Source organism: Pseudarthrobacter equi, from assembly GCF_900105535.1.
In the GTDB taxonomy this organism is placed as follows: domain Bacteria; phylum Actinomycetota; class Actinomycetes; order Actinomycetales; family Micrococcaceae; genus Arthrobacter; species Arthrobacter equi.
In genome coordinates, this window is the sequence record NZ_LT629779.1 from 172,431 (window position 1) to 229,214 (window position 56,784).

Below are 56,784 nucleotides of genomic sequence, written 5' to 3' on the forward strand. Positions count from 1 at the left end.
GTGGGTTTGGGGCTACGGGAAGAGGGTGCGGCCACCTCCCGAAATGTCGGCCATCGTCCAGGCATCGAAGGCGTTCAGGCGCACGGTTCCTGCCGTGGAGAGGGTGACGTGGCCGCCGCCGCGGGTGGGGTAGACGCGGGCGGTGAGCGGCTTGCCGCTGGCGAAGACCTCGACGGCGGACCGGTCCACCAGGACGCGCAGGTGCACGCGGCCTTTGGGCATGGGGATGGGCCCTGACCTGTCCTCCACGTCCACTGACGAGTCCAGGGAACTGCGGGTGCGGTCGAGGCGGAGGGTTCCTTCGGTGTCACCGGCAGTGCCTTCGGGACGGGACACTTCGATGACGGTGTCCTCCGCGCCGTCGCCCGATCCCAGCACGCCCAGCCGCAGCATGGCACCCGGTGCCAGGTGGATGTCCAGTTCCAGGTCCAGCTGGTTGCCCCGGACTCCGGTATCCAGCGGCGCCGCCAGGTCCCGTCCCGTCAGGCGGGTGTGGGTGCCGCGAAGCTCTTCAAGTTCGGGGACCGGCGCGAACCGCAGCGTTCCGTCTTCCGCCAGTGTGGTGATCCGCGGCAGGCTCATCACGCCGGACCAGCCGGCTTCCACCATTGCGGCATCCGTGCGGCCTTCCTGGAGCCAGCCGAACATGATGCGCCGGCCGGCGTCGTCGAGGAAGGACTGCGGCGCGTAAAAGTACCTGCCGCCGTAGTCCAGGCGGTGTAGCGCGGCCGGCTCGAAGGAGTCCCCGGAGTACCGGCCCGTCCAGTACAGCGGGTGGTGGGTGTCGCCGTCGTTCCAGGCGGAGAAGACCAGCACGTCGGGTGAACCGTCTGCGGGTTCGGTCCCCAGGGTCCCGGTGCCGGCGCGGAACAGGTCCACGCATTCCCACATGGTGCCGGTCCAGTCCGTGCCTGCGGGGTTACCTTGTGAGGCGTCGCCGATGAAGAGCGGCCCTACGTAGTCCCAGGAGCGCAGGTCTGCCGACTCGTACAGGAACGCCGTCCCGCCGCGGCCGCGGACTCCCGAGCCCACCAGCTGCCGCCACTTGTTGCCTTCGCGCCACACGCAGTGGTCACGGTAGGCGGTGATGTCCACGCCGGCCGGCGGGGCTGCGATGACAGGGTTCTCGGGGGCTTTGGTCCAGCTGGACAGGTCCGGGGAGCCCACGGCGACGCACGGAAGTTCCCGCTCCCCGAGGCGGCCCGAGTAGACCAGGGTGGGCGTGCCGGCGTCGTTCACCAGCACGCCGGACCAGCAGCCGTCGGCGTCCGGGCCCGGCGAGGGTTCCAGGGCCACCGGCCGGTCCGTCCAGGTGACGAGGTCCGTGCTGGTGGCGTGGCCCCACTGGATGCGGTGGTGGAAGGCGCCCTCGGGGTTGTACTGGTAGAAGAGGTGGTAGATGCCGTCCCACTGGGCCACGCCGTTGGGATCGTTGAGCCACCCGGCGGGCGAGACGAAATGGAAGCGGGGCCGCAGCGGGTCTGATTCGGCGCGGGCAACCAGCTCGTCCCGGGGAACGGTGGCCAGCGGGTGGGTCAGTTCAGTCATGCCGAAGCCTTCCGGGGGTTGTTCGACGCCGGCGGACCGGCGTGCGCGGAGGTCCCCGCGTCTGCGGATGGGCCGGCTGCCGGGTCTGCAGCGAGGGCGTGGCCGCCGGCGCCGGCACGCGGGCGGTAAAGGTGGCAGCGGACCCAGTGCCGGTTGCCGGGCTCGCCCACCTGGTGCCGGACTGGTTGTTCGGCTGAGCAAGGCTGGTCCGGGTCGCCGTCGAACGCGCAGCTGGTGGAGGCCATGACGGCCTGCCGCAGTCCGGCCCGCCGGACGGGATCGTAGGAACCGGCACGGGCCGGATCCGGAACGGCTGAGACCAGGAGCTGTGTGTAGGGGTGGGCCGGATTGGCCAGCAGGTCCAGGGATTCGCCCTCCTCCACGAGTTCGCCGGCGAACATGACGGCCGTGCGGTCCGCGAGGTAGCGGGCCGAGGCGAGGTCGTGGGTGATGTAGAGCATCGAGATGCCCTGCTCGTCCCGGAGCCTGCGCATCAGGTTGAGCACGCCGATCCGGACGGAGACGTCCAGCATGGAGGTTGGTTCGTCGGCGAGGATCACCTGCGGTTCCACGGCGAGCGCCCGGGCGATGGCGACGCGCTGCCGCTGGCCGCCGGAGAGCTCATGCGGGTAGGAATCCAGCATGTCCGCCTGCAGCCCCACGGTGTCCATGAGCTGTTCGAGGCGGGCCTGGGTTTCCGTTTCCGAACGTCCGCCCTTCCCGTGGATCGCCAGGGAACGCCGCAGGAAATGGCCGATCCTGTGTGCCGGGTTCAACGACCCGAAGGGGTCCTGGAACACCATCTGCAGCTGGGAGCGGAACGCCCGCGAGGCCTGGAAGCGGTCCCGTTTGAGGACGTCGGTACCGTCAAGCAGGATGGACCCTTCGCTGGGCCGTTCCAGCCGGGCAACACAGCGGGCCAGGGTGCTCTTGCCGGAACCGGATTCGCCCACCAGCGCAACGATTTCGCCGCGGCCGATGGCCAGGTCCACACCGTGGAGGGCCCGCACCGAGTCTCTCGAGAACAGCCCGCCGATGGGGAACGACTTGCCCAGGCCGCGGACCTCCAGTGCGGGGGTATCCGCTCGGCCGGGGCCTGGGCTGGTGGGGCCCGAACCGGTGGTGGTGGAAAGTGTTGAATGGCTCATCGGATGGCTCCTTCCAGGGCTGCCGCTTCATCCCCGGTGGCGTGGGCTCCGTGCGCGATGGACAGGTCGTCGGCACCGAACGGCGCCACGAGGTGGCCGGGCGCCACTTCGGCGAGGTCCGGAATGTTCCGGAACTTCACGCCGTCGGGCAATCCCGAAAGTGGAACCCGCGGACCGGTGAGCGGCGGGAACGCGCCCATCAGCGCCTGCGTGTAGGGGTGGCGGGGGTCGGTGTAGACGTCGTGGGCCCTGGCGGTTTCCACGATGCGCCCGCCGTACATCACCGCCATCCGGTGCGACAGTTCCACCATGAGGGACATGTCGTGGGTGATGAACAGGACGGAGAAGCCGAGCTCGCGCTGGAGTTCCTTGATCTGGGCCATGATCTCCTGCTGCACCACCACGTCCAGGGCAGTGGTGGGCTCATCCAGGATCAGGAGGGAAGGCTTGAGCGCCACGGCCATGGCAATGACGGCGCGTTGCCGCATCCCGCCGGAGAGCTGGTGCGGGTAGGACTTCAGCCGTGCGGAGTCGATCCGGACCAGCTCCAGCAACTCGCCCGCCCGCCGCAGCGATTCCCTGCGGGACAGCCCCGCGTGGGTGGTGAAGATGTCCACGATCTGCTCGCCGATGGTCAACACCGGGTTGAGCGAATTCATGGCCGACTGGAACACCATGGCCACGTCCTGCCAGCGGAAGCGCCGCAGTTCCTCCGGGCTCATGGCCAGGACATCCCTGCCGCCGAAGGAGATGCTGCCGCCGGCGATCTTCGCGGGGTCCTTGAGCAGGCGCATGATCGAGTTGGCGATGGTGGACTTGCCGCAGCCGGACTCCCCTGCGAGGCCGAAGACCTCGCCGGTGCCGATGCTGAAGGAAACACGGTCCACGGCGGTGGTGGAGCGGGTATCGCCGATGTACTTCACGGTGAGGTCCTGCACGTCCAGGACAGGTTCGTGGGACCCGAAGGAGGTCTGGGAGACGGTCACTTCGCGGCGCTCCTTTCGGTAGTGGCAGGGGTTTCAACCGTGGCCGGCTTGGGGGCTTTGATTTTCCGCAGGCGGGGGTTGGTGACCTCGTCCACGGCGTAATTGATGAGGGCCAGGGCGAAGGCCACCAGGGCGATGCACACGCCCGACGGCACGAAGACCCACCAGCTTCCGGTGAGCAGCGCGCCCTCGTTGCCGGCCCAGAAGAGGTTGTTGCCCCACGAGACGGTACTGACATCGCCCAGGCCCAGGAACTCAAGGCCCGCCTGGGCGCCGATTCCGTAGATCACGCAGGCCAGCAGGGTGCCCATCACGATCGAGGCCATGTTGGGCAGGATTTCCCGGAACATGATCCGGCCCGCCCGTTCGCCGGACACCACCGCCGCGGCCACAAAGTCCTTGGACCGGATGGACAGGGCCTGGCTGCGCAGGACGCGCGCCGATCCTGCCCAACCGGTGACGATGAGCACCAGGATCACCGTTCCCAGGCCCGGCGGGAGGAACGCGGCGAGGATGACGAGCAGCGGCAGCCCGGGAAGGAGGAGGAAGACGTTGGTTACCAGGGACAGCGCCTCATCGATGAACCGGCCGAAGTAGGCCGAGGCCAGGCCCACCAGGATGCCGATGAACGTGGAGGCGAAGCCCACCGTGAGGCCTACCAGCAGCGAACTCCGGGCGCCGTGCACGGTCAGTGCCAGCACGTCCTGTCCCTTCGCAGTGGTGCCCAGCCAGTGGTCGGCATCCGGTTCCAGGGAGGCCATCGCGGTGATCCGGGAGGGATCGCCGGGGAACAGTACGGGGGCCAGCAGGGCCAGCCCGATGAAGACGGCCATGACGGCCATGCCCACCAGGGCCTTCTTGTTGGTGGCCAGCCCGTGGATGAAGCTGCGGTTGGGTTTGGTTTTGGGTTTCGCGGCAGGGGTCTTACCGGCCGTGGTGCCGGGTTGCTGGAGGATTGCGGTTGCCATGATGGGTCCTTTGTCTGCGGCCGGTCAGTTGCTGCGCACGCGGGGGTCGAGGCGGACGTACAGGATGTCCACCAGGAAGTTCGCCAGCAGCACGGCGGCGGTGATGGTCAGGAACAGGCCCTGCATGAGCGGGTAGTCCAGGCCCTGGACGGCGTTGAGGAGCTGGTAGCCCACGCCGGGGTAGGCGAACACCACTTCGGTGAGCAGCGCCCCTCCCACCACGAAGCCCAGTCCCATGCCGAAGCTGGTCACGGACGGCAGCATGGCGTTGCGGGCCGCGTACCGGAGCATGATGCGGCCCGGGCGCAGGCCCTTGGCCTCGGCCATGGTGATGTAGTCCTCCGAGTTGGTGGCGATCATGGTGTTCCGCATGCCCAGCATCCAGCCGCCGATGGACACCAGCACGATGGTCAGCGCCGGGAGCACGAGGTGCGCGCCGACGTCGCCGATGAACTCCCAGGTGAACGCGGGCTCCAGGCCGGCCGTGAACGCGTGCCGGATGGGGAACCAGCCCAGCACCACGCCGAACAGGTAGAGGGCGCCCATGGCCAGCCAGAAGTAGGGGAACGATCCGATGAACACCAGCACCGGAGGCAGCGCCGAATCGATGGCGCCGCCGCGCCGCCACGCAGCCACGATGCCCAGCAGGTTACCCACGACGGCGGCAATCACCAGGGCGGTTCCGCCCAGCAGGAGGGTCCAGCCGATCTGGGACGAAATGACCTCCGTGACCGGCGCCGGGAAGCGCGAAATGGAGACGCCCATCTGGCCGGTGAAGATGTTCTGCAGGTAGCCCGCGTACTGCTCCCACAGGGGCCTGTCGTCAACACCCAGCAGCCTGCGCAGCGCCTCGATCTGTTCGGGCTGCATTCTGTCCTGGGAGCGGGCGAACATGCGGGAAACGGGGTCCCCCGGCATGAAGCGCGGGAGCAGGAAATTCAGGGTGATGGATGCCCAGAAGGCGACCAGGTAGAAACCCAGCCGGCGCAGGATGAAGCGCACGGGTTCCCTCCAATTCGGGAGTGGTGAAAGGTGTGGGGGCTGGCCGCCGGAGATTCCGGCGGCCAGCAATAAAACTCTTGGCGGTGGGGACTACTTGCGCGGTTCCAGGGAGGTCAGCACCAGCACCGTGGTGGGTGCGCGGACCGAGAGGGTGGCGTAGGGGTTGTCCTGGGTGGGCCAGCCGGTGAACCGGGTGTCATTGAAGGCGCCCCATTCCGGGCCGGAGAAGAGCGGCACCAGCGGCGCGGCGTCGCTGTACTCCTGCTGGAGCTTGTTGGCGATGTCCTTCTGCTTGGACTGGTCCGATTCCGCTGCGAACTGGGCCAGCAGGGCGTCGGCCTTCGTGTCGCCGAAGCGGTGGTAGTTGTCGAACGTCTTGGTGCCCACCGGCTTCACGGTTGCCGAGCCCATGGCGGTGTTGAAGTACTTGTACGGGCTGGGGTCGTTGGCGCTCCAGACGATGCCTGAATCAAAGGTGCCCGTTTCGTAGCCGGCCACTACGGCGGCCCAATCCGGCGAATCCACCTTGGCGGTCACGCCTACCTCGGCCAGGTTCTGGGCGATCACGTTGGCGACGGACAGCCAGTCGGAGGAAGAGGCCCCCACGGAAATCTTGAACTCGAACGGGGAGCCGTCCTTGAGGGTACGCTTGCCGTCCGCGCCCTTGGCGTAGCCGGCCTTGTCCAGAAGCTCGTTGGCCTTCTGCACATCGTGGTTGGTCCAGGTGCAGTTGTCCTTGACGGCGCTGTTCTTCCAGGTCTCGTAGTTGCCGGACAGGCCTGTGCAGTCACCCGGCTGGGCGTAGCCGCTCATGCCGATCTTGGTGACCTGGTCCCGGTCAACGGCCATGCTCAGTGCCTTGCGGACGTCAACGTCGTTGAACGGCGCCTTGGTGGTGTTGAGCTGCCAGTTGATCATGGCCCCCGTGGGCGGGAACCAGTACTGGCGGTGGTCCTTGTCCTTGGAGACGAACGTCTTTTCGATGTTCGGGATGTACTGCGGTGCCCAGTCCACGTCGCCGTTGGCCGCCGCAAGGTTGGCACCGTCGTTGCCGGCGAAGGCGAGCATCTTGATGCCGGCGATCTTCTGCTTCTCCGGCTGCCAGTAGTTGGGGTTCTTCTTCAGCACGAAGGACTGCGCCTGGAAGCTGTCCACCTCGGTGTAGGGCCCAGTTCCGACCGGCTTGGCGTTCGCTTCCTTTTCGGGGTCTGCGAGCGTGGACCAGATGTGCTTGGGCAGGATGGTGAGCTGGCCGACGTCGTACAGCGCCGGGGACCATGGCTTGTTGAAATTGAACGTGACCTTGTTGCCTTCGGCGGTGACGCCGTCGAGGTACTCGAAGCCGCCCTTGATCTTCTTCTGCAGCTCGAAGGTGTAGGCGACGTCGTCGGCAACCAGCGGCTGCCCGTCGGACCACTTCACGCCGTCACGCAGCGTGAACGTGACGGACTTGCCGTCGTCGGCGGCCTTCCACTCGGTGGCGAGCCACGGCACCGTGTCTCCGTTGGCCGGGTTGAAGATCAGCAGCGATTCGTAGATGGCCTGCTGGACCATGGGGTTCACAGTGGGGGCGAACGGGTTGAAGTTCTGCACGAACGTGCCCATGTCCTCACGCGGAATGGTGAGCAGCGCACTCGCGTTGGAGCCGGCGTCGTTGCTGTTTGCCTTGTTGACGTTGGCCGCGCAGCCGGTCAGCAGCATCGCTCCCACGGCCAGGCCAGCGGCCGTAATCCGGGCAGCCCTGAAGAATCGGGGTTGTGTCATGATGGTTATCTCTTTCCTGTCTTCATCAGCGAGGTGAAGGGTGGGTTAGGGGTTTTGCTCTTCGGAACTTGATTTCGCGGTCAGACCGAAGAGCGTTCTAGCAGCGGACAGTCGACCAGTTGCTGGTCGGCAATGATCGGCTGTCCTGCTGTAAGAGCGGCGAGCGTCTGGACTCCCAGGGCGCCCATTTTTTCGAACGGCAACGCAACGGTGGTCAGTTTGGGCCGCAGGTAGGCCGCAATCAGTTCCTGGTTGTCGAAGCCGATCACGGCGATGTCTCCGGGGATGGTCAGGCCCCGTTCCTTGATGGCGTCATAGGCACCCATCGCCATGCGGTCATTGAGGCAGAACAGTGCCGTTGGCCTGCGCTCCCCCTCGTACCTGTCCAGGATCCGGCCGGCGGCCTCGTAGCCGCCGTCGGCCGTCGCGTAGCCGGACACCACCAGTTCCGGGTCCAGGTCCAGTCCGGCGGCGGCCAGTGCTTCGCGTGCACCTTCCAACCGCCCCACTGCAGCAGGGATCACCGGGTCAAGGTTGATGACCCCTAGCCGGGTGTGGCCGGCCTGGAGCAATCGTTCGACGGCGACCCGGCCGCCCGCGCGCTCGTCAGGGACGATCGAGGGCAACTTTCCGTCAGCGTCGAAGCAGTTGATCAGGACAGTGGGTACTTCATTGGCGCTGGCCGGTACGTGGACGCCCCGGTGGAAGGTGGCTGCGTACAGAAGTCCTTCCACGCGTTGTTCCAACAGCTTCTCCGTTGCAGCATCTTCCAGGCCCTGGTTGGGTCCTACTGCATCGGCCTGGTCGGAGGGCGCGATGAGCAGGAACCGGCGGTCAAGCCAGGCCTGGTCCTGGGCACCTTTGATGATGTCGACGGCGAACGGGGCCGTGACGATCTCGGTGACAATGCCGTACCAGCCACTGCGCTGGGATGCCAGTGCACGGGCACCGGCGTTGGGCCGGTAGCCCAGCTCCTGGACGGCCTCGTTGATCCGGGTGCGGGTTTCCTCGGAGATGCTGGCGTTTTCGCGGTTGCTCAGGACGAACGAAACTGCGGTCCGGGAGACGCCGGCGTGCTTGGCGACGTCATTCATGGTGACGCCCCGCTGCCGCACGGAGGCGGCCTGGTGGGGTGTGGTGCTTTTCGCCATTGAATGCTCCGGGTCTTCGTCGACTGGGCCGTGCCAGCTTCTCTGTGGTGAGGTGTTTCCTGATCCGCGGCCGCCTTGTGGGTAACGCGCGTTACTTGGATCGTGTGATTGAGGTTACGCGCGTTACTAACTCCGTGTCAACGGCTTCTTTTGGCCGTGCCCGCACTTCCCGTTACGACGGTTCCGCGCACCGGCGACCTGCGCGGATATCTGGCCCGCAGGGAACCGGCGGAACGGGGCGTTAGGCTTCCTGTATGGCACTGATAGCCCCCCGCGTGACCGCCGGACTGCCCGCCGATGATGCCGGCACCCTCGCCCGCGCCCTCCGGGACAGCAACGACATCACCGTCTTCGTGGACGGCACTGTCCACCGGCTGCCCGCCCAGGCGAGGGACGCCGTCGTGGACCTCCTGGCGCGGCTCAGCCGCGGCGAGGCGGTGACCGTGAGCAGTGTCGAGGAAATGCTGACCACCTCCCGCGCCGCTGAACTGGCAGGCATTTCCCACACCTACCTGCGCAACATGACGGACCGCGGCGAAATCCCGGTGGAATACCGGGGCACCCACCGGCGGATCCGGCAGAGCGCCATCCTGGCCTGGCTGGAGACCCAGCGGCGGAAGGAACGCGAGGCCGCGGCGGACGGCGGCACACATGCAGCCGGAACGAACGATGCGGGTTCAGACGGCGTGGTTGCGGGCAGCGCGGTGACGGAGAGCGCCGGCGGTTCCGGTGCTGCCGACGGCGGCGCGGGGCTCCGATGACGGTCCGCCTGCGGTCCTCGGCGGTGGAAGCCCGCGGCCTGTCCGGCCGGATCCTCTGGGCGGACGGCACCCCGCCGCCTTCGCCGGGCGCAGTGCCGGGCGATGCGGGGCCGGCGTATGTCCTGGTCCACGGAATCGGCGTCTCGCACCGGTACCTTCGGCGGCTGCACCAGGTGCTGGCCGCCACTACCCCCACCTATTCACTGGACCTGCCCGGATTCGGCGGAACGCCCCGGCCCGGCCAGCAGGTGTCCGCCGAGGAGTACGGCGCCTTCATCGGCGAGGCCCTGGCATCCAGCGGCATCGAATCCTATATTTTGGTGGGCCATTCGATGGGCGCCCAGTTCACCATCGAGGCCACCCATCACGCCCCGGACCGCGTGCAGCAGCTGGTGCTGATGGGCCCCGTGGTTGATGAACGGCACCGGACGGTCCCCCGCCAGAGCGTCGCCCTGTTCCTGGATGCCCTCCTGCGGGAGAGTGCGTCGTCCAACTGGGCCGTCCTCAGTGAATATTTCCGCTGCGGCCCGCGCTGGTACTTCACCGAACTGCCCGTCATGATGAACTACCGCACCGAGGAACGGCTGGCCGGTATCGACCTGCCTGTCCTGGTGCTGCGCGGCGGCCAGGACCAGGTTGCCGGCCCCGAGTGGTCACGGCGCCTGGCTGCCACGGCGAGGCACGGGCACTTCGCGGAAATCCCGGGAGCGGGACATGTGGCCCAGCACCTCCGGCCGCAGCAGGTGGCCGAGGCGATCAGGTCCTTCGTGACGGCAACATCGGGCCGGGCCCGCCGCTAGATCCTCGGCCGGCCAGCCCACCGGCGCATCTTCAGGGCGGCGTGAAGCTCCAGACGGGGCAGCCCCTTTAGCGGATCCACGCCCAGCAGTTGGCGGATCCTGCCCAGCCGGTTGTAGATGCTGCTCCGGTGCAGATGGAGCTTCGTGGCCACGTCCTGGACCGAACCGTCGTTGTCGTAGAGGAGCTCCAGCACCGGAATGAGTTCGCCGTTCCGGTCATGGTCTTCGAGCATCCGGAAGTACACGGACCCCGAGTCGGCCCAGGCCCCCACGCCGCCTCCGGCGGATGCCAGCAGCTGGTACACGCCGGTGGACCTGCAGTCCACCAGCTCACCCAGTTGGGAGTCGACGGCGGCCGCTTGGGCTGCGAGTTTCGACTGCCGGTACGCCTCGCCCAGTTGGCGGGTGCGGGTGAACCCTTCGCTGATGCCGAGGATGATGCGGTGCACCGGCCGGCCGGACCGCTTGGCCAGCTCCAGCTGGTAATGCACCAGGACCTGCGCATGGTTGGCCCGGCCGGACAGCTCGCGGAACAGCACCACCGAGTGGGTCTCCGTACCGGCACTGAACAGCGCCGCGTCCACGCCCACGGTGGCCTGCAGCGCGGTGGACCGGTGGATCAGGGTGGATGCGATGGGGTCCGGACCGCTGGCCCAGCCGTCGGCATCCAGCACGGTGACCATCTGCCACGGGCCGCGGCCCTGGACTTCCTTCCAGCCGGCAACTGCGGCCACGGCGTTCGGTTCGCCGGCGCAGGCGGACAGGAACTCGCGTTCGCGGCCGCGCCGGAACTCCGACTCGGCCGTATTGGAATCCAGCAGGAGCCCGGACAGCAGCTCCAGCTCATGGTTGACCGCCGGCAACTGGGTGAGGATCGCCGTCGGGCTCTCCTCCGCCGAGTCCTGCTGCACCCAGAGATAACCCACGCGGAAGCCGCGCACCATCAGCGGCACACAGACGCGGCCCAGCATGCCCAGGTCCGGATTGGCCGGCACCACCACGGGCCGCACGGCAGTGGCGATGCCCTGCGAGAGCTGCCACGCGCTCACGTCCGCCGGCACCTTCTTGCTGAGCAGGAAGTTCACGCGCACACGGTCCGCATGGGACTGGTTGGAGCTGTAGGCAAGGAGCAGGCCGTCCAGGTCTTCCAGCGAAAGGCCGCGGCCCAGCTTCTGCGCCACTTGCTCCACGAGCTGTTCCACACCCTGCTGCTGCATGCGCCAACATTACTGCCCGGCAGCCCGTGGGCACGAACGGACAACAGGCGACACCTGACGCCCCCACCCTCGACAAATGTCTACCCGAGACGGATGGATTTCCCGGAATTCCGGGGATCTTGGCGGCAGCCCATTCCGCCGCCAATGTCGGCTGGCTCACAGCGGATTTATCGTGGAAACACGAAATCCTTCCGCACTTTCCGGCTTATCCGCCGAGAACCTGGAGCCCACGATGATCATCGGTGTCCCCAAAGAAATCAAGAACAACGAGTTCCGCGTCGCCATCACCGCCGCCGGCGTGCACGAATTCCGCACCCACGGCCACTCGGTGCTGGTGGAACGCGGCGCGGGCCTGGGCTCCGGCATCACCGATGAGGAATACGCCATTGCCGGCGCCGAGATCGTCACCGAGGCCGATGACGTCTGGTCCCGCGCGGACATGGTCATGAAGGTCAAGGAACCCGTCAAGGCCGAGTACCACCGGTTCCGCAAGGGCCTGATCCTCTTCACGTACCTGCACCTGGCCGCCGAGCCCGAACTGACCCAGGAACTGATCAACTCCGGCGTCACCGCCATCGCCTACGAGACCGTCCAGGAGGGCCGCACCCTCCCGCTGCTCGCCCCCATGTCAGAGGTTGCCGGCCGGCTGTCCGTCCAGGTGGGCGCGTCCTCCCTGATGGCCCCCGCCGGCGGCAAAGGCGTCCTGCTGGGCGGCGTTCCCGGCGTCCGCCCCGCCAAGGTTGTTGTCCTCGGCGCAGGCGTGGCCGGCACCAACGCCGCCGCCATGGCCCTGGGCCTGGGCGCCGACGTCACCATCCTGGACATCAACATCAACCGCCTCCGCGAACTGGACGCCCAGTACCAGGGCCGGCTGAAGACCGTGGCCTCCAACGCCTACGAGATCGAAAAGTCCGTAGTGGATGCAGACCTGGTGATTGGTTCCGTCCTGATCCCCGGCGCCAAGGCCCCCAAGCTGGTCACCAACGATCTCGTGGCCCGGATGAAGCCCGGCTCGGTACTGGTCGACATCGCCGTGGACCAGGGTGGCTGCTTCGAGGACACCCACCCCACCACGCACCAGGAACCCACCTACAAGGTGCACAACACCATCTTCTACTGCGTGGCCAACATGCCGGGTGCGGTGCCGAACACCTCCACCTACGCCCTGACCAACGTCACCCTGCGCTACGCCGTGTCCCTCGCGAACCTGGGCGTCAAGGCTGCTTTCGACCGCGACCCCGCCCTCGCCGCAGGCCTCAACATCGCCGCCGGCCACGTGGCACACCACTCCGTGTCCGAGGCACACAACCTGCCCCTTGTTTCCGACTGGCACGAGCTCGTTTCGGCCTAGGCCTAACTCGTCGTTTTGCGCAGGACGACACGCATCCTCTGCGGGCTGGCTCCTTCGTCGCCTCTGACGCCCGCTGCCGGATGCCTGTCGTCCTGCGTTGCCGTTTAAGTCCTGCCGCCGACGAGCTCCCGCGCTTTTTCTATGATTCTTAGGACCTCCACCGCGTCCTCTGGGTTTACCGGGAGGGGCAGGGGTGACTCTGTTCCGCCGTCGAGGATCTTGTCCGCCAGGAGGCGGTAGAACTCGGGGTAGTTGCCCCGTTCGGTGGGGAGCCGGTCCAGGTGGCCGTCGCGCCCCAGGACGCCTGCCCAATCGGGCGCCTCCACGCCGTACTCCTGGTCCAGGGGGCTGCCGCCGGCCACGATGAACGGTTCCTGCGGGTCCACGCCGTGCTTGGTGAAGCCACCCACGGAGCCCAGCACGCGGAACCGCGGGGCCTGCTGCGCGCACAACATGTTCATGCTGAGGTGGCTGAGCACCCCCGAGTGGTGGCGGAGCACCAGGAAGACGTCGTCGTCGGCCCGCTCGTCGGAGCGGCGGGCCTGCAGCTCGGCGTGGGCTACGTCGGCCGGGCCGAAGAGCTGGATGGCTTGGTCGATCAGGTGGCTGCCGAGGTCGAAAAGTGCGCCGCCGCCGTCGGACGCTGTTGCCCTGGCCTTCCAGGCCTTGGCGATCGACGGCGTCCACCGCTCGAAGCGGGACTCGAAGCGCAGCACCGTGCCCAGCGCCTCGGCGGCCAGCAGCTTTTGCAGGGTGAGGTAGTCGCCGTCCCAGCGCCGGTTGTGGAACACCGTCAGGGTCCGGCCCAGGTCCCGGGCCAGCGAGACCAGCTCCTCCCCTTCTTCGCTGGAGATGACGAACGGCTTGTCCACCACCACGTCCAGCCCGGCCTCCAGGGCCGCCTTGGCCAGCGGGTAGTGGGTTGCCGGCGGCGTGCCCAGGACCACGAGGTCTAGGCTGTCCGCCCGCTCGAGGACGGCGCGCCCGTCCGGCACGGTCCGCACGCCCGGGTAGCGGCCCGTCGCCGCCGCCTGCCGGTCTGCGTTTGAGGTGGCCACGATATCCAGCGAATACCTGCTGTCCGCGTCCAGCAGGGGCGCGTGGAAGACGCTGCCGGAGAGTCCGAAGCCGACGACGGCGGTACGGATGGTGCGTGGCTCAGCTTCAGTTCCGGTCATGCAACCAACGCTACTCCGGAGCGCCCTCCTGCACCTTTTAAACCAAAAGCCCTCCCACTGTCCGCCGCCGAAGCGGAGGAACAGTGGGAGGGCTTTTGGAACGCTATCCGCAGAATGCGGGAAAGCGCCTAAAAGGTGTTACTTCTTTTCCCAGCCGAGGGTGGTCCAGTCCGGAACCTGGGACAGGCTCTGGAACAATGACGGGCCGTAGTTGGCCAGGCCGGCGCGAACGAAGGAGATCTGCGGGCCGTTCATGACCACGCCCATGGAGAAGTACTTCGCCATGTGCTCCTTTTCGACCTCCATGGCCGCCTTGTTGCGCTCTGCGTTGTCCTCGATGGAGGCGAGGTCCGCGATCTTCTTGTCCAGTTCGGCGTCGCCCAGCTGGTTCTCGTTGGTCTTGGAGTCGTAGTACTGCTTCACGGCATCTGTGGCGTCCGGGCCTACGGTGTAGCCCGAGACGCTCATGTCGAAGTCGCGGCCGCCGATGACCTTGCCGAAGTCGGCAGAAGCTCGCTGGTCGATGCCAACGTCCATGCCACCGGCCTGAAGCTGCTTCTGCAGGGTCTGCGTGAAGGCAAGGGTGGTGGGGTCGTCACCGAAGTTGCTGATCTTGAAAGCGGCAGGCTTGCCGTCCTTCTCCATGACACCACTGGCGTTGGCCGTGTAGCCGGCGTCGGTCAGGACCTTCTTGGCGGCGTCCGGACCGGTTTCCTTCACCGGGTAGTTGTCCTGGTAGTACTCAGAGAACGGCAGGAGCATCATGGAGCCGGAGCTCGGCTCTTCCCAGTTCAGGCCGTTGAAGCGGACCTTGCGGAGCGCTTCGCGGTCGACGGCGGCGAAGATGGCTTTGCGGACGGCGACGTCAGTGATCTTCTGGGCGTTGATGTTCATGCCGCCGGCGAAGAGGCGCTGGCCGCGGCGGACATCGGAGTCCTTGGTGCCTTCCAGCTGCTTGTAAAGGGCGATGGTGTTGGCGGACATCGCGTCGATTTCGCCGTTCTTGAACGCGGCGATCTGGGCGCTGGTCTCAAGCTGGCGGAAGGTGACGTTGGCCAGGACCGGCTTCTTGCCCCACCACTTGTCGTTGGGGACCATGGTGACGGTCTTCGCCGCGGGGTCATACTGGTCCAGCTTGAACGGTCCGGCCATCCACTCGGCGTGCATGTTGCCGTTGAAGCCTTCGTTGAACACCTCCGGGCTGTTCACGGCCGGGTGGATCAGGCCGAAGAAGAGCGAGTCAATGGGGTAGACCGGCTGCGTGGTCTTGACGATGACTTCCTTGTCGCTGCTGCCGGCCTCAACCGACTCGACGAACTGGTAGGCGCCGGAGCTGACGATGTCGTAGCCGTTGTCCGGGCTCTTGAGGATGTTCCAGGTGTTCTGGAACGCCTTCACGTCGATGGGGGTGCCGTCGTTGTAGGTGGCCTTGTCATTGACCTTGATGGTGATGGTCTGCTTGCCGTCCTTGACCTCGCTGTCCACAGACTCGCAGAAGTCAGTGTTGGGCGTGACCTTTCCGGTGAAGTCGACCTTCCAGCAGCCACCCATGCCGCCGCTGTTCATGGCGACCGGGTTGATGGGGACCTGCAGGGCGGAGTTGTCCGCGCTGTTGCCGTTGTTGGAGAAGCCATTGAAGTCCGGGCCGATGTTGCCCAGCGGAAGGGTGACCTTGCCGCCCTGCTCAAGATCGGCTGCCGGCTTCTCGTTGATGCTGATCAGCTTGGACAGGTCGCTGCCTGCCTCCTGCCCCTTGGCTGTCTCCGGCCCCGTGGAGCCGCCACTGCCGCAGGCGGTCAGCGCCAGAGCCGCAGCAATGGCTGCAGCTCCGCCGATCCTGTTCAGATTCCTCATGGTTTTCCCTTCATTGATGCGAATGGTGCGGGTGGGTCGGCTAAATCTAGGGTGCATGGTGTTCCGCCTGGTCGTGGGTCACCAGCATGTCTTCGTCCAGTTCCCCGTCAGGGAAGAAGCAGGCGAAACGCTGATCCGGTGCGGGCGCCGCGGGTTCCAGCGCCTGCGCCGCCGACGACGGTGCCACAGCTTCCAGCGGCGGTTCCAGGGTTAGGCACTTTTCCTGCTTCGCGGCAGGCAGGGCGGCAAACACCGGGCAGCGGGTGGCAAAGTTGCAGCCCTTGGGGGCATCCAGCGGCGACGGGAGGTCGCCCTTGAGGATGATGCGTTCCCGGGTGCGTTCCACGTGCGGGTCCGGCACCGGGATGGCGGAGAGCAGGGCGCGGGTATACGGGTGGCGCGGGTTGTCGAACACGCGGTCCACCTCGCCGATCTCCACGATCTTGCCCAGGTACATCACCGCCACGCGGTTGGAAATGTGCCGGACAACGGAGAGGTCGTGGGCCACCAGGAGGTAGCTCAGCCCCAGTTCCGCGCGGAGCTTGTCCAGGAGGTTGATGACCCCGGCCTGCACCGACACATCGAGTGCCGAGACGGGCTCGTCCAGGACCACCAGCTTGGGGTTGACCGCAAGTGCGCGGGCGATGCCGATGCGCTGGCGCTGGCCGCCGGAGAACTGGTTGGGGAACCGGTTCACGTGGTCCGGCTGCAGGCCCACGAGCTTCATCAGCTCCATGATCCGCTTCCTGATGGCCGGGCGGTCCATGCCGGCGTTCTGCAGCGGTTCCGCGAGGACCTCGTACACGGTGAACCGCGGGTCCAGGGCGCCGGTGGGGTCCTGGAACACCATCTGCAGTTCGCGCCGCATGGCGTTCTTGGTCTTGGTGTCAGCGGCCTGCTTGTTGCTGATGCCGCCAATCACCACCTCGCCGTCCTGGTCCTTGTGGAACTCCATGATTTCCAGCAGGGTGGTGGTTTTTCCGGAGCCCGATTCGCCCACGATGGAGAAGCATTCGCCCTCGCGGACGTCGAAGCTCAGTCCATCCACGGCTTTGACCGTACCGATTCGCTTCTTGAGCAGCGCACCCTTGGTCAACGGGAAGTGCTTGCGCACGTCCTTAAGCTGGAGGACGGTGGAGCGGTCCTCCCGCGGGATGGCGTCGAAGCGTGACTCCGGTACCGGCGGGGCGGCGAAGATGTCGTGGACGTCCACGTCACCGCCGAGGGCCGCCGACTTGATGCAGGCGGCGTGGTGCAGGGCGCCTCCGGGGACCGGGGCCAGCGCAGGTTCCCCGTCGAGGCAGGCATCGGTGGCCAGCGGACAGCGCGGCGCGAAGGAGCATCCGGTGGGGGTGTGCAGGAGGTTCGGCGGTATGCCGTCGATGGGTACCAGCGAGGATTTTTCGGATACATCCACGCGCGGGACGGCTCCGAGCAGGCCCAGCGTGTAGGGCATCCGCGGGTTGTAGTAGATATCGTCCACCGCGCCGGTTTCCACGGGCTTTCCGGCGTACATCACCATGATGTCGTCGGCCATGCCCGCCACCACGCCAAGGTCGTGCGTGATCATGACGACGGCGGCGCCGGTTTCCTCCTGCGCGGTGTGCAGCACCTCGAGGACCTGGGCCTGGATGGTGACGTCCAGGGCCGTCGTCGGCTCATCCGCAATGAGCACCCGGGGGTTGTTGGCAATGGCGATGGCGATCATCACGCGCTGGCGCATGCCGCCGGAGAATTCGTGCGGGAAGGCCTTCAGCCGGTCCTTCGGGCTGGGAATTCCCACCATGGCCAGGAGCTCGACGGCGCGGGCTTCCTTGGCCTGCTTGCTCATGGTGGGGTTGTGGATGGTCAGCGCTTCGATGATCTGGGTGCCCACGGTGTACACGGGCGTCAGGGAGGACAACGGGTCCTGGAAGACCATGGCCAGTTCATTGCCGCGGTATTCGCACATGGCCTTGTCGCTGAGCCCCAGCAGTTCGCGGCCCTTGAGCCGTACCGAACCGGTGACCTCGGCGGCTTCCGGAAGCAGGCCCATAATGGCCAGTGATGTCACTGACTTCCCGGAGCCTGATTCGCCCACGATGCCCAGGGTCTTGCCCGGCAGGAGGTCGAAGTCCACTCCACGGACGGCGTGGACCACGCCGTTCTCGGAGTTGAACCGGACGTTGAGGTCCCGCACGGACAGCACAGCGTCAGTGGGCGCGTGGAGCCCCGCTATGTGCAGCCGCTCGACGGCGTCGGCGGTGGAATTGACCGACGCCGTGGTGCCGGACCCGGTAGTGGTTTCGCTGCTCATTTACTCTTCTCCGCCCGGATTTTCCTGGCCTTTCGGGCCTTGCCCGTGGAACTGGAACTGGGGTCGAACGCGTCCCGCAGGCCGTCGTTCATCATGGCCAGGGAGCCGGTGAGCAGGAACATCACCGTCAGCGGCACCCAGAACATCCACGGGAAGGTCTGTACCTGTGAGGTGGCACCGCCGATCAGGACGCCCAGGCTGACGTCCGGAACCTTGATGCCGATGCCGATGAACGAGAACGCCACCTCGGCGAGGATGGCGCCGGTGACGCCGCGGGTGATGTCCAGGACCAGCAGGGACCCGATGTTGGGGACCAGGTGCCGCCAGACGATCCGCCGCGGCGGGACGCCCATGTACTGGGCTGCCTTGACGAAGTCCCGCTGCATCAGGGACATGGACAGGGACCGGATCAGCCTGGCGGTGCCCATCCAGCTGAAGACGAGCAAAACGATGATCAGCAGCAGCCAGGACGGAAGGTCGCGCTTGAGGCCGGCGCCGCCGCCGCTGGTGGCCACTGCCACCACCAGGAGTGCGGGCATCATGATGAGCGCTTCGAGGACGAAGAGCATCACCTTGTCCACCTTGCCCCCGAAGTAGGCCATGGTGCAGCCATAGACCGCAGCGATCAGCACCGAGACCAGGCCGACGATCAAGCCGATCAGGATGGAGATGCGGGTGCCTTCAACGGTCATCGCGTAGAGGTCGATCCCCGCCTGGGAGGTGCCCAGGTAATGCTCGGCCGAGGGCGGCATCCCGATGTTGAAGGGGTCGATGGTTTCTTTGTCCCAGGTAGTGAGGAATCCGCCCACGAAGGAGAAAACGGTAAGGGCCAGGAAGATGACCAGGCCGGCCACGGCGGTCTTGTTCCGCATGAAGCGGCGGAAGATGATGGTGGACTTGGCGATGACGACGTCGGCGCTTTCCAGGTGCGCGTCCTGCGCTACTGCCGCGGGGTCCACTGCGTTCAGGTTGGTCATGGTTACTGCACCCGCACTCTCGGGTCAACCAGGGTGGTTGCGAAGTCGGCCAGGATGGCGCCCAGGGCGAAAATGACCGAACCGTACGCCAGGGTGGCGGTGGCGGCATTGACGTCCTGGAGGGAAATGGCGTCGATGCTCCAGGAACCAACGCCGGGCCAGGCGAAGATCTTTTCGGCAAAGAAACCGCCGGCGAAGATGGCCGGGATGGTGAAGGCGATGCTCTGGGCCACCGGGATGAAGGACACGCGGAGTGCGTGCCGTGCAATGGCCTGGTTCCTGCTGAGGCCCTTGGCGCGGGCGGTCCGGACAAAGTCGGCGTTGACGTTGTCCAGCAGGTATTGGCGCTGGGCAATCTGGTAGGCGCCCCAGCCCACCAGCGTGATGGCCACTGTGGGGACGGCGTAGTGGGCCGCCATGTCCACTACTTGTGGCCAGCCGGCTTCCATCCCGGGGGTGGAGATGCCGGTGACGAAGAAGATGCGGTTCCCCACCGTCTCGTTGATATTGATGGCACCGAGCTGCACCAGGAAGTAGGCGATGGGCGCCGGGACGATGTAGGCGAGGTAGCTGTAGGACGTGATGACCCGGTCCTGGAACTTGTACTGCCGGGCTGCCGAATACACGCCAAGGGCCACGCCGATGATGAGGGTGAGGATGATCGAGGCCAGGAACAGCCGGGTGGAAATCCACACGCGGTCACCGAACTCGGCATTGATAAAGGCGCCGTTGGGGCTCCTGCCCCAGTCCCAGCGGGTAACGACGCCGGTGAGCCACTGGACGTAGCGGTCCCACGCGCTCATATCCGGGTCGAGGCCCTTCAGGCGCATCGAGTTGGCCACCTGTTCAGGGGTGGGCCGGGGAATGCGTTCCTGCTCCAGCAGCGCCGGTTTTAGTGAGCTGACCGCCAGGAAATATCCGGCGGACGTGGTCAGGAAGATCATCACCACATACGTGATGCCGCGCTTGGCAAGGTACTTGAGCATGGGACGGCTACTTTTGCTTCGCCGCCACGTGCTGCTGCGGCGGACACAGCCAGGCCCGCCGGTGTGCCGGAATGCGGGGCAAAACAACAATCACGCGATGGTCCTTCCGTCTTCCCCGGCTGGGCGGGGGTTGTGCCGCGTCGCCGGAGTTCGTTGCCAGCGGATAGCTGGCTCCCGCAGCCCTTGCGGGCTGGTCCTGATGGACTATGTTGCGGGTCACATTCCAGAGGAAACTATCACAGCCGTAAACGCAAGATGCCCGCCAATGCCCGGAAAAGCACACGCCCGTATCAGATCGTTATGAATAACTCTGTGGAGTTGATTTGACTGGACGGATCCTCCACAGGGGGCTAATCTAGCGGGCCCGCACCACGCGTGTGACAAGATCCCTCCAGGAATCCACCAGCCGCTCCGGCGGAACGCCGTGCCGGCGGACCAGGTCGAGCAGGCGCTCGGGGTCCAGGGCTGCGCTGAGCGACCCCGCCATGAGCCAGGGGTCGGCGTCGAACCCTTCATCCCGCAGCAGCACCTCGATATGCCGGAGCCAGAGCGCCGCGGCAGGCACCTCAAACCGCCCCCGCGAGGCATTCTCGGCGGCGAGGACCAGGTCGCCGAACTCCACCACGTAGGCAATGCGCTCAGCCCCGAAGGCGATGAGCCGGTCCAGGCCCGGAGCCCCGGGGCCAAGCGGTGGCGGCCCGAACATGAACCGTGCCTGGAAATCTGCTTCGGAGTCGTTGAGCAGTGTCAGCATCAGCCCAGCCCGGCTGCCGAAGCGGCGGAATACCGTCCCCTTGCCCACCCCGGCGCGCTCGGCGAGGCGGTCCATGGTGAGGCCCTCGGTGCCGCAGTCGGCAATCAGCTCCCTCGCGGCAAGCAGGAGGCGCTCCCGGTTCCTTGCGGCATCGCTGCGTTCGGCCGCTGCCGGAGTCGGCTCGGGGCGCAGTGGGATGGAGGTCACAGGATCCAGTTTAGACCCCGGGAATAATAAACGGACCATAGTCCGTTTAGTCTGGTGAAGGCATCAAATGCCCCAGCTTTGAAAAGGCCGACGGCCCTCCCGCGGCCCCTACCAAGGAGTTTCCATGACGAAGAGCACCATTCTTACCCTTGTTGGCAGCCTGCGCGCCGGGTCCACCAACCAGCAGCTGGCCGAGGCCATCCAGGCCAACGCCCCCGAGCAGGTTGACGTTGTCATCCACGAGAGCCTGGGCAACATCCCGTTCTACAACGAAGACATCGACGTCGAGGGCCAGGTTCCCGCCGCCGCCGCCGCTCTGCGCGCCGCCGCCAACGAAGCCGACACCATCCTGCTGGTCACCCCGGAGTACAACGGCACTGTCCCCGCTCCCCTGAAGAACGCCATCGACTGGCTGTCCCGCCCCTTCGGCGCCGGCGCCCTCGCCGGCAAGCCCACCGCCGTCGTCGGCACCGCCTTTGGCCAGTTCGGCGGGGTCTGGGCGCAGGACGAAGCCCGCAAGGCCGCCGGCATTGCCGGCGCTCAGGTCATTGAGGACGCCAAGCTCGCCGTCCCCGGCTCCATGGTGCGCTTCGCCGAGATCCACCCCAAGGACGACGCCGAGGTTGTAGAGCAGATCAAGGGCGTCTTCGACGCACTGGCCGCGGCCGCCCCGGCAGCCTAGCCTCCCGAGCGGACCATCCGCGCAGTTCCTGCCGCGCCCGGCACGCCACCTCGCGTGCCGGGCGCAGCTGTACCGGGTGCCCCCGCCAGGCCCAAACCGCCACCACCCCAACCACGCCGCGGCGGTCCGCCGTGACCAACTCTTGTCCCAACCGGTACCGCACGGACATCTCCGCGGGTGGGCCGCCGCCGTAACGTTGATTCACTGGAAAAACCGGATGGAATCGCGGTGGAGCATGCCAAGAGAAGCAGCACCCAGGGGGCAGCGGAGTGCACGGGTAGCGGTGGCTGCCGCCCTGGCGCTTCCCCTGTGGCTCACCGCATGCAACGGCCTCCCGGCCTCACCGCAGGGCGGTACCGCGGCGAGCCCGGCCGCGGCTCCGGGCGCCGCCGTGCCGGCCCCGCAGCCGCAAGCGTCCCCGCCGGCCGGAACGGCCGCCATCACCTCCGGCGCCAGCACTCCATCAGGTGGGACGTCCCCGCAGCAGCCGTCCGGGGCCCGGCCGGAAGGCGTTGCTGCGCCGGCGCCGGCGGTGACGGGCCGGCCCGGTTCCGCCGCCACGGCCAGCGGGGTGCCGGAGCCGGGCACAACACCCTCAGCTGAACCGCCACCCTCCGCGGAGCCCTCCCCCGCAGCCGCCCCGGAAAGGATGCCCGCAGCCCAGGGGACCGTCACTGCCTACTTCGTCCTGCTGGACGACGGCGGCAATAACGGAGTGCGGTTCGGCTGCAATGACAGCCTGGTTGGCGTGGACCAGGCACGGCCGGCGGGCAAGGATCCGTTGCCGGCCGCCATGAATGCCCTTTTGGCTGCAGGCAGTGGCGCCAGCCTCCCGGCATCGGATGTCCCGTCCGGGCGCGAAATCTACAACGCGCTGGCGGGATCGCGGCTCAAGTTCCTGTCCGGCAGCTTCGACGGCACCGCCGTGACCGTCTACCTTTCAGGGGCACTGAGCCTGGGCGGCGTGTGCGACATTCCGAGGCTGGAAGCCCAACTCACCCAGACAGCGCTGGCCGCCGTAGGTGCCGTCAGGGCGCAGGTCTACCTCAACGGGCGGCCCCTGGCGGAGGTGCTGCGGCTGGAAGGTACACCGGGCCAGTAATTTCGGGAACAACAAGTGTTGCTTTTCAGGCAACACTCAGCTGTATCCTGAGCGTGTGAGCCACGAGACACTCGACGCCGCAGCCGCGTCCCTTCCAGCCGAAGCCATTGACGCCATCGAGCGGGCGGCCACCTCGGCGCACCGCCATGAGGAACTGTTCTCCGAGCGTGCCGCGAACATCAGGCAGTCGGCCGTGCGTGACGTCTTCGACATCTCGTTGCGCCCCGGACTGGTGTCCCTGGCCGGCGGAAGTCCCTACCTGCAGTCGCTCCCCCTTGACCGCCTGGCGGAAACAGCGGCCCGGATCATCGCCGAGGAGGGGCTCACCGCTCTGCAGTACGGCGCTGGCCAGGGAACGGAAGAGCTCCGCACGCAGATCTGCGAGGTCATGGCGGCCGAAGGAATCGTGGATGCCATGCCGCAGAACGTGGTGATCACGGCCGGCTCCCAGTCAGCCCAGGACGTCGCCACCAAACTGTTCTGCAACCCCGGGGACGTCGTCCTGGTGGAGGACCCCACCTACGTCGGCGCCCTGAACACCTTCGAGGCGTACCAGGTGCAGGTGGAAACCGTGGCCATGGACCAGTCCGGCTTGGTCCCCGAGCTCCTCGAGGCGCGGATCGCCGCCCTCCAGTTAGCCGGAAAGAGCATCAAGTTCCTCTACACCATCCCCAGCTTCAACAACCCCTCGGGCATAACCCTTGCCGCCGAACGGCGCCAGGAAATAGTGGATATATGCCGCAATGCGAATATTCTGATCATTGAGGACAACCCGTACGGCCTGCTGCGGTTCGACGGCGAACCGCTGGCCCCGCTGCGCGCCGCCAACCCGGACGACGTCATCTACATGGGCTCTTTCTCGAAAATCTTCGCGCCCGGCCTGCGGATCGGCTGGGCACTGGTGCCGGAGCACCTGCAGCGGCGGTATTACCTTGCGGCGGAGGCCGTCACCCTCTGCCCGCCGGCCCTGAACCAGATGCTCGTCTCGGCTTACCTGCGTGACTACGACTGGAAGGGCCAGATCGCCACCTACCGCGGCATGTACGCCGAACGCTGCCGGGCCATGCTGGCGGCGCTGTCCAAGTACATGCCGGAGGGTGCCTCCTGGACCAGCCCGGACGGTGGCTTCTTCGTCTGGGTGACGCTCCCCGAGGGCGTGGACACCTACCCCCTCCTGCACAAGGCGATCGACGCCGGAGTGGTCTTCATTCCGGGAGCCGCCTTCACGCCGTCGGACGAGCCGTCCAACAAACTGCGCCTCGCATTCAGCGCCGTCCCGCCGGATGCCATCCGGGAAGGGGTGCGCCGCCTGGCGCCGGTACTGCAGGAAGCGCTGGCCGCGCGGTAGCGTTGGCCTCATTAGTGCCGTCAGGAACCAAGCAAAGGAGCATTTCATGAGCGGAACCATCGTTGTAGGCGTCGACGGGAGCGGTACAGCCAAGAAGGCCGCAGAGTCGGCCCGGGACCTGGCAGCAGCGCTGGGCGCCACGCTCCACGTTGTCTCGGCCTTTGACAGCGACCGCACGGAAGTCTTCGGCAGTGGCAGTGACCAGTGGATCGTCTCCGACGCGGACGGGGCCGAGCACGTGGCCCGGACGGTGGCCGAGTCCCTGGGCGGGCAGATCAAGGTGACCTACTCGGCGGCGCGCGGCCGTCCGGCGGACGCCCTGATCAAGGAAGCCCTCCGCATGGACGCAAAGATCATCGTGGTGGGAAACCGGCGCATGCAGGGCATCGGCCGGGTGCTGGGCAGCGTGGCCAACAGCGTGGCACACAACGCCCCGTGCGACGTGTACATCGCGAACACGTACGACGCCGACTAGGAGTTACGCCCGACACTCCCCGTGGTGGCGCACATCGCTGCGGGGGGTGGGCGTTCTCACGCCCAAAAAACCCATTCAGCTACGGGCGAAACGATAAAATTGAGGGAGCCCCCAACGGTGCGGACGACAACAACCCACCACTAGAGGGGACCCCTTGATCACTCTTCAGCGCCGCCAGCTCGTAGGCCACGACATCCTCCTGGCCCGCCACGGAAACCACATCTGCTCCATGCGCGTGGACCGCGGCAACGGCACGGTGGTTGCGCTGCTGGATGACGGCACCACCGACTCCGCGCCGAACATGATCGCCCCGGACCTCAACCTCCCCCGCACCGTCCGCAGCGTCCTGCGCGAGGACTGGAAGCTGCTCTCCATCATGACCGGTGCCGCAACGGCCTGGGCCGCACTCATGGTGGGCGCCGCCGTCGTCATCGCCTCCTCCATGGGCGACTCTGCCGCTGTGGACATGATGTACGCCTACCCGGCCTACTAGCAGTTCCGGCCGCACAAGCCGCCTACGGCACCAGCCAGAGCCTCAGCAGCCACCAGATCCCGGCCATCACCACACCGCCGAAGAGCGAGCCTGCCACCACCTGCGCCAGCGTGTGGGCGCGCAGGACCACCCGAGACCAGCCGACCGCCGGGATGAGCAGCAGCAACGGTGTCCACGCGGCGCCGAGCATCAGGACCGCAACAACGGCCGAACAGGAGATGGCGGCGGCGTGCCCGCTCATCTTCCAGAATGGGCTGACGGCTGCCAGCACCACCACTCCCCCCACCACGGCCAGCACCATGGCGATGACGCTGGCCGGCGCACCTGCTGCCGTCAGGACCAGCAGCCCCGCAAGGATGGACGCCAGGGCCATGAGCAGCACGGGAAGGCGCTGCCGGCGGTCGCTGACGTGGTGGTCCGTGACCTTTCCCAGCCGGACAAGGACCAGCAGCAGGAGCAGCGGCAGCACGCAGACAAACAGGGCAGCCAGCGCCCCGTAGGCCATGGTGGCGGGAAAACCGTCCTGGACCAGCGGGCTGATCAGCAGCTGGACGGTGACCACCACCGGCGGCTGGAACGCCTCGGTCAGCCACCGGGCGGTTTTATTCTTCACCCGGATGGCGCGGCCGGACGCCGCCACGCCAGTCCCTGCCCCCGCCTCAGTCAAGGAGCAGCGCGGGTTCTTCCAGGATGGCCGCGACGTCGGCCATGAACCGGGCGGACAGGTCGCCGTCCACCACGCGGTGGTCGAAGGAGCCACCCAGGGTGGTGATCCAGCGCGGAATGACCTCCCCGTCCAGGACCCACGGCTTCTGCTTGATGGTGCCGAAGGCGACGATGGCCACCTCGCCCGGGTTGATGATGGGCGTGCCGGTATCGATGCCCAGGGCACCGATGTTGGTGATGGTCAGCGTGCCGCCCTGCATCTCCGCCGGCTGGGTCTTTCCCGCACGCGCCGTGGTGGCCAGGTTGTTCAGGGCCAGCGCCAGCTCCTTCAGGGACAGGTCCTGCGCATCCTTGATGTTGGGCACCATCAGGCCGCGGGGCGTTGCCGCGGCGATACCCAGGTTCATGAAGTGCTTGACCTGGATCTCGGCAGCGCCGCTGCCGTCACTGCTCTCAACCCACGACGCATTGACGCTGGGGTTCCGGGCGGCAGCCCAGATGACGGCCTTGGCCAGGATAAGGAGCGGCGAGACCCTGATGCCCTCAAAGTCCCGTGAGGCCTTGAGCCGCTTGACGAATTCCATGGTCCGGCTGGCGTCCACATCCACGAAGATGCTGACGTGCGGGGCCGCGAAGGCCGATTCCACCATGGCCTTTGCGGTCGCCTTCCGCACGCCCTTGACCGGGATAGTCTCGATCCGCTGGTCCTGCGGCTTTCCGGCTTTGCCCCAGAAGCCGTCCGCCTTGTCCAGTTCGGCGTCGCGCTGCGCCTGGTAGCTGACCAGGTCCTCGCGGGTCACCTCGCCGCGGGAGCCGGTGGCCACAACGTCGGCGAGGTCGATCCCGAGGTCCCGGGCGATCTTGCGGACGGGCGGTTTGGCGAGGACGCGGTTGACCAGCCCGGTGATGGTGCCACCCAGCGTGGGACGGGTGTCCACGACGGCGGCCTGGCCGCCCTGCGTTGCGGCGGCTGCCGGGCGCCCGGTGACCTCTGCCGGGGTATGCGGCTGGACCGGCTCCACTTCGGGAGCGTTGACCGTCACCGCGTCGGCGGGCTTGGCCGCCGCAGCGGTACGGGTGACGCGGGGGCGCCGTTTGACGGCGTCCGCCTTTGGTCCCGAGCCCACCAGCGGACCACCCGCCGGGGCACTGCCCTGCGCGCCGGCGTCGTTCGCGCCGTTGTCCTGGGCATCATCAGGAAGCTTGCCGTACAGCGGCTGCGCAGGCGCATCGGCCGGCGCCGGTGCTTCAGGCGCCCGGACGTCAGCAGGCGTGGGATCGCCCGCGACGTCGTCGCTGACGCTGATGATGGCCGTCCCGACGTCGATGGTCACCCCTTCCGGCACGAGGAGTTCGGTGACGGTCCCGGCGAACGGGGACGGAAGTTCGACGATCGACTTTGCGGTTTCGATCTCGCAAAGGACGTCGTTGATGGCGACGGCATCGCCCGGCTTGACCTTCCAGGAAACGACTTCCGCTTCAGTGAGGCCTTCGCCGACGTCCGGCAGGTTGAATTTATTCAGCGTCATGGTGTCCTCAGTAGGAGAGGGCGCGGTCCAGCGCCTCCAGGATGCGGTCGATGTCCGGAAGATAGTCTTCCTCCACCTTGGCAACGGGATAGGGCATGTGGAAGCCGCCCACCCGGATGACGGGGGCTTCAAGGGAATGGAAGGCACGCTCGCTGATGCGTGCAGCGATTTCGCCGCCGATGCCGCCGAAAGTGGGGGCCTCGTGGGCCACGATCAGCCGGCCGGTCTTTTCCACGGATGCGGTGACGGTATCGAAGTCCAGCGGCGAAATGGAGCGGAGGTCGATGACTTCCACGCTGTGGCCGTCTTCCCGGGCAGCGTTGGCGGCTGCGAGGGCCACGGGCACCAGGGGTCCGTAGGCCACGATGGTGGCGTCGGTGCCCTCACGCAGGACGTGGGCCTTGAAGGGGTCGCCTGAGGGGCCGGGAGCTGCGGTGTCCACTTCGCCCTTGAGCCAGTAGCGGCGCTTGGGTTCGAAGATGATCACTGGATCCTGGCACTGCACGGCCTGCTGGACCATCCAGTAGGCGTCGTGCGGGTTGGAGGGGGTGATGATGCGCAGCCCGGCAGTGTGGGCAAACAGGGCCTCCGGTGATTCGGAGTGGTGTTCCACCGAGCCGATGCCGCCGCCATAAGGGATGCGGATGACCACCGGAACGGTGAGGTTGCCGTGGCTGCGGGCGTGCATCTTGGCCAACTGGGTGGTGATCTGGTTGAAGCCGGGGAACACGAAACCGTCGAACTGGATTTCGCAGACCGGGCTGTACCCTCGCAGGGCCAGCCCGATGGCGGTGCCGATGATTCCGGACTCGGCCAGCGGGGTGTCCACCACGCGGTCGGGTCCAAATTCGCCGATGAGCCCGTCGGTGACCCGGTAGACGCCGCCCAGGGGGCCGATGTCCTCGCCCATCAGCAGCGACTTGGGGTTGGCTGCCAGCGTGGCGCGAAGGCCTTCGTTAATGGCCTTGGCGATGGTCATGGTGGTCATCAGTGGCCTGCCTTTGCTGCTGCGCCGTGCTGGGCGGACGGCTCGTCGCCGCCGGCGAATCCTGCGCTGTATTCCTCGAACCAGGCCAGTTCCTCAGCCACCAGGGGGTGCGCTTCAGCATAGACGTTGGCGAATGCGGCCCGGATGTCCGGGTCTTCGAGGTCATGGGCGGTGCGGCGCACATACGAGGCGAGCTCGTCGCCGTCGGCCTTGACCTTGGCAAAGTAGGCGTCGTCGGCCAGGCCTGCGGCGCGGAGGTACTTCTCCAGGCGCACCAGCGGGTCCTTGGCGCGCCAGGCGTCTTCCTCGTCGGATCCGCGGTACTTGGTGGGATCGTCAGCAGTGGTGTGGGCACCCACCCGGTAGGTGAACGCCTCAATGAGGACCGGGCCCTTGCCCTGGCGGGCATGCTCCAGCGCCCACTCGGTGACGGCGTGCACAGCGATGACGTCGTTCCCGTCCACCCGGATGCCGGGGAAGCCGTAGCCCTTGGCGCGGTTGGACAGCGGCACCCGGGTCTGCACGTTGGTGGGGACCGAGATGGCCCAGTGGTTGTTCTGGCAGAAGAACACCACGGGTGCGTTGTACGAGGAGGCGAAGACCATGGACTCGTGGACGTCCCCTTCGGAGCTGGCACCGTCACCGAAGTAGGCGATGACGGCAGCGTCCGGTTCGTTTCCGGCCCTGCCCGCTGCGGCAGCGAGTTTCTGGTCCCGCTGGATGCCCATGGCGTAGCCCACGGCGTGCAGCGTCTGTGCGGCCAGGACCAGCGTGTAGAGGTGGAAGTTCGTGTCCTTGGGGTTCCAGCCTCCGTTGGACACGCCGCGGAACTGGCGGAGCAGTTCGGCGAGATCCACGTCACGGGTCAGCGCCACGCCGTGCTCACGGTAGGTGGGGAAGATATAGTCCTGCGGCTGGCTGGCCCGGCCGGAACCGATCTGCGCTGCCTCCTGGCCCGTCAGCGGAACCCAGAGCGCAAGCTGTCCCTGCCGCTGCAGCGCTGTTGCCTCAACGTCGAATCGCCGGATCCTGGCCATATCCGCGTACAGTCCGCGCAGGTCTTCGGGGGTGAGTTTGTCCGCGTAGGTGCTGTACACGGGATCGGCGCCGAGTTTTCCGTCGGGGCCCAGCAGCTGGACCATCTCTGCTGGGGGTTGGCCCATGACGGCTTCCGCGTCAGCTTCCCGCTGGTCGTCAACCGCTGTTCCGTCGAACTCGGTGGAAGGCAGATGTGTGCCCATACCGTCTCCTTGCTTCCCGCATGCGGATGCAATGCAATGTCGCTGGGATATATGCCTCACAGGGAATACATTCCCGAAACGGCATATACAATGGCTTACTGATCCTAACTTTATCTTCAGTAGGTTGGCGCAGGCCTACTTGTTAAGTGCTAGGAACCCCGGGGTGCCTTTGTATAGTTCGCACACAACTCCAGGAGCCGGGTGTTGGCTTCCACCTCGCCGATACTGACGCGGACGCCGTCGCCCGGGAAGGCGCGGACGGAGAGCGCCTGGACGCCGGCTTTCTCCGCAAAATCAGCGCTTTCTTCGCCCAATGCCAGCCAGACGAAGTTGCCTTGGGCCTCGGGGACCACCCAGCCGAGGTCACGCAGGCCCGCCATCACTCGGGTGCGCTCATCCACCAGGCTTTGTACCCTTTCCACAACCTGGCCGAAATTCTGCAGTGAAACAATTGCCGCGGTTTCCGCTATTTGCGACACGGCGAACGGGGTTGCCGCCACCCGGAGGTGCTGCGTCAGCCCTGGGTTGGAGACACTGTAGCCAACCCGCAGCCCGGCCAGGCCGTGAGCCTTTGAGAACGTACGCAGCACCACCACATTCGGGTATTTGCGGTAGAGGGCGATGCCATCCACCGCGTTGGGGTCCCGGACGAACTCCTGGTAGGCCTCGTCAATGACCACTACCACGTTGGCCGGCACCGTTCGGATGAAGGCCTCCGTTTCGGCGCTGGTCAAGGCGGGCCCGGTGGGGTTGTTGGGGGTGCAGAGGAGGATCACCCTGGTCCGCGCACTGACCGCCACCGCCATGGCGTCGAGGTCGTGCCGCCCGTCGGCGGTTACAGGGATGCGGACGCTTTCGGCCCCGGCGAGACCCACGCTGATGGGGTAGGCCTCGAAGGATCGCCACGCGTAAATGACTTCGTCGGCCTTGCCGTCGTCGTTCTGGCCGGCAAAGGCAGCCAGGATCTGGTTAAGGGCACCCAGGCTGCCGGCCCCCGTGACGATGTCCTCTGCGGGAACCTGCAGGAATTCCGCGAGCGCCGCCCGGAGCCTGCTGCTGAGCGGGTCCGGGTAACGGTTGAAATCTGTTTGCCGTGCAATGGCGTCCAGGACGGCCGGCAGGGGCGGCAGTGGATTCTCATTCGAGGACAGTTTGTAACTTGCCAGTCCGTCGACGGCGGCGGGCGGCTTTCCGGCGGCGTAACGGGGCAACCGGCCCACCACCGGGCGCGGAGCGACGCCGCCTGCCAGGGTTTCAGAGGAGGTCATGAAAACTAGCCTACTGCTGCGGGTATTTGCGGGTTTAGGGCTGGAACCCGGGGTACCGGCCGGGCCACGGAACCCGCGGGACCCGGTCCGGCACCCTCCACCGCGGCTTACGCCGGCTGGCCCACGTTCAGCGCGGCACTGTCTGCCTTGCTTCCAGCCAGCTGCGGTGCCCAGGCATCTGCCCCCTGCAGGTACGCTCCGGCAGTGAACTCCTCCGCCCGGCGGGGATCCAGCTGCGGCCGGTCCGCGGTGATCCTCGATCCGGGGCCGTTGTTGTTGAACTCGTGGAAGCGGGCCTCCCGCCAGGAAAAGCCGCTCATGTCAGTCCAGGGCGCGCCGGAGATATGGGCTCCCAGCCACGAGTCGCGGACCAGCACCTGGGCGATGGCCTCCGGATCTCCGCCCGCATGCCATGGCCGGCCCAGGTGGACCGATCCGGAGGCTGCGTCTGAGACAAACCGGCACTGGGTGAACAGGTATCCGTGCTTGATTCCGATATTGACGCTACCGGCGGAGACGTAACCGTTGTTGGTGCTGGACCCGCGGTCCAGGGAACGGATCCGGCAGCCGGTGAACACGGCAGTTCCCCGGCCGAAGATGAAGTCCACGTCGCCTTCAATGCATGAGTCCGTGAAGTAGGAGCGCGCCTGCACACCGCGGGCGGGGGAATCAACCAGCAGCGTGTCCTGGTTGCCCAGGCAACGGACATTGCGGAGGACAGCCCGGTCCCCGGCGAGGAACAGTGCCACGGCCTGCCGGTTTTTCATGTCAGCGTTGGCGGCCTCGTCGAAATCATTGCTGAATGTCAGGTTCTCGGCCTTGAAGTCCGGGCCGTCGATCCGCACGCTGGCGCTTCCGCCGGTTCCATAGGGCCCCGTGGCGTCGGGTTTCGGGGTGCCTGACGCGTTGTTGTAGACCAGCACCACGTCCTCCGGCGCCTGCCCGCGGCCGACGAACGAGACCCTCGGTTTGTTGGCCGGTACCCGGATCAGCTCACGGTAAGTACCGGGGTCAAGGCGGATCTCGGTGCGGCGCGTGCTGTTCACCGGCACAGCATCGACGGCGGCCTGCACCGTCCCGAAGGCGTGCCCCCTGCCGACGTTGAGGACCAGCGGCTTGTCCACCGGGCGTTCGCTGGGCCAGTAGATGGCTGAGAGCGGATCCAGTGGGGCTTCCAGATTCTGGAACCAACCAGGCGGCACAATCCGTTGTCCCGCAAGCGCTGCCGCCACCAGCTGGGCGACGGCCAGGGCTCCCGCAGCCTGGAAGTGGGTGTTGTCCGTGACTCCGTCAGGGTATTGGGGGTACTGGCCCGGGGTGGCATGGAGGAAGTGGGACGTGGTTCCCTCGGGCCCGAGCCGCTGCCACAGATCCTTGGAGGAGCCTGTCAGGTCCACCAGGGGAACTCCGGCTGCGGCGGCCAACTCCCTGACCGCCTGGGGGTAGGCGCCGTGGGTGTCCTGGGCGATTCCCAGGGGGCTGAACCTCCTCCGCTCCACGGGCGTCACCAGCACGGCCTTGGCCCCGGCGCTTGCCGCTGCGTCCAGGTATTTCCGGAGGTATTCCTTGAAGGTGGTCTGCGGGTCGGTTCCCCTGGCAGGGTCCTCGACCTTTTCGTCGTTGTGGCCGAAGGAGATCAGCAGATAGTCGCCCGGTTGCAGCGCCCCGGCCACCTCGCCCAGCAGGCCGGCGTCGGCATAGCTCTTGGAGGAGGCGCCGGACCACGCGTAGTCGAACACCGTGGCCTGCGGCCCGAGCAACAGGGGAAGAGCCTGGCCCCAGCCGGCCCGGGGACGCTCAGAGTGCTGGTAGGCGGACGAGGTGGAATCCCCCACCACGAAGATCACCGGTTTCCTGTTGGACGGCGCCCGGGCGGGGCGGCCTGCGGTGTCCGCCGTTGCCCCTGGGGCTGCCAGGACAGTGGCCACCGTTGCGGCGCCAGCTGCCGCTGTTGCCAGGACAGCACGCCGGCTGGGTGAAAATGCCGCCATCAGTTGCCCCCGCCTGCCGTATAGACGGGACCCACATTGTTCTTCAGCAGGGCCGGCACTGCCTGGGCCGGGTGGACCTTTGTCCGCAATGTGGGAGTCCAGGATCCGTCCGCCACCAGTTGCTTGTCGGCGGTTGCGGCAGAGTTGTACGCGGCCAGGAGGTCCACGCGCTTTCCGTTGACAGTGTTGTCCACGGCAGTGATGGCCTGGCCCTTGAAGTGCCTGATCAGCGAGGACGCTGGAATGTCCCGGGGCATGGTGAAGGCGTTGGCCTCGGCATAAATGTGGGACTCGACGCCCGCGCCGAAGGTGTACGTGTAGGGCGTCGGCGAGGCGGCCGACGTCGTGAAGTGGTTGTTGTAGACGTCCACCTGGCCGTAGCGGACCCGCGGGGCGCGCTGGCCGACGTTCTCGAAGGAGTTGTGGTGGATGGTGACGCGTAGCTTGCCGACGTCTCCGCGGCTGGTCGAGTCGGTGGATCCGATCAGGAGGAGCTTGTCATGGTCGGAGAAACGGTTGTAGGAGAGCGTGACCAGGTCTGAGCCGTTGGTGACGTCCACTGCCCCGTCGTGGACCTGGTACGGGCGTCCGAAGTACGAGGGCTGGTTGATGTCCAGGTTGGGGGCATCAGTGAAGTGTGAGTGGTCAACCCAGACGTTCGTTGATCCGTTGATGACCTGGAGGAGGTCGTACTCGCTGTTCCAGTTGCCGTGGTCGCCATCGGTGGGGTCCCAGGCAGGGAAGCAGTCAGCCGAATCCCGGACGGTGAGGTTCCTGAAGATCACGTTGTTGGCCCGGTTGATGCGCAGGGCGGCGCCGGTGATGCTGCTGTCAGCGGTGGCACCCACAATGGTGGTGTTACTGGGGATGTCCCACCGGATGACAGCGGCCTGGTTGGCTGCGGCCTTGCGCCGGGCACTCTCCTGCTCCCCGGCCGGCTCCTGGTCAGTTCCGTACCGGGCGGGGTCATAGTCGTAGAGGTACTGCTCCAGGGAGAACCCCGTGCCCGCCGCGTAATCGACGCAGCTCAGTTCACCGGCGGGGCCGGTGTTTGCCCGGATGTCGCCGTGGACGCGGATGATGCGGGGGTCAGTGCCGGTTGCCGCGAGCGCGGAGACCAGCTCGGTCCGGTTGCGGACGTCGAAGATTCGGTCCGGTGTGGCTGTGGATCCTCCCGTTGTTCCGGCGCCGGAGGACGCCCAGCCGTCGCGTTCCGGGAGAACCTGGCGCTCAAGCGGCTGCCTCACGGTCTGGGCTGTGGGGGATGACTGCGGCGGGGGTGGGGCGGCCATGGCCTGGACCGGCAGGCAGAACGCCGCCGCTGCCGCCGTTGCTGCGATTGCCAAGGGACGTTTGATGCGCATGTGCTGTCTTCCTCCATTGGAATGAACCGCCTCCGCTGCCGACTTCGCTGTGCGGCATGTCAGAAAGCGGTTTCTCTAGTCTGTGAAACCGCTTTCTGGTCTGTCAATAGGGTTGACAGAATTGGACGAATCCTGAGTTCAGGCCGGCAGCGCGTTCAGGAGCAGAATTTGCCAGGATGTCCGAAGGCTGTTGTGGAAGCATGGGGCCATGGGTTCCTTCATTCTTCGGGTCATCTTCAACGCAGCCGCCCTGTGGGTAGCAAGCTGGGTCCTGCCGGGCATGGACATCACCAGCACTGCCGCCTCCGATGCTGTGGCACGGACCGGCATCTCGCAGGACACCGACACCATCGGGATAGTCCTGGCATACCTGTTTATCGGCCTCATTTTCGGCGTGGTCAACGCCTTGGTGCGGCCGCTGGTGAGCCTGCTTGCGCTCCCGATCACCATCCTGACGCTTGGGCTGTTCGCGATCGTCATCAACGCCGCCATGCTCTACCTGACAGCCTGGATCAGCAACTACACCCCCGTGCACCTCACCATCGATTCCTTCTTCTGGACGGCCATCCTGGCCGCGATCATCATCTCCCTGGTGTCACTGGTGGCCGGGCTGGTGCCCGGCAGCCGGCGCTGAAGTTTCCATAACCCCGCGCCGCCGAACTTCCTGAAGGTGGCCCAAAGGCCTGCGGCTGCGGCCCAAGTACCGGAAGAGGCTGAAACAGGTACCCGGCAGGTGGCGTGCTCCGGCCGGCTGCCGAAACTCCAGTACCCGCTACCCATGACCGCCCGGGGCCACCGCTCCTAGGCTGCGAACGGGGCCGGCGACAGGCCCGTAGCTGTCAGTTCCGGATACGGGGGACAAGAATGAAGGCACGAGCAATCCTGGCTGCGGCCTGCCTGCTGCTGGCGTGGCAAGCGGGACCGGCCCGCGCGGATTCCGGGGCGGTGCCGCTTCCCCAGGAGTCCGCCGTCCTGGGCAACGATGTTTCCTGGCCGCAATGCGGCGGTCAGTTGCCTGCACCGCCGGCGTTTGCCGTGGTGGGCGTCAACGGCGGCCGGCCAACGACGGCGAACCCTTGCCTAGCGGAGCAACTGGCCTGGGCGGACCGCAGCTCCGAGGCGGCGGCAGGAGTTCCGTCTGCAATTTACGTCAACACCGCCTCGACTGGCCCGGTGGGCTCCTTGTGGTGGCCTGGAAACAACAGCGTGATGGGTGCGGACATCGCCAACCCCTACGGGATGTGCGATGGCACCGCATCCCCCGCCTGCGCTTATGTCCACGGCTATGCGATGGCCTACAACGACGCGGGGAGCCTCGCCGGGGCAGGAGGCGGTGCGGCCCACCGCACGTGGTGGCTGGACGTCGAGACCGGGAACAGCTGGCTGTCCAACAAGGCTGCCAACACCGCGGAGCTGGAGGGCATGACCGCCTACCTGCAGGGCGCCGGGGTGGAGGTGGGCATATATTCCACCGGCTACCAGTTCGGCGAAATTGTGGGTGACGTGGGCCCCCACAGCAACCTGTACTCCCTGATGAGCTGGCTGGCGGGCGCTGAATCCACCTCCAGCGCGGCGGATCTTTGCGGGGCCGCTCCCCTCACCTCCGGCGGCGTCGTCGCGCTCACGCAATTTACCGCCGGCAACCTCGATTACAACTTCCGTTGCCCCGTGGCACAGCCGGTGGCTCCACCGCCGGCGCTCGCTCCGCCAGCAGCCCCGGAGCCTGCCCCGGCTCCAGCGAAGACCCGCTCCAACCGCTACGCCGAGATACCTGCCGCCCAAATCGCCTGAACACCGGCTAGCGTCCGCCAAGGTGGCGCTCGTGGGAGCGGGGATCCGGCGGTGCAAGGGTGGTGGAGGGGCCCTTGGCCCGCGTCAGGGAGTAGCGCGTGGCCGAGGCCGCTCCCCCGGCGCCGAGCACACCGCCCAGGGCCGCCGTGGAGTGTACGAGCGACGGATCATCGCTCGCCGCCACGAGCCGTGCTGCGTCCTCATAGCCGCTAAGCCGGTGTCCGGGACCAAGCCCTTTGTCCCCGCCGGGCTCGATCGGCGTGTCCACCGATACGGTCACCCGGTTGCGGGTTTCGGGGTTGGGGGCACCGTCGCTGCCGGGGACCCAGTCGGCCTGATGCTCAAGGTGCAGGGACTCCACGTCCTCACGGGTGGTGATCCCCGCCACCGGAGACCCGGCGGTGAGCACATACTTCACGTCATACTGCGCCAACACCCGCGGATCGGCGGCCATGTTCATGGCATGGATGCCGCCCTGGCTGTAACCCACAGCAACTACGGGAGCACCCTTTTCGGCTCCAGCTTCGCCTAGCGCCGCGAGGACAGCCTCATTCACTTCCCGGGAGTCGTACAGCATGGACTCCACGATGCCCGCCTCATCAAAGGGGTTGTCACCGCCGGCGTCCTTTCCGGCAGCCTGGGTCCCCGGAACAATGACCACGTAGGCCGTTTCGCCGCCGTTATCCACTTCCAGGACCTCGATGGCTCCGGTACCACGGGCCTCCACTTCCTGGAGCCGCGCCAGCAACCCTCCAGGCGACGTGTCAAGGTCCACCTGGACCGTTTCCTGCTTCCGCAGCGTGATGTCCCGCGGGATGAAGGTTGCCACCAACGCCATCAAGGCATCCCGGATCAAGGGGGCGTGTTCGTTGACTGCCTGCACCTGGGGCGCCGCCAACTGCATCATGGCAATGACGTTTTCGGTGACCCTCCGGTCCGGAACGCCAGTGGCTGCCATCGTGGCCCACGAGAGACCGGTCTCCGTCATGGCGGCGAATCCGAGGCTTCTTCCCACATTGGCCCGCCACTCCGCGTCCTGGTAATCACGCATGCAGGCACGGACCTGGCTGCTGATCCGCTGCAGCTCCGCCCGGCTTGCCTGGACCCGCCACTGGCCGTCCCGCACTGCCGCGATGTGCCCGGAAGCGGACCACGGCGGCTGCCGGTCAGCCCAGCAGAGCTGGTCCAGGATTCGTCCGGCCTCCTGTTCCACGACAATCAGGTCACTGGCCAAAGCCTCAAGTTTTTCGGCGCCCGCAGTCAACTCCTCGAGCTGGACCCCGATGCCGCCGCTGCCACCCCGGATGCTCAGGTGGCCGTCCCGCGACGCACCGGTCAGCCTGACGGGCTCGGGATAGGCCTCATCTGCCAAGTCCATCAGGGCATCCTGCCGGCACTGGCCGCCGCCGCCACACTGTCCGCAGCGTGCCTCGCGACGGCGGCCCTCGCCACCTCCAGGGCGTCGACAGCTTGGCGCAGGGCTGCGCCCTGCCGGCCCACCGTGTCCCGGTACGCCCGCCCGGCCGGCGATTGCCACTCCAGCATCTGGATGTCCCGCAGATGGGCCAGAGCTTCCTCGACGCGCGCCCCGCACCGTGCAAGCCGGTTCACCAAGGGCAACAAATCAGCGGCAACATGCTCGGCGGCGCCCGGCAGTCCATCCCCCAGGATGTTTCCCATGTGACCTCTTTCCCCGGGCACCCCGGACCTGTTGCCTACCTGCTGACGGGGCCCACGCTACGGAAGACGGCGCACCGGCCTAAGTGCCGCCGTCGGCCATGTGGATAAGTAACGTAAGCGGCCCACTTAAGGCGCCGCCGGAGTTCGTGAAAGAATCAGCACATGCCTGAAACTGCCGCCACAGCTGATACCCGCACGCCCTCAGGACGCCTGGCCCTCGCCGCGTCCACGGAAAAAATCGCCCTGGGCCCCTTGGACGGCCGGTACCAGCCGGCAGTGGCCCCGCTGGTCGACTACCTGTCCGAGGCAGCGCTCAACCGGGACCGCGTGGCCGTCGAAGTTGAATGGCTGATCCACCTGACCAGCAACAACGTCCTCCCCGGGGCGGGCCCCCTGACCGCGGAACAGCAGCAGCAGCTGCGTGCCGTCGTCACCGAATTCGACGCCGCTTCCGTGACGGAACTGGCCGAAATCGAAGCCGTCACCGTGCACGATGTGAAGGCCGTGGAGTACTACATCGGCCGCCGCCTTCCCGCCATCGGCATCGAAAACCTGACCGCCATGGTCCACTTCGGCTGCACGTCCGAGGACATCAACAACCTTTCCTACGCGCTCGGCGTCAAGGGTGCTGTGGAGGACGTGTGGCTGCCCGCAGCCCGCGCCCTGGTGGCACAGATCAGCACGATGGCCGAGGACAACCGCGCCGTGCCCATGCTGTCCCGCACGCACGGCCAGCCGGCCACCCCCACCACGCTCGGCAAGGAACTGGCGGTCATCGCGCACCGCCTGAACCGCCAGCTGGACCGCATTGCCAGGACCGAATACCTGGGCAAGATCAACGGCGCCACCGGCACCTACGCCGCGCACGTCGCCTCCGTCCCCGGGGCCGACTGGCAGCAGGTCTCCAAGTCGTTCGTGGAGGGCCTGGGGCTGACCTGGAACCCGCTCACCACCCAGATCGAAAGCCACGACTGGCAGGCAGAGCTGTACGCCGACGTGGCGCGCTTCAACCGCATCCTGCACAACGTCTGCACGGACATCTGGAGCTACATCTCCATCGGCTACTTCGCGCAGATCCCGGTGGCAGGCGCAACCGGCTCGTCCACTATGCCGCACAAGGTCAACCCCATCCGCTTCGAAAACGCCGAGGCAAACCTGGAGATCTCCTCCGGCCTGCTGGACGTCCTGGGCTCCACCCTGGTGACCTCCCGCTGGCAGCGGGACCTCACCGATTCCTCCAGCCAGCGCAACATCGGCGTGGCATTCGGCCACTCCCTCCTGGCTATCTCCAACGTGGCCAAGGGCCTGGAGCGCCTTGACGTGGCCGAGGACGTGCTGGCCGGGGACCTGGACACCAACTGGGAAGTCCTGGGCGAGGCGATCCAGATGGTGATGCGCGCCGAGGCGATTGCCGGCGTCGAGGGCATGGAGAACCCCTACGAGCGGCTCAAGGACCTCACCCGCGGCAACCGCGTGGACGCCGCGCGGATGCAGGAATTCGTGCAGGGCCTGGGCCTGTCCGCCGACGCCGAAGCCCGGCTGCTGGCCCTGACTCCCGGCAAGTACACGGGCATCGCGGACCAGCTGGTCGACCACCTCAAGTAAGCCCCGTGGGGCTACCCCCACACGTACGACGGCGGCGCCGGGCCCGGGAGGGTCCGGCGCCTTTCGTTTATCCGCGGCGGGCCGGCCGGGCCTGGGTGCCGGGCGTTTCGGCGGCACCGCGAGGGAGTGCGAAACTGGAGGGCATGAAGCTGCTGCTCATCCGCCACGGAGAGACTCCCGGAAACGTCCTTGGCCAACTGGACACCGCCCACCCGGGGCCCGGCCTGACCGAACTGGGCGAACGGCAGGCAGAGGCCATGGCGCGGTCGCTGGCCAACGAACCCATCCGGGCGCTCTACGCCTCCACACTGGTCCGCACGCAGATTACCGCGGCGCCGTTGGGCAGGCTTCACGGCCTGGAGACCACGGTGCTGGACGGGCTGCACGAGATCGAGGCCGGCTCGCTGGAGAAGCTGACGGACCATGAGTCGCATAAGCGCTACATGGGTACGGTGATCTCCTGGGCCGCCGGCGACCTGGACGCCCGAATGCCCGCAGGACCCGACGGCCACGCATTCTTCGGCCGGTTCGACGCCGCGATTGCGAGGGTCATCGAACGGACCGCCGGGCAGCGGGACACCGTGGCGGTGGTGAGCCATGGTGCAGCCATCAGGACCTGGGCCGGGCTCCGCGCCGAGGGCATCGGTCATGAGTTTGCGGCCAAGCATGTGCTGGCCAACACCGGAATCGTGGCGCTGGAGGGCGATCCGGACAGTGGCTGGAAGCTGATCCACTGGGCAGGCAGCCCGGTGGGCGGCCTGGCCTTGGCGGATCCCACGGCCGAAGATCCCACCGGCCAGGACGTCAGCCGCCCGTAGCGCCGGTTTCCCGGCGACTGGCCTGCTACCGGGGAAGCGCGCACCCCGCCGCGGCCGCTGCCAGCCGAAGTCGCGGGGCGCCGCGCAGAATTGGTGAGGCGGCCGGAGCCGGAGGAACCAGCCGCGCGGCCATCGCGGAAGCGACATCCGCCGTTGGGCGTTCGCCGCTTTCCATTGCCGTCAGCGAGCTCAGAAAGTGGTGCCACCGCGGCCCCAGGGACTCGGGTATGTGCGGACTCCTGAGGGTCCTGGCCACGAGTGACTCCACCGCCGTCCCTGGAAACGCCTTGGATCCGGTCAGCAGTTCCAGCAGGACCAGGCCCATGGCATAGATGTCCCAGGCGGGATCGGCAACCCCGCCTGCAGCCTGTTCCGGGCTCATGTAATGGACTGTTCCGGACGAGATTCCCGGCTCCGGTGCCGTGCCCGCCACCGCCGCGATGCCGAAATCGATGACCCGGACCGGGCTTCGCCGTAGGCCGCTCAGCATCAGGTTTCCCGGCTTGATGTCCCGGTGCACCAGTCCCGCGGTGTGCAGGTGGGCCAGGCCGCTGAAGATGCTCCGCGCCCACACCGCCACGGCGTCGGCACTGTGGCGGTCGGATCGCACAGCTTCGGAGAGGCTGGTTCCCAACGCCAGCTCCTCAACCATGAAGGCATGCCCCGGGCGATAGGTGCCGGCCGGCATGACTCCCTGATCGATGAACCTGACGATGGACGGGTGCCGCAGCGATGCGAGCACCCTTGCCTCGTTATGGATGCGCCAATGGTGCTTGTCCGAGTTGTCGGCCGCCACCTTGACGGCCACGTCCGGACCCCCCGCCACGTCAACCGCCCGGAAGACTTCGGCCATGGAACCGCGGCCCAACCGCTCCCGGAGCAGGAAGCGGCCGGCGATCACCGGGACGCCCGAATGGGTCCGCCGTACGGTACCCAGGCATCAAGCTGGAAACCGCACTGGCAGCGCCACACCGGCGGGAGCTTTACCGGCACGAAGTCGTCCGGGTCGAACGAGTACCCCATGGCGGCCCGCCCCCCTGCGGGCGTCACCAGGTCCATGGGCGTGCCGCAGTGAACGGTACGCTCTGCTTCCCCAGCAGAGGTCTTCTCAAAAGTGATCAACGCGCTCACTACTCCATAAGGCAGTATTCCCGGGCCGATCCTAAGCATACATATAACTAGAGCAACTAGCTAGTTTAGCTAGATAATTTGTGGCGCTCTTCTTCCACGACGCCAATGGCATCCGCCATCCGCTGCAGGAACGCGACGACGATCCTTGCCTCCTCGGCGCTGAGCGACTCCGCGACGGTCATCATCCGCCGGTGCATGGCGCCGAGGGTTTCCCGGACCTCAGTGTCCGACTCCACAGTGGGAACGACAACCACCGAGCGCCGGTCCGAAGGGTGGGCCTCGCGGCGGACGTGCCCGCTGGACACCAGCCTGTCGATCAGGGACGTTGTGGAGGCGCTGGTGATGCCCAGGAACTGACTGAGGTCCTTGGGGACCACCGTCTTGCCGGAGGCCTGGGCGCGCAGGAGGTACCGGAGGGCGAGGATATCGGTTTCGCCCATGCCCATGGAGTCGCGGGTGGACCTGCGGATGATCGTCTCCGCCGCCCTGTAGTCCCGCAGCGACTTGAGGACCGCCGCTCCGTAGTCCAGCTGCCCGTCGGGTCCATACCAGTAGCCGGAGCCCTCGTTGCCTGTAGAAGCCATGCCCATATCTTAGGCCAACTGCTAACTAGACAGCCAAGCTAGTTGCGAGTGCTACCTCCGCTCCGGGCATGTGACGTTATCCGGACCCTTACCGGCAGGAAACACCCGCGTAACCCGCCGCTCCTAGCCTTGATCTGCATAACCCTTCGGCGAATCGAGGCCTACATGCAGACCAATCCGCGGCTGAACATCAGGCAGGTTGCCTGGTCCCACCCTGTGGGAGCAGACCTTCGGCGCGCGCAGCAGGCCGAACTCGACGCCCGCTTCGGTACGGCAGACCACGAACCCGGCCCTCCGCCGTCGGAAGCTGACTGCGCCGTCTTCCTCGTGGCGTACGACAAGGGGTCTGGCCAGCCCGTGGGCTGCGGCGGGCTGCGGCTGCTGGACGCCAGTACCGCCGAAATCAAACGGCTCTACGTGGTCCCGTATACCCGCGGCTCCGGCGTGGCCAGTTCTGTCCTCGCTGCCCTGGAGGCTGAGGCCTACAAGCAAGGCATCACCCGCATCAAGGCCGAGGCAGGCTCGGCCCAATCGGACGGCCGGAACTTCTACCAAAACTCCGGTTTCGAGCCGGTGCCCAATTTCGGCCCCTACGTTGGCGTCAAGCACTCGTCCTGCTACGCCAAGAGCATCGACTCGCACAGCGCAGCCCACACGGCCATGGCGTAGCGCTGATACGTGGGGCGTCATACTGCATGCGGTCCCACCGGCCTCGGCTAACCTCGGCCTATGGAAACAGCAGACATCACCTTCCGCACCCGCAAATGGGTCAGGCCAGAAGACCTCAACGCCAACGGGACCCTGTTCGGCGGAAGCCTGCTGAAGTGGATCGACGAGGAAGCCGCCATCTACGCCATCCTCCAGTTGGGCAATGGCCGGGCCGTTACGAAGTACATCTCGGAAATCAACTTGTGAGCTCCGCAGTCCAGGGCGACCTGATTGAAATGGGCCTGACCGCCACGAAGTTTGGCCGGACCTCGCTGACGATGCGGGCGGAAGTGCGCAACATGATCACCCGGCAAAGCATCCTCACCATCGAGGAAATTGTCTTCGTTAACCTCGACAACGCCGGCAAACCGGAACCGCACGGATACACCGAAATCACCTACGACAGGGACAGGATCCCCACCCACCACCTGACCGAAACACTGCAGCAGGACTGACGCTTCACCCCGCGTTCACTCCTAAACCACCAGGCGTTCTCTTCGCTGGACCAACTTAGGCAGCCGGGCTGTTTATCGAATCGATAGCAATAGCAGCCCCGCATTCCGCATGCCCGGCTATAGGCTGTGCGGACATGCTCCGGTTCCAGTGCAGAAATGAGTCCTGATCGTGCGTAAATTACAGACCTTGGTTGCCGCCGCCGTCGCCGTCACCCTACTTGCCGGATGCGGCGGAGAAGCCTCACCCGGAGCCTCGGGCGAGGCTTCTTCCGCCCCGGCCGGAGGATCCGGCGACACCCTGGTGGTGTACACCAACTCCAACGGCGAAGGCCGCGGGGACTGGCTGACCCAGAAGGCAGGCGAAGCCGGATTCAAGATCGAGATTGTGGGGGCCGGCGGCGCCGACGCCACCAACAAGCTCATCGCCGAAAAGAACAACCCCATCGCGGACGTCGCCTTCGGGCTGAACAACATGTACTTCTCCCAGGTCAAGGCCGCGGACGCGCTGGAACCCTATAAGCCCGCCTGGGCCGGCGAGGTGGACACCCACTTGGCGGACGGCGAGACGTACTGGCCGCTGGTGAAGCAGGCCATCCTGCTGGGCTACAACTCGGACAAGTTCTCCAAGGATGCCGCCCCGAAGGACTGGACGGACCTGTGGACCAAGGATGAGTTCAAGGCCCGCTACGAGCGGGTCACCGGCCTGGGCACCGCCACCGCCCAACTGGTCTTCGCCGGCATCCTCAGCCGGTACCGTGACGATGCCGGCGACCTCGGAATCTCCGATGAGGGCTGGAAGCAGGTGGAACAGTACTTCCAGAACGGCAGCCCTGCCGTGGCCAAGACCGATCTTTTCGCCCGCATCGCCTCGGGCGAGGTGGATATGGGGCAGATGCCGTCCTCGATCATTGCCGACCGGGAAAAGTCTTTCAAGGTGAACGTGGAAACCGTCATACCTTCCGTTGGCGTCCCCCTCGCGGTGGAGCAGATCGCACTCGTGAAGGGCACCAAGAAGAAGGACCAGGCCCAGAAATTCATCGACTGGTTCGGCAGTGCCGACGTCCAGGGCCAGTTCGCCAAGCAGTTCAACTCCATGCCCGTGAACAAGTCTGCCCAGGCACAGGCCAACCCCGAGGTGGTGGACTTCTTCGCGGACCTCAAGCAGCAGGACATCGACTGGGAGTTCGTGCAGGAGAACATGGGCGCCTGGGTGGAGAAGATCGAACTCGAGTACATGACGTAGACCGGCGCCAGCCTTCCGCCTCCGCCCGAGTTCCACAGACAGGTTTGCCATGATCCGCTTGGACAGCATCAAAGTTTCCTTCGGCGACTTCACCGCCATCCCGCACCTGGACCTGCACGTCCGGCCCGGCGAGTTCTTCACGCTCCTGGGGCCCTCCGGATGTGGGAAGACGACGGCGCTGCGCACCCTGGCCGGTTTCATCCAGCCGGCCGGGGGCACTGTCACAGTGGACGGAAAGGATGTCACCCGGCTTCCCAGCGACAAGCGGCAGGTGGGCATGGTGTTCCAGAACTATGCCCTGTTTCCCAGCATGAGCGTGTGGGAGAACATCGCCTTCGGACTGCGCGTCCGGAAGGAGAAGGGCGCCGACAGCGACAGGATGGTCCGGGACATCGCACGCCGGGTGGAACTCAGCGACGAACAGCTGGCCAAGAACGTCGCCGAGCTCTCCGGCGGGCAGCAGCAGCGGGTGGCGGTGGCCCGGGCACTCGTCCTGCGGCCCAAGATCCTGCTGCTGGACGAGCCGCTGTCCAACCTCGATGCCAAGCTCCGCCACCAGCTCAGGCAGCAGCTCAAGGACCTGCAAAGCGAGTTCGGCATCACCACCGTCTACGTCACCCACGACCAGGACGAGGCCCTGGCCATGAGCGACCGGGTGGCGGTCTTCAACAAGGGCGTGGTGGAGCAGGTGGGCACGCCGCAGGAGATCTATGACCACGCGGCCACGGAATTCGTCTGCAATTTCATTGGTGACAGCTCCACTCTGACACCGGAATTCGTGGCGCAGGTCAACGCCGCATCCGGGGCCCAGCTCAGCACCCGGGCAAGCTCCTACCTGCGGGTGGAAAAGGCGTCCCTGGACGCGCCCGCGGGAGGCGGCTCCGCCGTCGGACTTCCCGCAAAGGTTCTGTCCCGTACCTACCACGGCCTGCACAGCAGGTACGTGGTGCACAGCCACGGAGCGGACATCCGCCTGCTGGTGCGGGAGGACGGCGGCGCCCACCCTCAGCCGGGTACGGAAACCACCGTGTACGTGCGGCCGGACCACATCCTGCAGTACCACCCGGAAACAGGCGCGGCCCTTCAGGAGCAGGACCGGCAGGAGCAGGACCAGGCGGTTGCCCTGCCATGAGCGGAACTCCAGTCCGTTCGATGGTCCGCTCCCCGTTCGTCCTGGTGGTGGGCGTCATCCTCACCTGGTTCATCGCGGCGTTCCTGGTGTGGCCCAACATCAACGTCCTGATTGCCACCTTCTTCCCGGATGGCAGCTTTTCGGGGCGGGCAGCGGAGAAGCTGTTCTCCTCGCAGCGCGCCATGACGGCACTGGGCAACAGCTTCCTGCTGGCGGTGGCCCTCTCCATCACGGTCAACGCCGTGGGAATCTTCGTTGTGCTGGTGACGTACTACTTCCGGATCCGTGGTTCCCGGATCCTGTTCCTGGGCTACGCCACCACCTTCATCTACGGCGGCATCGTGCTGGCGGCGGGGTACAAGTTCATCTATGGGGACAAGGGAATCGTCACCTCGCTGCTGCTGCAGGTGTTCCCCTCCATGGACCCCGCCTGGTTCTCCGGCTTCTTCGCGGTGCTGGTGGTCATGACGTTTGCCACCACCACCAACCACATGCTGTTCGTGGCCAACGCGCTGAAGGGGGTGGACTACCAAACCATCGAGGCGGCGAAGAACCTTGGCGCTTCGACGTGGACCATCCTGCGGCGGATCGTCCTGCCCATGCTGAAGCCCACACTGTTTGCCGTCACCATCCTGTCCTTCCTGACCGGACTCGGCGCCCTGAGCGCGCCGCAGGTCCTCGGCGGACGGGAATTCCAGACCATCACGCCCATGATCCTGACGTTCACCAACAGCCCCACGTCGCGCGACCTGGCTGCCCTGCTGGCCGTCATCCTGGGCCTGGCCACCATGGTGATGCTGGCGGTGATGTCCCGGCTGGAGAAGGGCGGCACGTACTTCTCGGTATCCAAGGTGTCCTCGGAGCTGCAGAAACAGGACATCACCAATCCGGTGGCCAACGTGGCCGTCCACGCGGTGGCATACCTGCTGTTTGCGGTGTACACGCTGCCGGTGGTGCTTATTGTGCTGTACTCCTTCGCGGACGGCGCCGCCATCCAGACCGGACAGCTCTCGCCGGGCAGCCTGACCCTGGATAACTATGTCCGGGTGCTGACGCAGCCGGCCGGTTTGCGGCCGTTCGTCGTCAGCGTGTTGTACAGCGCGCTGGCGGCTGTGATCGCGGTGGGCGGCCTGCTGTTCGTGGCCCGGCTGCTGCAGAAGTACCGGAACTGGTTGGCGTCAGTCTTTGAGTACCTGCTGCATATCCCCTGGATCCTGCCGTCCGCCCTGTTGGCGCTGGGCCTGATCATTAGCTACGACCACCCGAATCCGCTGGTGGGCGGGGCGGTCCTGACCGGGACCACAGTGATCCTGCTGATCGCGTTCGTCACCGTGAAGATCCCTTTCACCCTGCGGATGCTGAAGGCGTCGTTCGCCTCCGTGAATTCCTCGCTGGAGGAAGCCGCCGCCATCATGGGCGCCAAGACCCTGTACGTGTTCCGCCGGATCCTGTTGCCGCTGGTGCTCCCGGCGGCAGCGGCCATCACCGCACTGAACTTCAACAGCCTCCTGGACGATTACGACACCGCCATCTTCCTGGCCCACCCGCTGGTCCAGCCACTGGGCCTGGTCATCAAGGCGAACACTGACGGTGCCGAGGGCACCGAAGGCGTCGCGAACACGTTCGTATACACCGTGCTGCTGATGGTCATCACCGGCGTCACGATGTACCTCGTCTATGGCCGGTCCGGGCGACGCCGCAACCGGAAGCGGCTGCCGGCGGTTCCGCCGTCGGGCAGCATCGATGCCACCGATGTGCCGCCGGCCGCCGGATCACCAGCGTCCGGTGCAGACAGCAGGGTCCCTGCCGCACCCGTGCGGTGACCCTTAGGGTGCGGATCAGCCCACAGGACCGCGGACGACGGCGGCGCGCGGGTTCCGCCGCCGGGCCAGGCCGAGCAGCCGGTCCCGGAACGGCTGCGCACCGTCCGCGAGCGCGATGCGGCCCATCGCCGTTGACGCCAGGCTCAGCGCGCGGGTCCGGAGCCGGCGTTGCCTGTCGTAAGCGCGGAGCGCCTGGGATTCGGGCAAGGTGTTGAGGAGGTCGCCGAGCGTCACGGCATCCACCAGGGATTCACAGGCGCCGCGGCCCAGGGTGGGCATCATGGCGTGCGCGGCGTCGCCGATGAGCACGGCACGGCCGCGCACGTAGGAGCCCAGCTGCGGAACGGTCCAGAGCCGCTGGACGAGGCACTCCCCCGGGATGGCTGCGGCCAAGGTGCGGCGGATGGCCGGCGCATGGGTGGCATACCGCTCCCGGGCCTGGTCCAGTACTGACGCGGCGTAAATGCCGTAGGGGCCCGCCCCCGACCGGTAGCTGGCGTACCAGAAGGACCCGCCACGGGCGGCGGCCATGCCGAAGAGATCGCCGCGGCCCCAGTATTCGCCCACCTCATCCTGGCTGACGGACGTGGGAAGGGTCCCGCGGAGGGCCAGGTATGGGGTGAGGCGGGCGCCCGTGGCGGCACCCCACGCCTCCCGGCGGACCACGCTGTGCACTCCGTCAGCGCCCACCACCAGTCCGCCGTCCGCGGGAATTCCTTGGACATTGCTGGTGACCCGGCGGACGGTCCCCGGGACGGCGGCGTTGAGCAGCCGCAGCAGGTCCACGCGGGAGATGCCGAACATGCCTCCCGCATTGACAGTGATCCAGGGCTTGCCCTGCGCGTCCCGCACCGACCCGCTGCCGATCACCGGACTGACCGCCTTCGCTTCGTCAAGGATGCCGAGCCGTGCCAGCGCGCGCTGGGCGTTGGGCCACATTCCCAGGGCGTTGCCCACGGTGGGCAGCTCCGGCCGCTTCTCGTAAACAGTCACCTGGAACTTGTCCGGGTCCAGGCACGAGGCCAGGGCCAGCCCTGCGATGCCGCCGCCCACAATCGAGATCGTTTCCATGGGCCCAATTTACTACTTTTGTAGTAGTCCGGGAAGATGCCCGTGCCCCCTGTTACTAGACTGGGGCCATGCCCGACCGCCGGACCCAGCTCCTCGACGCCGCCCTGGCAGTGGTGGCGGACAAGGGGATGAAGGGGCTGACCCACCGGGCGGTGGATGCGGCGGCAGAACTCGCCGAGGGAACCACCTCCAACTACTACCGGAGCCGGGCAACCCTCGTGGACGCGGTACTGGACCGGCTGCTGGAACTGGACGCCGGACTCCTGCGGGAACAGGTGGCGGCAGGTCCGCCACGGAACGTCGAGGAACTCGCCGGCCAACTGGCCGCCACGGTGGTGGCGCTGGCCAGGCAGTATGGGGGTATGAGCCGGGCACGGATGGCCTTCTCGCTGGACCGCCCCGAAGCCGTGACCGCCGGCCACCAGCTGTTGGTGGGAAACCTGGAACTGGCCCTCACCGCCATGGGCGTTGCGGATGCGGCAGCCCGCGCCAGGGATGTGGCGGACTACGGCGACGGCCTGCTGCTCCACCTGCTCACCGTCAGGCGGGACGAGCAGCCGGACGTGGCCGCCGTCGCCGCCACCATCCGGCGCCTGCTGGGCCCGTAGATGCCCTAGCCGCGGCCCGGCCAGCCGGTGTACGCCTCGGCGAGGTAGGCCATGCCGTGGCGCGAAGAGACCACCGAGTTGAGCTCGCCGAGCTGGCGGGCGCGGGAGAAATCGTCTGCGTCGGCAGGGGTGTGGAGCATGGTGGTCATCCAGTAGGAGAACTGCTGGGCCTTCCAGACCCGCTCCAGCGCGCGGTCGCTGTACGACTCCAGCAGCCGGTCCGAACCGGAGTTGTAGTGGCTGTCCAGTCCCTCGAAAAGAACCTTGACGTCGTGGATGGCCAGGTTGAGGCCCTTGGCGCCGGTGGGCGGGACCGTGTGCGCGGCGTCGCCGGCGAGGAACAGGTTGCCATGGCGCATGGGAGTGTGGACGAAGCTGCGGAACGGCAGCACCATCTTCTCGATGACCGGGCCTTCCTTCAGCTCGAAGCCATTGCCGTTGACGCGGCCGCGGAACTCCGCCCAGATGCGGTCATCGTCCCACTCGGCCACGTTTTCCTTGGGGTCGCACTGGAAGTACATCCGCTGGACCGTCTCGGTCCTCTGGCTGATGAGCGCGAAGCCGTTGGCGGAGTTGGCGTAAATCAGTTCGTCCGAGCTGCGCGGCGCCTCGGCCAGGATGCCGAACCAGGCGAACGGGTACTCGTGGAAGTACCACTTGCGGCTGGCCTCGGGAATCTGGAACCGGCAGTGGCTGCGGGAACCGTCAGCACCCACCAGGAAGTCCGCCTGGATCTCATACTCAACACCGTCGGCATCGGTGAACCAGACCTTCGGCTTGCCCTCCAGGTCGTGGACGGAGGTGTCCGTGACGCTGTACCGGACATCGCCGCCGTCGTCCATCCTGCGTGCGGCAAGGTCCGTGAACACGTCCGTCTGCGGGTAAAGCCACACGGACTCGCCCACGAGGTCCTTGAAGTCGATCCGGTGGCTCTCGCCGTTGAAACGCAGTTCAATGCCGTCATGCCGGTCGCCGTGGGTCAGGACCCGGTCCGAAACACCGCTGTCCACCAGGAGGTTGACGGTGCCGTGCTCCAGGATCCCGGCGCGGACGGTGCGGGCGATCTCTTCGTGGCTGCGAACCTCGATCACCGTGGATTCGATGCCTGCCTTGGCCAGGAGGTGGGAGAGCATGAGCCCGGCCGGGCCAGCGCCCATGATGGCTACCTGGGTGGTGATGGTTTTCCGTGCCATGACTGCTTCTCGCTTCGTTGCGGGCCCGGGGGCCGGAGGATTGCTTGGCACCCAGTGTGGGCCACCTCCCGTGACCGGCGTTACAGTAATTCCGTTGAACGGTTCAGGAGTCCGCAAGGCGGCGGGCAATGCCCCGTGCCGCCGTCTGCAGCGCGGGCACCAGCGCCTGCAGCCGCATCTCTTGGAGCGGAACCACGACGCCGAGCGAGGCCACTGCGCGCTGGCGGCGGTTGAGGACGGGCACTGCAATGCCCCAGGTGTCCGGATCCACCACACCCTTCAGCTGGGCGAACCCCTGGTGCGACGTCTCGGCCAGGAGGGTGCGTACATCGCCACTGGTCAGCCTGCCTTCGGGATCGGAAAACTGGGCAAGGTAGCTGGCCTGGAGCCCTTTCTCCTGGTGCGCCATCAGCGACAGCCCGGCGGAGGAGATGTGGATGGGCATCCTGCCTGCCACCTGTGCACGGTTGGCCACCGAGCCCCGCCGCGAGAGCCGCTCCACGAACAAGGCGTCCCACCCGTCCAGCACCGCCAGGTTCACGTTCTGATTGAGGACGTGCTGGATGTCCTCCATGAACGGCATGGCCGCTTGCCGCAGTGCCAAAGCCGGGGATGCACGGTTTACCAGCTCCCAAAGCCGGAGGCCCGGCCGGACCATCCCGCCGGGTTCAGTCTCGAGCAGCCCGTGGCCGGCGAGCTGGCCCACCAGCCGGTGCGTGGTGGTCAGCGGCAGCCCGGCCCGTGTGGCCAGGTCGGAAAGCTGCAGGGCGCCCACGTCCTGCGGAAAGGCGGAGATCAGCCGGACTATCCGGTCCACCACCGAGTCCCCCGATTGTGAGTTCGCCACCGCCGCACCTTCCGTTCAATGGGAAGTCCAGCGTACCGCGGCGGGCCCCGGAAGGACCCGCGCCCCGGAAGGCCGGCCGGGGCTGGAAGGCGGTCAGGCCGGCGTCGTGCCCTGCCCTGGGCCCCGCCTGAGGCGGCGCCACGCCGCGGGAGCCAGCACCACGGCAATGCCCACGGCCGCGCCGATGACAGTTTCGATGATGCGGTCGCGCAGCAGCGCGGACGGCGAGGCGGGGACCACCAGGAGGGTGGAGATGAGGGCCAGGGGCGTCACGAAAACCTGGGCCAGCAGGTACTGGCGGATGATGAACATCTCCGCCCCGAACTGGCAAAGGGCCATCACCAGCACGGTCTGCCACGGCTCCAGGCCCAGCAGCAGGACCGCCGCCAGGACCAGCAAGCCAAGGACCGTGCCGACGATTCGCTGGACGCCGCGCCGGATCCGGTGCCGGGTGGTGTGGCCCACCAGGGGCACCACCGCGGCCACCATGGCCCAATAGTTGTGCCCGAACCCCAACTGCTGCCCGGCCCAGGTGGCCAGCGATCCCGCCAGGCCCGCCGCCACCAGGTAGCCGAGGCCTTCAAGCCAGGCGGTCCGCTTCTCCGCCGCCGTGCGCCGGATGCGGGGCGGCCACGCCCACGGGGTGCGGTGGCTGGGCAGGATCCGGGACGAAAAGCCGATCAGCAGGCACAGCACGGTGGTGAGGACCGCAACCAGCATGCCCTGCCACAGTGGCGGCTGGTTGGGGATGGAAGCGATGGCCGCGAACGCAAAGATGTGGAACAGGGACCCGCCCGGGCGCAGCCGCAGCCAGGAAATGGCCACGGAACAGCCGCCCGCCACCAGGGTGGTGGCCAGGACCAGGAGCCAGGTGGTGGCGGTGCGGTCAAGGCCCCACGCCGTTTCGATCCGGGCGGACAGGGCGGCCAGCAGCATCACCAGGAGCATCAGGAGACCGGCGCGCAGCTGCAGCGCGAAGCGGGCGGCGTGCGGTTCGCCGCGGCCGTAGATTCCGGTGAAGGCGCCGAAGGACGCGAAAATGGCCAGGTCCAGCCGGCCCAGGAGCACCAGGGTGATCAGCGGGACGAACACGCCGGTGGCGCAGCGGAGTGCGGGGTGGTGGTCCTTGTTGCCTGGACCAATGCTGAACATCTCAGCAAGCAACTTCACGTGGGCAGCGCCTTCCTGCGGTAACCGGTTGTCCTGATGGGCGGCCGGCCGCACTGACGTTCCTGGTAAATCGTACGGTGGAGGCCGCCGAACCCGCCCATTAAATTCCCTTGAATGGAATCGGCAGGCAACGCGGCAGAAACAGGTTCCACGAATGCTTGGGTCATGAAGCGCGCACCACGGGCCACGCCCGCCGCCGAACTGAGCTGCGAAGTCTGCGGCATGATGCCCGAGCCGCCCAAGGCCCGCCTGACCGCAGCCAACGTGGCCGTGATGCTGCCCATCGAGCTGCTGGTCCATGCCCTGGTGGTGGAAACCCACCTGCCGTATGTGGCGAAAGTACTGGTGCTCACGCTGACGGCCACCGTGCTGGTGATCTGGGTGGCCGAACCCTCCGCTGCCCGGATCCTGCGCGGCTGGCTGCACGCTCCGGCGCTGCGCCACCGGAGGAAGCTGGGAGCCGCGCCGGCACTGTGGCGGGCGCGTACGGTCCTGCGGGACGAGCCCGGTTCGCTCGAGAAAATCACGGGCACCCTGGCCCGGAACGGCATCAACATCCTGGGCATCCACGTCCATCCGGTCCCGGGCGGCGTGCTGGATGAGTTTGTGCTGGCCGCCCCCGGAACCATGGGTGAGCGGGAACTGCTGGAGGCATTGCACGACGGCGGCGGCAGCCGGGTGCACGTTTGGCCCACCACCGCGCTGGCCATGGCCGACGGCCAGACCCGGGCCCTCAGCCTCGCGGCGAGGATCGCCGACGCCCCGGACGAACTGCCCCTCGCCGTGGCCGAGCTGCTCGGCGCGCGGATCGTGCCGTCGTCGGGCGCTCCCCTGAAGATGCCCGACGACGGGACCCACCTCAAGGTCCCCACGGCATGGCACGGGCCCCTCGTCTTCGCCCGGCCGGGCGAGCCCTTCACCCCTGCCGAATCGGCGCGCGCCCACCGGCTGGCCGAGCTCGCGGAGATCCTGGCTCACCGCCCTGCCGGATCTCCGGCAGCAGGCTGAGCCCCAAACCTCACGATCCGGCCGGGAGTTTTCCGGTCACAATTCGTTTGCAAGGCTTTTGCGGCCCTTTCTCAGCCAAAACCTTGACAGTGGCGGGAGTCACTTTTACCTTTGATTTTGGGATCCCAATTTGGGATCCCAAAAGTTATCCGGCCCCGCTCGATGCTCCGGATCATCCAGCGACTGCCCGCGCCGGCAGGCCACAACGGCCTGCCAAGTACGCACCCGCAACTTTGCATCCCGCCCATAAACTTCCCCGTGAAGGAGAAGCTGTGTCCATCCCCAATACCGATACAACGGAACTTCCTGCCGACCCGACAGCACCGAACGCCGAGCAACCCGGAAAGGGCGGCACGCAACGGCGCAGCGCCGTCCGCTGGCGGCTTTTCCTCCTGCTGCTGGTCCTGGTTTCAGTCAACTACATTGACCGTGGCTCCATTTCCGTGGCCCTGCCCATCATCCAAAAGGAATTCAACCTACCGCCCGAACTCGTGGGCCTGCTGCTGTCCGCTTTTTTCTGGACCTACGCCCTGATGCAGGTTCCCGTGGGCTGGCTGATCGACAAGTTCGGCCCCCGCAAGGTGATGACGGCTTCCTGCATCGGCTGGGGTGCTGCCACCGCAGCGTCCGGCATGGCAGGCGGCTTCCTGAGCATGTTCATCGCCCGGCTCGGCATCGGCGTGACCGAGGCGGGCGTCATGCCCGCCGGCGGCAAGCTCAACGCCATCTGGATGCACAAGTCCGAACGCGGCCGCGGCGCAACCATCCTCGACGCTGGAGCGCCCCTGGGTGCAGGGCTCGGCGGCATCATCATCGCCTTCCTCATTGCCTCCACCGGGAGCTGGCGCTGGTCCTTCGTCATCGCCGGTGCCGCCACCGTCCTCATGGGCCTCGCCGTGTGGTGGTACGTGCGGGACAATCCCCGCCAGCACAAGGGCGTCAACGATGCCGAGGCGGCCTACATTGAGGCCTCGCATGCCGCCGAGGACGCCGAGGCAGCCGTGGATGGCAGCCTGGGCAAGCGCGGCCTGCTTCCCTACCTGAAATTCCGTTCCTTCTGGGCCATGTGCCTGGGTTGGCTGGGATTCAACGGGGTGTTCTACGGCCTGCTGACCTGGGGCCCGCTGTACCTGGCCCAGGCGAAGGGGTTTGACCTGAAGACCATCGGCTGGTCCACGCTGGTGATTTTCGGCGCGGGGTTCGTCGGCGAGATCATCGGCGGCACCATCGCCGACAAGTGGCGCGCCTCCGGTGCTTCAGCCAACCTGGTGATGCGGACCCTCCTGGGCATCTCGAGCGCGGTAGTCATTGGCGGGCTGGTGGGCGTGACGGTGGTCCCCGACGCCACCACGGCCGTGGTCCTGCTCTCGCTGGTCCTGTTCTTCCTCCGCTGGGTGGGCCTGTTCTGGAGCATTCCCTCCATCCTGGGCGGCCGCACCAATGCCGGCGTTCTGGGCGGAGCCATGAACCTCAGCGGCAACATCTCGGGCTTCGTTACCCCCATCGTGGTGGGCCTGATTGTCGGAGCCACCGGTTCCTACACCTGGGCGCTGCTGTACTTCGTGGGTTCCGCGGTGATCATGGGCGTCTCAGTCCTCACCCTGAACTACAACAAGCGGCTTCCTGTCTAAGCTGACCCTCGCAGGGAAACTTGCAACCGACGCCCCCGCAGCCGGGAGCAGTGCCGAACAAGATCCGAATGGAGCATCATGCTGACCGCAGAAGAGACCCAGGACAAGGACCGCCCCCTTCGCGAGACTGTCCGGGACACCCTCCGCACCCGGATTTTCGAAGGACACTACGCTCCCGGCACACGGTTGGTGGAACGGGACCTGGCCGCCGAGTTCTCCGTATCCCGGCTGCCGGTCCGTGAGGCCCTGCGCATGCTCCGCCAGGAAGGCCTCATCAGTGACCGCGGTGCCCGCGGGGCTGAGGTGAGCAGCCTCAGCCCCAAGGACGTGGAGGACCTCTTCGACGTCCGGCAGTCCCTTGAGGTGCTGGCCTGCCGGCTCGCAGCCAGGCGTGCCACCAAGCAGGACCTCGCCTACCTCAAGGGACTGCTGGATGACGCGGAAGCCTTCCTGGCCAAGGGCTCTGTGATGGAGGCGCACCGCTCCAACAGCGAATTCCACGACGCCATCACCGGCATTGCGGACAACAACTTCCTCAAGTCCGCCCTGGAACCCCTCCAGGGGCGCATGCACTGGCTGTTCCGGCATGTCAGCGACCTGCCCGAGCTCATCCGCGAACACCGTGAGCTGTACTCCGCCATCGCCAGCGGCGATCCGGACAAGGCAGCCGTCCAGTCCGCATCCCACATTGGAAAGTACCGGGACCAGTTTCCCGAGGACTTCCAGAAGACCGAACCAGAATTCCACCGGAAGAGAAAATGAAACTCCTGGTCATCAACCCCAACATCAGCGCCGATGTCACGGCACTGATCGAGTCCGAGGCGCTCCGTTCCTCCTCCCCCGGCACCGAACTGCTGGTGCGGACGGCGGCCCACGGCGTCGAATACATCGAGACCCGCTTCGAATCCCTCATCGCCGCGGGCGCGGTGGCTGAAATCATCGCCGAACACACCGGTCCCGGCGCCGACCCGGTGGACGCGGTGGTGGTTGCAGCGTTCGGTGACCCCGGGATGCCGGCCCTCAAGGAACTGGCGGACATTCCCGTCATCGGCATCACCGAAGCCGCGCTGTGCGCAGCGGCACTGCAGGGCCACCGCTTCTCCATCATCGCCATCTCGGACCGGATCAAGCCCTGGTACCGCGAGTGTGTGGAGCGGTTCGGCCTGGCCGGCCGGCTGGCGTCCATCCGCTCCATCAACGAGTCCCTCGGCAGCATAGCCGCCGTCCAGGAGGACTTCCGGGAAACCCTGCTGGCACTGAGCCGGCAGGCCGTGGCCGAGGACGGCGCCGACGTCGTCATTCTTGCCGGGGCCCCGCTGGCCGGGCTTGCCCGCGAACTCAAGGGCCAGATACCGGTCCCCGTGGTTGACGGCATTTCGGCCGGCATCCGCATGGCAGAAGCAGTGGCCGCCCTGCAGTCCGGAACCCACCGCGCCGGCGCCTTCGCACCGCCCCCGGCCAAGGACCGCAAGGGACTCTCCGGCACCCTGGACGCGGCCCTCGCCGCCCGCCAGCAGCATGCCGGCACGGCGCAGCCCACCGTCTGAGCCACACGACCCAAACCTAAGGAGGACACCGATGTCCCACCAGCCAGAACTTGTCATAGCCAACGCCACCGTGGTCAACAGCGACGGCCGCCAGGAAGCCCACATCGTGGTTTCCGGGGGCCGGATCGCAGCCCTTGTGGACGCCGCCCAACCCATCCCGGCGGCGGACCGCACCATCGACGCGGCGGGCAGGCTGGTGATCCCCGGCGGCGTGGACGGCCACTGCCACGTAGCGCAGGTGACCGGACGCTTCCGCACCCTGGACGACTACCGCACCACGTCTACCGCAGCCCTCTGGGGCGGCACCACCACCATCATCGACTTCGGCATCCCCCGCGACGCCCAGGAAACGCCGCTCGCGGCGGTCCTGCACAAAAAGGAACTCGCCACGCAGTCACGCTGCGACGTGACCCTCCACGGCGCCGTGGTCACCTGGGACGAAACCGTCCCCTGGCAGCTCGAGCAGCTCGCAGCGGAGGGGGTCCGCTCCGTGAAGATGTACACCACCAACCGCGGCACCACCATGGCCGACGGCAACACCATCCTGAAAGTCATGCGCGAAATGGTGCGCCTGGACGGGCTGGCCTACATCCACGCCGAGCACGACCCCATCATTGCCGACTGCACCGAACAGCACGCCCAGG

Annotated in this window: 50 protein-coding genes and 2 pseudogenes (1 of these 52 cut by a window edge); 23 read left to right on the top strand and 29 right to left on the bottom strand. The window is 66.8% G+C overall.

Features of this window, described 5'->3' with window-relative positions; translation table 11 throughout:
* Positions 1-12 precede the first annotated feature (12 nt).
* The 7 genes from BLT71_RS00710 to BLT71_RS00740 all read right to left on the bottom strand — a co-directional run bounded on the left by BLT71_RS00710 (position 13) and on the right by BLT71_RS00740 (position 8,567).
* The gene (locus tag BLT71_RS00710; protein ID WP_091716721.1) at positions 13-1,548 is read right to left on the bottom strand and encodes a glycoside hydrolase family 32 protein; all 1,536 of its coding nucleotides are present in this window, start codon (positions 1,546-1,548) and stop codon (positions 13-15) included.
* Positions 1,545-2,696 carry an ATP-binding cassette domain-containing protein gene (locus BLT71_RS00715; protein ID WP_091716723.1) on the bottom strand — a complete coding sequence of 384 codons (1,152 nt, stop codon included), beginning with the start codon at positions 2,694-2,696 and terminating at the stop codon, positions 1,545-1,547. Before BLT71_RS00715 ends, BLT71_RS00710 begins: the two co-directional genes overlap by 4 nt.
* Positions 2,693-3,682 carry an ABC transporter ATP-binding protein gene (locus BLT71_RS00720; RefSeq protein ID WP_091716725.1) on the bottom strand — a complete coding sequence of 330 codons (990 nt, stop codon included), beginning with the start codon at positions 3,680-3,682 and terminating at the stop codon, positions 2,693-2,695. Before BLT71_RS00720 ends, BLT71_RS00715 begins: the two co-directional genes overlap by 4 nt.
* Complete coding sequence (locus tag BLT71_RS00725) at positions 3,679-4,650, bottom strand: ABC transporter permease (protein WP_091716727.1); 972 nt, start codon at positions 4,648-4,650, stop codon at positions 3,679-3,681. The genes BLT71_RS00720 and BLT71_RS00725 overlap by 4 nt, the downstream gene beginning before the upstream one ends.
* 24 nt (positions 4,651-4,674) lie before the next feature.
* A complete protein-coding gene (locus BLT71_RS00730) occupies positions 4,675-5,652 on the bottom strand; it encodes an ABC transporter permease (RefSeq protein WP_091716729.1) in 978 nt (325 codons plus the stop codon).
* Between the two features lie 90 nt (positions 5,653-5,742).
* Complete coding sequence (locus BLT71_RS00735; RefSeq protein ID WP_091716730.1) at positions 5,743-7,416, bottom strand: ABC transporter substrate-binding protein; 1,674 nt, start codon at positions 7,414-7,416, stop codon at positions 5,743-5,745.
* Positions 7,417-7,496: 80 nt separating this feature from the next.
* Positions 7,497-8,567 carry a LacI family DNA-binding transcriptional regulator gene (locus BLT71_RS00740; RefSeq protein WP_091716732.1) on the bottom strand — a complete coding sequence of 357 codons (1,071 nt, stop codon included), beginning with the start codon at positions 8,565-8,567 and terminating at the stop codon, positions 7,497-7,499.
* A 254-nt stretch (positions 8,568-8,821) separates the two neighbouring features.
* Here BLT71_RS00740 and BLT71_RS00745 point away from each other — a divergent pair.
* Both BLT71_RS00745 and BLT71_RS00750 read left to right on the top strand, forming a co-directional pair.
* A pseudogene (locus tag BLT71_RS00745) lies at positions 8,822-9,211 on the top strand (helix-turn-helix domain-containing protein); the annotation flags it as partial.
* A 113-nt stretch (positions 9,212-9,324) separates the two neighbouring features.
* On the top strand, positions 9,325-10,128 hold the full coding sequence (locus BLT71_RS00750; RefSeq protein ID WP_091716737.1) for an alpha/beta fold hydrolase: 804 nt from the start codon (positions 9,325-9,327) through the stop codon (positions 10,126-10,128).
* Here BLT71_RS00750 and BLT71_RS00755 read toward each other — a convergent pair.
* Positions 10,125-11,345, bottom strand: coding sequence for a PucR family transcriptional regulator (locus BLT71_RS00755; RefSeq protein ID WP_091716739.1), 1,221 nt, complete (start codon positions 11,343-11,345; stop codon positions 10,125-10,127). The genes BLT71_RS00750 and BLT71_RS00755 overlap by 4 nt on opposite strands.
* A 232-nt stretch (positions 11,346-11,577) precedes the next feature.
* On the opposite strand from BLT71_RS00755, the gene ald reads away from it, so the two are divergent.
* Positions 11,578-12,696, top strand: a complete 1,119-nt coding sequence (ald, locus tag BLT71_RS00760; RefSeq protein ID WP_015938949.1) for an alanine dehydrogenase — start codon at positions 11,578-11,580, stop codon at positions 12,694-12,696.
* A gap of 104 nt (positions 12,697-12,800) precedes the next feature.
* Here the strand turns inward: ald and BLT71_RS00765 are convergent, their stop codons facing one another.
* The 6 genes from BLT71_RS00765 to BLT71_RS00790 all read right to left on the bottom strand — a co-directional run bounded on the left by BLT71_RS00765 (position 12,801) and on the right by BLT71_RS00790 (position 20,948).
* Positions 12,801-13,874, bottom strand: coding sequence for a Gfo/Idh/MocA family protein (locus tag BLT71_RS00765; RefSeq protein WP_091716740.1), 1,074 nt, complete (start codon positions 13,872-13,874; stop codon positions 12,801-12,803).
* A 138-nt stretch (positions 13,875-14,012) separates the two neighbouring features.
* Positions 14,013-15,728 (bottom strand): ABC transporter family substrate-binding protein, encoded by a 1,716-nt coding sequence (locus tag BLT71_RS00770; protein WP_091716742.1) that lies wholly within the window; start codon positions 15,726-15,728, stop codon positions 14,013-14,015.
* 46 nt (positions 15,729-15,774) lie between these two features.
* Positions 15,775-18,024 (bottom strand): ABC transporter ATP-binding protein, encoded by a 2,250-nt coding sequence (locus tag BLT71_RS00775; protein WP_091716744.1) that lies wholly within the window; start codon positions 18,022-18,024, stop codon positions 15,775-15,777.
* Positions 18,021-19,001: an ABC transporter permease gene (locus tag BLT71_RS00780; protein ID WP_056080531.1), complete on the bottom strand. Its 981-nt coding sequence runs from the start codon at positions 18,999-19,001 to the stop codon at positions 18,021-18,023. The genes BLT71_RS00775 and BLT71_RS00780 overlap by 4 nt, the downstream gene beginning before the upstream one ends.
* 2 nt (positions 19,002-19,003) lie before the next feature.
* The gene (locus BLT71_RS00785; RefSeq protein WP_091716746.1) at positions 19,004-19,987 is read right to left on the bottom strand and encodes an ABC transporter permease; all 984 of its coding nucleotides are present in this window, start codon (positions 19,985-19,987) and stop codon (positions 19,004-19,006) included.
* 355 nt (positions 19,988-20,342) lie between these two features.
* A complete protein-coding gene (locus tag BLT71_RS00790) occupies positions 20,343-20,948 on the bottom strand; it encodes a TetR/AcrR family transcriptional regulator (RefSeq protein WP_231994396.1) in 606 nt (201 codons plus the stop codon).
* Positions 20,949-21,072: 124 nt separating this feature from the next.
* On the opposite strand from BLT71_RS00790, the gene BLT71_RS00795 reads away from it, so the two are divergent.
* The 5 genes from BLT71_RS00795 to BLT71_RS00815 all read left to right on the top strand — a co-directional run bounded on the left by BLT71_RS00795 (position 21,073) and on the right by BLT71_RS00815 (position 25,048).
* A complete protein-coding gene (locus tag BLT71_RS00795; RefSeq protein ID WP_091716750.1) occupies positions 21,073-21,630 on the top strand; it encodes an NAD(P)H-dependent oxidoreductase in 558 nt (185 codons plus the stop codon).
* A 235-nt stretch (positions 21,631-21,865) separates the two neighbouring features.
* Positions 21,866-22,732 carry a GerMN domain-containing protein gene (locus BLT71_RS20695; RefSeq protein ID WP_231994397.1) on the top strand — a complete coding sequence of 289 codons (867 nt, stop codon included), beginning with the start codon at positions 21,866-21,868 and terminating at the stop codon, positions 22,730-22,732.
* A gap of 55 nt (positions 22,733-22,787) precedes the next feature.
* The gene (locus tag BLT71_RS00805) at positions 22,788-24,080 is read left to right on the top strand and encodes an aminotransferase-like domain-containing protein (RefSeq protein WP_091716752.1); all 1,293 of its coding nucleotides are present in this window, start codon (positions 22,788-22,790) and stop codon (positions 24,078-24,080) included.
* Between the two features lie 46 nt (positions 24,081-24,126).
* The gene (locus tag BLT71_RS00810) at positions 24,127-24,555 is read left to right on the top strand and encodes a universal stress protein (RefSeq protein ID WP_045732676.1); all 429 of its coding nucleotides are present in this window, start codon (positions 24,127-24,129) and stop codon (positions 24,553-24,555) included.
* A 154-nt stretch (positions 24,556-24,709) separates the two neighbouring features.
* Positions 24,710-25,048, top strand: coding sequence for a hypothetical protein (locus BLT71_RS00815; RefSeq protein ID WP_091716754.1), 339 nt, complete (start codon positions 24,710-24,712; stop codon positions 25,046-25,048).
* Positions 25,049-25,070: 22 nt separating this feature from the next.
* Here BLT71_RS00815 and BLT71_RS00820 read toward each other — a convergent pair whose 3' ends face one another.
* The 7 genes from BLT71_RS00820 to BLT71_RS00850 form a co-directional block, all read right to left on the bottom strand.
* A complete protein-coding gene (locus tag BLT71_RS00820) occupies positions 25,071-25,688 on the bottom strand; it encodes a phosphatase PAP2 family protein (protein WP_172829884.1) in 618 nt (205 codons plus the stop codon).
* Between the two features lie 19 nt (positions 25,689-25,707).
* Positions 25,708-27,243, bottom strand: coding sequence for a dihydrolipoamide acetyltransferase family protein (locus BLT71_RS00825; protein WP_091716756.1), 1,536 nt, complete (start codon positions 27,241-27,243; stop codon positions 25,708-25,710).
* A gap of 7 nt (positions 27,244-27,250) precedes the next feature.
* A complete protein-coding gene (locus BLT71_RS00830) occupies positions 27,251-28,231 on the bottom strand; it encodes an alpha-ketoacid dehydrogenase subunit beta (protein WP_091716758.1) in 981 nt (326 codons plus the stop codon).
* Complete coding sequence (pdhA, locus tag BLT71_RS00835; protein WP_091716760.1) at positions 28,231-29,472, bottom strand: pyruvate dehydrogenase (acetyl-transferring) E1 component subunit alpha; 1,242 nt, start codon at positions 29,470-29,472, stop codon at positions 28,231-28,233. The genes BLT71_RS00830 and pdhA overlap by 1 nt, the downstream gene beginning before the upstream one ends.
* Before the next feature lie 149 nt (positions 29,473-29,621).
* Positions 29,622-30,740, bottom strand: a complete 1,119-nt coding sequence (locus tag BLT71_RS00840; protein WP_091716761.1) for a histidinol-phosphate transaminase — start codon at positions 30,738-30,740, stop codon at positions 29,622-29,624.
* A gap of 107 nt (positions 30,741-30,847) precedes the next feature.
* Positions 30,848-32,731, bottom strand: coding sequence for a pectinesterase family protein (locus BLT71_RS00845; RefSeq protein ID WP_091716763.1), 1,884 nt, complete (start codon positions 32,729-32,731; stop codon positions 30,848-30,850).
* The gene (locus BLT71_RS00850; RefSeq protein ID WP_091716765.1) at positions 32,731-34,095 is read right to left on the bottom strand and encodes a pectate lyase family protein; all 1,365 of its coding nucleotides are present in this window, start codon (positions 34,093-34,095) and stop codon (positions 32,731-32,733) included. Before BLT71_RS00850 ends, BLT71_RS00845 begins: the two co-directional genes overlap by 1 nt.
* 208 nt (positions 34,096-34,303) lie before the next feature.
* Here BLT71_RS00850 and BLT71_RS00855 point away from each other — a divergent pair, with 208 nt between their 5' ends.
* Together BLT71_RS00855 and BLT71_RS00860 are read left to right on the top strand one after the other, a co-directional pair.
* Complete coding sequence (locus tag BLT71_RS00855) at positions 34,304-34,729, top strand: phage holin family protein (RefSeq protein WP_091716767.1); 426 nt, start codon at positions 34,304-34,306, stop codon at positions 34,727-34,729.
* Between the two features lie 230 nt (positions 34,730-34,959).
* Positions 34,960-35,886, top strand: coding sequence for a glycoside hydrolase family 25 domain-containing protein (locus tag BLT71_RS00860; RefSeq protein WP_091716769.1), 927 nt, complete (start codon positions 34,960-34,962; stop codon positions 35,884-35,886).
* Positions 35,887-35,893: 7 nt separating this feature from the next.
* Here the strand turns inward: BLT71_RS00860 and BLT71_RS00865 are convergent, their stop codons facing one another.
* Both BLT71_RS00865 and BLT71_RS00870 read right to left on the bottom strand, forming a co-directional pair.
* Positions 35,894-37,264: a hypothetical protein gene (locus tag BLT71_RS00865; RefSeq protein WP_091716771.1), complete on the bottom strand. Its 1,371-nt coding sequence runs from the start codon at positions 37,262-37,264 to the stop codon at positions 35,894-35,896.
* Positions 37,264-37,566 carry a hypothetical protein gene (locus tag BLT71_RS00870; RefSeq protein ID WP_091716773.1) on the bottom strand — a complete coding sequence of 101 codons (303 nt, stop codon included), beginning with the start codon at positions 37,564-37,566 and terminating at the stop codon, positions 37,264-37,266. The genes BLT71_RS00865 and BLT71_RS00870 overlap by 1 nt, the downstream gene beginning before the upstream one ends.
* 162 nt (positions 37,567-37,728) lie before the next feature.
* Here BLT71_RS00870 and purB point away from each other — a divergent pair, with 162 nt between their 5' ends.
* On the top strand, positions 37,729-39,171 hold the full coding sequence (gene purB / locus BLT71_RS00875) for an adenylosuccinate lyase (RefSeq protein ID WP_091716775.1): 1,443 nt from the start codon (positions 37,729-37,731) through the stop codon (positions 39,169-39,171).
* A 143-nt stretch (positions 39,172-39,314) separates the two neighbouring features.
* Entirely contained in the window at positions 39,315-39,989 is a 675-nt protein-coding gene (locus BLT71_RS00880) for a histidine phosphatase family protein (protein ID WP_091716777.1), read from the top strand.
* Positions 39,990-40,014: 25 nt separating this feature from the next.
* Here the strand turns inward: BLT71_RS00880 and BLT71_RS00885 are convergent, their stop codons facing one another.
* Together BLT71_RS00885 and BLT71_RS00895 are read right to left on the bottom strand one after the other, a co-directional pair.
* Positions 40,015-40,890: a serine/threonine-protein kinase gene (locus BLT71_RS00885; RefSeq protein WP_091716779.1), complete on the bottom strand. Its 876-nt coding sequence runs from the start codon at positions 40,888-40,890 to the stop codon at positions 40,015-40,017.
* 295 nt (positions 40,891-41,185) lie between these two features.
* Positions 41,186-41,704: a MarR family winged helix-turn-helix transcriptional regulator gene (locus BLT71_RS00895; protein WP_091723712.1), complete on the bottom strand. Its 519-nt coding sequence runs from the start codon at positions 41,702-41,704 to the stop codon at positions 41,186-41,188.
* Between the two features lie 165 nt (positions 41,705-41,869).
* Between BLT71_RS00895 and BLT71_RS00900 the strand changes: the two genes are divergently transcribed.
* From BLT71_RS00900 to BLT71_RS00920, 5 genes and pseudogenes are all read left to right on the top strand, one after another.
* Positions 41,870-42,373, top strand: coding sequence for a GNAT family N-acetyltransferase (locus BLT71_RS00900; RefSeq protein ID WP_091723714.1), 504 nt, complete (start codon positions 41,870-41,872; stop codon positions 42,371-42,373).
* 60 nt (positions 42,374-42,433) lie between these two features.
* Positions 42,434-42,867, top strand: a pseudogene (locus BLT71_RS00905) (acyl-CoA thioesterase).
* A gap of 169 nt (positions 42,868-43,036) precedes the next feature.
* Positions 43,037-44,110 carry an extracellular solute-binding protein gene (locus BLT71_RS00910; protein ID WP_091716783.1) on the top strand — a complete coding sequence of 358 codons (1,074 nt, stop codon included), beginning with the start codon at positions 43,037-43,039 and terminating at the stop codon, positions 44,108-44,110.
* A gap of 49 nt (positions 44,111-44,159) precedes the next feature.
* Positions 44,160-45,242 (top strand): ABC transporter ATP-binding protein, encoded by a 1,083-nt coding sequence (locus BLT71_RS00915; RefSeq protein WP_091716785.1) that lies wholly within the window; start codon positions 44,160-44,162, stop codon positions 45,240-45,242.
* The gene (locus BLT71_RS00920) at positions 45,239-47,065 is read left to right on the top strand and encodes an ABC transporter permease (RefSeq protein WP_091716787.1); all 1,827 of its coding nucleotides are present in this window, start codon (positions 45,239-45,241) and stop codon (positions 47,063-47,065) included. The genes BLT71_RS00915 and BLT71_RS00920 overlap by 4 nt, the downstream gene beginning before the upstream one ends.
* Positions 47,066-47,080: 15 nt before the next feature.
* Here BLT71_RS00920 and BLT71_RS00925 read toward each other — a convergent pair whose 3' ends face one another.
* A complete protein-coding gene (locus BLT71_RS00925; protein WP_091716789.1) occupies positions 47,081-48,136 on the bottom strand; it encodes an FAD-dependent monooxygenase in 1,056 nt (351 codons plus the stop codon).
* A 68-nt stretch (positions 48,137-48,204) separates the two neighbouring features.
* On the opposite strand from BLT71_RS00925, the gene BLT71_RS00930 reads away from it, so the two are divergent.
* On the top strand, positions 48,205-48,744 hold the full coding sequence (locus BLT71_RS00930) for a TetR/AcrR family transcriptional regulator (protein WP_091716791.1): 540 nt from the start codon (positions 48,205-48,207) through the stop codon (positions 48,742-48,744).
* A gap of 5 nt (positions 48,745-48,749) precedes the next feature.
* On the opposite strand, the gene BLT71_RS00935 is transcribed toward BLT71_RS00930, so the two are convergent.
* The 3 genes from BLT71_RS00935 to BLT71_RS00945 all read right to left on the bottom strand — a co-directional run bounded on the left by BLT71_RS00935 (position 48,750) and on the right by BLT71_RS00945 (position 51,954).
* A complete protein-coding gene (locus BLT71_RS00935; RefSeq protein WP_091716793.1) occupies positions 48,750-49,937 on the bottom strand; it encodes a 4-hydroxybenzoate 3-monooxygenase in 1,188 nt (395 codons plus the stop codon).
* A 103-nt stretch (positions 49,938-50,040) separates the two neighbouring features.
* The gene (locus BLT71_RS00940; RefSeq protein ID WP_091716795.1) at positions 50,041-50,784 is read right to left on the bottom strand and encodes an IclR family transcriptional regulator; all 744 of its coding nucleotides are present in this window, start codon (positions 50,782-50,784) and stop codon (positions 50,041-50,043) included.
* A 93-nt stretch (positions 50,785-50,877) separates the two neighbouring features.
* Positions 50,878-51,954, bottom strand: a complete 1,077-nt coding sequence (locus BLT71_RS00945) for an FUSC family protein (protein ID WP_091723716.1) — start codon at positions 51,952-51,954, stop codon at positions 50,878-50,880.
* 165 nt (positions 51,955-52,119) lie between these two features.
* Between BLT71_RS00945 and BLT71_RS00950 the strand changes: the two genes are divergently transcribed.
* The 5 genes from BLT71_RS00950 to BLT71_RS00970 form a co-directional block, all read left to right on the top strand.
* Positions 52,120-52,962 (top strand): ACT domain-containing protein, encoded by an 843-nt coding sequence (locus BLT71_RS00950; protein ID WP_091723718.1) that lies wholly within the window; start codon positions 52,120-52,122, stop codon positions 52,960-52,962.
* A 272-nt stretch (positions 52,963-53,234) separates the two neighbouring features.
* On the top strand, positions 53,235-54,593 hold the full coding sequence (locus BLT71_RS00955) for an MFS transporter (protein WP_091716797.1): 1,359 nt from the start codon (positions 53,235-53,237) through the stop codon (positions 54,591-54,593).
* Between the two features lie 78 nt (positions 54,594-54,671).
* Positions 54,672-55,355 (top strand): GntR family transcriptional regulator, encoded by a 684-nt coding sequence (locus tag BLT71_RS00960; protein ID WP_091716799.1) that lies wholly within the window; start codon positions 54,672-54,674, stop codon positions 55,353-55,355.
* Positions 55,352-56,140: an aspartate/glutamate racemase family protein gene (locus tag BLT71_RS00965; RefSeq protein WP_091716801.1), complete on the top strand. Its 789-nt coding sequence runs from the start codon at positions 55,352-55,354 to the stop codon at positions 56,138-56,140. Before BLT71_RS00960 ends, BLT71_RS00965 begins: the two co-directional genes overlap by 4 nt.
* A 31-nt stretch (positions 56,141-56,171) precedes the next feature.
* On the top strand, positions 56,172-56,784 hold the 5' end (the start) of the coding sequence (locus tag BLT71_RS00970) for an amidohydrolase family protein (protein WP_091716803.1). It continues 821 nt past the right edge of the window; only the first 613 of its 1,434 coding nucleotides appear in the window; its start codon is at positions 56,172-56,174; the stop codon falls past the right edge of the window.

Excerpts from the sequence above, each read along its gene's own strand:
- BLT71_RS00870 (WP_091716773.1), bottom strand. The coding sequence starts at position 37,566 with ATGGGAAACATCCTGGGGGATGGACTGCCGGGCGCCGCCGAGCATGTT.
- BLT71_RS00775 (WP_091716744.1), bottom strand. The coding sequence starts at position 18,024 with ATGAGCAGCGAAACCACTACCGGGTCCGGCACCACGGCGTCGGTCAAT.
- BLT71_RS00840 (WP_091716761.1), bottom strand. The coding sequence starts at position 30,740 with ATGACCTCCTCTGAAACCCTGGCAGGCGGCGTCGCTCCGCGCCCGGTG.
- BLT71_RS00850 (WP_091716765.1), bottom strand. The coding sequence starts at position 34,095 with ATGCGCATCAAACGTCCCTTGGCAATCGCAGCAACGGCGGCAGCGGCG.
- BLT71_RS00750 (WP_091716737.1), top strand. The coding sequence starts at position 9,325 with ATGACGGTCCGCCTGCGGTCCTCGGCGGTGGAAGCCCGCGGCCTGTCC.
- BLT71_RS00915 (WP_091716785.1), top strand. The coding sequence starts at position 44,160 with ATGATCCGCTTGGACAGCATCAAAGTTTCCTTCGGCGACTTCACCGCC.
- BLT71_RS00920 (WP_091716787.1), top strand. The coding sequence starts at position 45,239 with ATGAGCGGAACTCCAGTCCGTTCGATGGTCCGCTCCCCGTTCGTCCTG.
- BLT71_RS00935 (WP_091716793.1), bottom strand. The coding sequence starts at position 49,937 with ATGGCACGGAAAACCATCACCACCCAGGTAGCCATCATGGGCGCTGGC.
- BLT71_RS00785 (WP_091716746.1), bottom strand. The coding sequence starts at position 19,987 with ATGCTCAAGTACCTTGCCAAGCGCGGCATCACGTATGTGGTGATGATC.
- BLT71_RS20695 (WP_231994397.1), top strand. The coding sequence starts at position 21,866 with ATGCCAAGAGAAGCAGCACCCAGGGGGCAGCGGAGTGCACGGGTAGCG.
- BLT71_RS00845 (WP_091716763.1), bottom strand. The coding sequence starts at position 32,731 with ATGGCGGCATTTTCACCCAGCCGGCGTGCTGTCCTGGCAACAGCGGCA.
- BLT71_RS00810 (WP_045732676.1), top strand. The coding sequence starts at position 24,127 with ATGAGCGGAACCATCGTTGTAGGCGTCGACGGGAGCGGTACAGCCAAG.
- BLT71_RS00950 (WP_091723718.1), top strand. The coding sequence starts at position 52,120 with ATGAAGCGCGCACCACGGGCCACGCCCGCCGCCGAACTGAGCTGCGAA.
- BLT71_RS00930 (WP_091716791.1), top strand. The coding sequence starts at position 48,205 with ATGCCCGACCGCCGGACCCAGCTCCTCGACGCCGCCCTGGCAGTGGTG.
- BLT71_RS00740 (WP_091716732.1), bottom strand. The coding sequence starts at position 8,567 with ATGGCGAAAAGCACCACACCCCACCAGGCCGCCTCCGTGCGGCAGCGG.
- BLT71_RS00925 (WP_091716789.1), bottom strand. The coding sequence starts at position 48,136 with ATGGAAACGATCTCGATTGTGGGCGGCGGCATCGCAGGGCTGGCCCTG.
- BLT71_RS00880 (WP_091716777.1), top strand. The coding sequence starts at position 39,315 with ATGAAGCTGCTGCTCATCCGCCACGGAGAGACTCCCGGAAACGTCCTT.
- BLT71_RS00795 (WP_091716750.1), top strand. The coding sequence starts at position 21,073 with ATGACGAAGAGCACCATTCTTACCCTTGTTGGCAGCCTGCGCGCCGGG.
- pdhA (WP_091716760.1), bottom strand. The coding sequence starts at position 29,472 with ATGGGCACACATCTGCCTTCCACCGAGTTCGACGGAACAGCGGTTGAC.
- BLT71_RS00830 (WP_091716758.1), bottom strand. The coding sequence starts at position 28,231 with ATGACCACCATGACCATCGCCAAGGCCATTAACGAAGGCCTTCGCGCC.
- ald (WP_015938949.1), top strand. The coding sequence starts at position 11,578 with ATGATCATCGGTGTCCCCAAAGAAATCAAGAACAACGAGTTCCGCGTC.
- BLT71_RS00895 (WP_091723712.1), bottom strand. The coding sequence starts at position 41,704 with ATGGCTTCTACAGGCAACGAGGGCTCCGGCTACTGGTATGGACCCGAC.
- BLT71_RS00765 (WP_091716740.1), bottom strand. The coding sequence starts at position 13,874 with ATGACCGGAACTGAAGCTGAGCCACGCACCATCCGTACCGCCGTCGTC.
- BLT71_RS00755 (WP_091716739.1), bottom strand. The coding sequence starts at position 11,345 with ATGCAGCAGCAGGGTGTGGAACAGCTCGTGGAGCAAGTGGCGCAGAAG.
- BLT71_RS00780 (WP_056080531.1), bottom strand. The coding sequence starts at position 19,001 with ATGACCAACCTGAACGCAGTGGACCCCGCGGCAGTAGCGCAGGACGCG.
- BLT71_RS00900 (WP_091723714.1), top strand. The coding sequence starts at position 41,870 with ATGCAGACCAATCCGCGGCTGAACATCAGGCAGGTTGCCTGGTCCCAC.
- BLT71_RS00860 (WP_091716769.1), top strand. The coding sequence starts at position 34,960 with ATGAAGGCACGAGCAATCCTGGCTGCGGCCTGCCTGCTGCTGGCGTGG.
- BLT71_RS00735 (WP_091716730.1), bottom strand. The coding sequence starts at position 7,416 with ATGACACAACCCCGATTCTTCAGGGCTGCCCGGATTACGGCCGCTGGC.
- BLT71_RS00965 (WP_091716801.1), top strand. The coding sequence starts at position 55,352 with ATGAAACTCCTGGTCATCAACCCCAACATCAGCGCCGATGTCACGGCA.
- BLT71_RS00725 (WP_091716727.1), bottom strand. The coding sequence starts at position 4,650 with ATGGCAACCGCAATCCTCCAGCAACCCGGCACCACGGCCGGTAAGACC.
- BLT71_RS00865 (WP_091716771.1), bottom strand. The coding sequence starts at position 37,264 with ATGGACTTGGCAGATGAGGCCTATCCCGAGCCCGTCAGGCTGACCGGT.
- BLT71_RS00960 (WP_091716799.1), top strand. The coding sequence starts at position 54,672 with ATGCTGACCGCAGAAGAGACCCAGGACAAGGACCGCCCCCTTCGCGAG.
- BLT71_RS00715 (WP_091716723.1), bottom strand. The coding sequence starts at position 2,696 with ATGAGCCATTCAACACTTTCCACCACCACCGGTTCGGGCCCCACCAGC.
- BLT71_RS00825 (WP_091716756.1), bottom strand. The coding sequence starts at position 27,243 with ATGACGCTGAATAAATTCAACCTGCCGGACGTCGGCGAAGGCCTCACT.
- BLT71_RS00770 (WP_091716742.1), bottom strand. The coding sequence starts at position 15,728 with ATGAGGAATCTGAACAGGATCGGCGGAGCTGCAGCCATTGCTGCGGCT.
- BLT71_RS00710 (WP_091716721.1), bottom strand. The coding sequence starts at position 1,548 with ATGACTGAACTGACCCACCCGCTGGCCACCGTTCCCCGGGACGAGCTG.
- purB (WP_091716775.1), top strand. The coding sequence starts at position 37,729 with ATGCCTGAAACTGCCGCCACAGCTGATACCCGCACGCCCTCAGGACGC.
- BLT71_RS00855 (WP_091716767.1), top strand. The coding sequence starts at position 34,304 with ATGGGTTCCTTCATTCTTCGGGTCATCTTCAACGCAGCCGCCCTGTGG.